The organism is Streptomyces longispororuber (genome assembly GCF_014656095.1).
Classification (GTDB): domain Bacteria; phylum Actinomycetota; class Actinomycetes; order Streptomycetales; family Streptomycetaceae; genus Streptomyces; species Streptomyces longispororuber.
In genome coordinates this window covers 112,608-154,503 of record NZ_BNBT01000002.1, presented here as the reverse complement: position 1 = coordinate 154,503, position 41,896 = coordinate 112,608, and the positions used below count along the sequence as shown (strand labels likewise).

At 75.0% G+C, this 41,896-nt stretch carries 38 protein-coding genes and 1 pseudogene; 20 read left to right on the top strand and 19 right to left on the bottom strand.

Going from position 1 to position 41,896, the window contains the following annotated elements; genetic code table 11:
* The first annotated feature begins 258 nt into the window (after window positions 1-258).
* Window positions 259-1,350 (top strand): LacI family DNA-binding transcriptional regulator, encoded by a 1,092-nt coding sequence (locus IE330_RS01335; RefSeq protein ID WP_190133911.1) that lies wholly within the window; start codon window positions 259-261, stop codon window positions 1,348-1,350.
* A 30-nt stretch (window positions 1,351-1,380) separates the two neighbouring features.
* Here the strand turns inward: IE330_RS01335 and IE330_RS01330 are convergent, their stop codons facing one another.
* Together IE330_RS01330 and IE330_RS01325 are read right to left on the bottom strand one after the other, a co-directional pair.
* Window positions 1,381-2,073, bottom strand: coding sequence for a B3/B4 domain-containing protein (locus IE330_RS01330; protein WP_190133910.1), 693 nt, complete (start codon window positions 2,071-2,073; stop codon window positions 1,381-1,383).
* Window positions 2,074-2,153: 80 nt separating this feature from the next.
* Window positions 2,154-2,756 carry a LysE family translocator gene (locus IE330_RS01325; protein WP_190133909.1) on the bottom strand — a complete coding sequence of 201 codons (603 nt, stop codon included), beginning with the start codon at window positions 2,754-2,756 and terminating at the stop codon, window positions 2,154-2,156.
* A 28-nt stretch (window positions 2,757-2,784) separates the two neighbouring features.
* Here IE330_RS01325 and pdxR point away from each other — a divergent pair, with 28 nt between their 5' ends.
* Window positions 2,785-4,341 carry a MocR-like pyridoxine biosynthesis transcription factor PdxR gene (gene pdxR / locus IE330_RS01320; protein ID WP_229925255.1) on the top strand — a complete coding sequence of 519 codons (1,557 nt, stop codon included), beginning with the start codon at window positions 2,785-2,787 and terminating at the stop codon, window positions 4,339-4,341.
* Window positions 4,342-4,356: 15 nt separating this feature from the next.
* On the opposite strand, the gene IE330_RS01315 is transcribed toward pdxR, so the two are convergent.
* Complete coding sequence (locus IE330_RS01315) at window positions 4,357-5,259, bottom strand: NAD(P)-dependent oxidoreductase (protein WP_190133907.1); 903 nt, start codon at window positions 5,257-5,259, stop codon at window positions 4,357-4,359.
* A gap of 156 nt (window positions 5,260-5,415) precedes the next feature.
* Here IE330_RS01315 and IE330_RS01310 point away from each other — a divergent pair, with 156 nt between their 5' ends.
* Entirely contained in the window at window positions 5,416-6,009 is a 594-nt protein-coding gene (locus IE330_RS01310; protein ID WP_190133906.1) for a TetR/AcrR family transcriptional regulator, read from the top strand.
* A gap of 163 nt (window positions 6,010-6,172) precedes the next feature.
* Here the strand turns inward: IE330_RS01310 and IE330_RS01305 are convergent, their stop codons facing one another.
* Entirely contained in the window at window positions 6,173-7,396 is a 1,224-nt protein-coding gene (locus tag IE330_RS01305) for a DUF6545 domain-containing protein (protein WP_190133905.1), read from the bottom strand.
* Entirely contained in the window at window positions 7,396-8,031 is a 636-nt protein-coding gene (locus IE330_RS01300; protein ID WP_190133904.1) for a hypothetical protein, read from the bottom strand. Before IE330_RS01300 ends, IE330_RS01305 begins: the two co-directional genes overlap by 1 nt.
* A 556-nt stretch (window positions 8,032-8,587) precedes the next feature.
* Between IE330_RS01300 and IE330_RS01295 the strand changes: the two genes are divergently transcribed.
* Both IE330_RS01295 and IE330_RS01290 read left to right on the top strand, forming a co-directional pair.
* A complete protein-coding gene (locus IE330_RS01295; protein WP_190133903.1) occupies window positions 8,588-9,271 on the top strand; it encodes a helix-turn-helix transcriptional regulator in 684 nt (227 codons plus the stop codon).
* Between the two features lie 703 nt (window positions 9,272-9,974).
* On the top strand, window positions 9,975-10,427 hold the full coding sequence (locus IE330_RS01290; protein ID WP_190133902.1) for an NUDIX domain-containing protein: 453 nt from the start codon (window positions 9,975-9,977) through the stop codon (window positions 10,425-10,427).
* Between the two features lie 529 nt (window positions 10,428-10,956).
* Here the strand turns inward: IE330_RS01290 and IE330_RS01285 are convergent.
* Both IE330_RS01285 and IE330_RS01280 read right to left on the bottom strand, forming a co-directional pair.
* Window positions 10,957-11,955 (bottom strand): MBL fold metallo-hydrolase, encoded by a 999-nt coding sequence (locus tag IE330_RS01285; protein ID WP_229925254.1) that lies wholly within the window; start codon window positions 11,953-11,955, stop codon window positions 10,957-10,959.
* 2 nt (window positions 11,956-11,957) lie between these two features.
* Window positions 11,958-12,845 carry a helix-turn-helix domain-containing protein gene (locus IE330_RS01280; RefSeq protein WP_190133900.1) on the bottom strand — a complete coding sequence of 296 codons (888 nt, stop codon included), beginning with the start codon at window positions 12,843-12,845 and terminating at the stop codon, window positions 11,958-11,960.
* Window positions 12,846-13,042: 197 nt separating this feature from the next.
* Between IE330_RS01280 and IE330_RS01275 the strand changes: the two genes are divergently transcribed.
* The 4 genes and pseudogenes from IE330_RS01275 to IE330_RS01260 all read left to right on the top strand — a co-directional run.
* Entirely contained in the window at window positions 13,043-13,825 is a 783-nt protein-coding gene (locus tag IE330_RS01275) for a helix-turn-helix domain-containing protein (protein WP_229925253.1), read from the top strand.
* A gap of 71 nt (window positions 13,826-13,896) precedes the next feature.
* Entirely contained in the window at window positions 13,897-14,601 is a 705-nt protein-coding gene (gene fabG, locus IE330_RS01270; protein ID WP_190133899.1) for a 3-oxoacyl-ACP reductase FabG, read from the top strand.
* 251 nt (window positions 14,602-14,852) lie between these two features.
* Window positions 14,853-15,812: an AraC family transcriptional regulator gene (locus IE330_RS01265; RefSeq protein ID WP_190133898.1), complete on the top strand. Its 960-nt coding sequence runs from the start codon at window positions 14,853-14,855 to the stop codon at window positions 15,810-15,812.
* A 40-nt stretch (window positions 15,813-15,852) separates the two neighbouring features.
* Window positions 15,853-16,551, top strand: a pseudogene (locus IE330_RS01260) (dioxygenase family protein); the annotation flags it as partial.
* A 415-nt stretch (window positions 16,552-16,966) separates the two neighbouring features.
* Here the strand turns inward: IE330_RS01260 and IE330_RS01255 are convergent.
* Together IE330_RS01255 and IE330_RS01250 are read right to left on the bottom strand one after the other, a co-directional pair.
* Entirely contained in the window at window positions 16,967-17,743 is a 777-nt protein-coding gene (locus tag IE330_RS01255; RefSeq protein WP_190133896.1) for an alpha/beta fold hydrolase, read from the bottom strand.
* A 28-nt stretch (window positions 17,744-17,771) separates the two neighbouring features.
* Entirely contained in the window at window positions 17,772-18,749 is a 978-nt protein-coding gene (locus IE330_RS01250) for an MsnO8 family LLM class oxidoreductase (protein WP_190133895.1), read from the bottom strand.
* A 420-nt stretch (window positions 18,750-19,169) separates the two neighbouring features.
* On the opposite strand from IE330_RS01250, the gene IE330_RS01245 reads away from it, so the two are divergent.
* Window positions 19,170-20,081, top strand: coding sequence for a glycoside hydrolase family 16 protein (locus IE330_RS01245; RefSeq protein WP_190133894.1), 912 nt, complete (start codon window positions 19,170-19,172; stop codon window positions 20,079-20,081).
* A 183-nt stretch (window positions 20,082-20,264) separates the two neighbouring features.
* Here the strand turns inward: IE330_RS01245 and IE330_RS01240 are convergent, their stop codons facing one another.
* Window positions 20,265-20,489 carry a hypothetical protein gene (locus IE330_RS01240; protein WP_373314532.1) on the bottom strand — a complete coding sequence of 75 codons (225 nt, stop codon included), beginning with the start codon at window positions 20,487-20,489 and terminating at the stop codon, window positions 20,265-20,267.
* A gap of 192 nt (window positions 20,490-20,681) precedes the next feature.
* A complete protein-coding gene (locus IE330_RS38640) occupies window positions 20,682-21,080 on the bottom strand; it encodes a luciferase domain-containing protein (RefSeq protein WP_444546225.1) in 399 nt (132 codons plus the stop codon).
* 442 nt (window positions 21,081-21,522) lie between these two features.
* Here IE330_RS38640 and IE330_RS01230 point away from each other — a divergent pair, with 442 nt between their 5' ends.
* Both IE330_RS01230 and IE330_RS01225 read left to right on the top strand, forming a co-directional pair.
* Complete coding sequence (locus tag IE330_RS01230; protein ID WP_190133893.1) at window positions 21,523-22,977, top strand: PepSY-associated TM helix domain-containing protein; 1,455 nt, start codon at window positions 21,523-21,525, stop codon at window positions 22,975-22,977.
* A gap of 143 nt (window positions 22,978-23,120) precedes the next feature.
* On the top strand, window positions 23,121-24,602 hold the full coding sequence (locus IE330_RS01225) for an amidase (protein WP_190133892.1): 1,482 nt from the start codon (window positions 23,121-23,123) through the stop codon (window positions 24,600-24,602).
* Window positions 24,603-24,670: 68 nt separating this feature from the next.
* Here the strand turns inward: IE330_RS01225 and IE330_RS01220 are convergent, their stop codons facing one another.
* Window positions 24,671-25,405, bottom strand: coding sequence for a calcium-binding protein (locus IE330_RS01220; protein ID WP_229925252.1), 735 nt, complete (start codon window positions 25,403-25,405; stop codon window positions 24,671-24,673).
* Between the two features lie 790 nt (window positions 25,406-26,195).
* Between IE330_RS01220 and IE330_RS01215 the strand changes: the two genes are divergently transcribed.
* Window positions 26,196-27,479: a cytochrome P450 family protein gene (locus IE330_RS01215; protein ID WP_229925251.1), complete on the top strand. Its 1,284-nt coding sequence runs from the start codon at window positions 26,196-26,198 to the stop codon at window positions 27,477-27,479.
* 170 nt (window positions 27,480-27,649) lie between these two features.
* Window positions 27,650-28,099 (top strand): SRPBCC family protein, encoded by a 450-nt coding sequence (locus IE330_RS01210; protein WP_190133889.1) that lies wholly within the window; start codon window positions 27,650-27,652, stop codon window positions 28,097-28,099.
* Between the two features lie 92 nt (window positions 28,100-28,191).
* Here IE330_RS01210 and IE330_RS01205 read toward each other — a convergent pair whose 3' ends face one another.
* Entirely contained in the window at window positions 28,192-29,631 is a 1,440-nt protein-coding gene (locus IE330_RS01205) for a DUF3533 domain-containing protein (protein ID WP_190133888.1), read from the bottom strand.
* 145 nt (window positions 29,632-29,776) lie between these two features.
* On the opposite strand from IE330_RS01205, the gene IE330_RS01200 reads away from it, so the two are divergent.
* Complete coding sequence (locus tag IE330_RS01200; RefSeq protein WP_190133887.1) at window positions 29,777-30,439, top strand: MerR family transcriptional regulator; 663 nt, start codon at window positions 29,777-29,779, stop codon at window positions 30,437-30,439.
* A 66-nt stretch (window positions 30,440-30,505) separates the two neighbouring features.
* Here IE330_RS01200 and IE330_RS01195 read toward each other — a convergent pair whose 3' ends face one another.
* Window positions 30,506-31,297, bottom strand: coding sequence for an SDR family NAD(P)-dependent oxidoreductase (locus tag IE330_RS01195; protein ID WP_229925250.1), 792 nt, complete (start codon window positions 31,295-31,297; stop codon window positions 30,506-30,508).
* 87 nt (window positions 31,298-31,384) lie between these two features.
* On the opposite strand from IE330_RS01195, the gene IE330_RS01190 reads away from it, so the two are divergent.
* Window positions 31,385-32,245, top strand: a complete 861-nt coding sequence (locus IE330_RS01190) for a helix-turn-helix transcriptional regulator (protein WP_190133885.1) — start codon at window positions 31,385-31,387, stop codon at window positions 32,243-32,245.
* 36 nt (window positions 32,246-32,281) lie between these two features.
* Here the strand turns inward: IE330_RS01190 and IE330_RS01185 are convergent, their stop codons facing one another.
* The 3 genes from IE330_RS01185 to IE330_RS01175 form a co-directional block, all read right to left on the bottom strand.
* Window positions 32,282-33,391 carry a hypothetical protein gene (locus IE330_RS01185; protein ID WP_190133884.1) on the bottom strand — a complete coding sequence of 370 codons (1,110 nt, stop codon included), beginning with the start codon at window positions 33,389-33,391 and terminating at the stop codon, window positions 32,282-32,284.
* 505 nt (window positions 33,392-33,896) lie between these two features.
* The gene (locus tag IE330_RS01180) at window positions 33,897-35,105 is read right to left on the bottom strand and encodes an ABC transporter substrate-binding protein (protein ID WP_190133883.1); all 1,209 of its coding nucleotides are present in this window, start codon (window positions 35,103-35,105) and stop codon (window positions 33,897-33,899) included.
* A gap of 158 nt (window positions 35,106-35,263) precedes the next feature.
* Window positions 35,264-35,638: a hypothetical protein gene (locus tag IE330_RS01175; RefSeq protein ID WP_190133882.1), complete on the bottom strand. Its 375-nt coding sequence runs from the start codon at window positions 35,636-35,638 to the stop codon at window positions 35,264-35,266.
* 337 nt (window positions 35,639-35,975) lie between these two features.
* Here IE330_RS01175 and IE330_RS01170 point away from each other — a divergent pair, with 337 nt between their 5' ends.
* The 3 genes from IE330_RS01170 (at window position 35,976) to IE330_RS01160 (ending at window position 39,242) form a co-directional block, all read left to right on the top strand.
* Complete coding sequence (locus IE330_RS01170) at window positions 35,976-37,346, top strand: M64 family metallopeptidase (RefSeq protein WP_190133881.1); 1,371 nt, start codon at window positions 35,976-35,978, stop codon at window positions 37,344-37,346.
* 330 nt (window positions 37,347-37,676) lie between these two features.
* Entirely contained in the window at window positions 37,677-38,432 is a 756-nt protein-coding gene (locus tag IE330_RS01165; RefSeq protein WP_190133880.1) for a GNAT family N-acetyltransferase, read from the top strand.
* Window positions 38,433-38,534: 102 nt separating this feature from the next.
* On the top strand, window positions 38,535-39,242 hold the full coding sequence (locus IE330_RS01160; RefSeq protein WP_190133879.1) for a maleylpyruvate isomerase family mycothiol-dependent enzyme: 708 nt from the start codon (window positions 38,535-38,537) through the stop codon (window positions 39,240-39,242).
* A gap of 25 nt (window positions 39,243-39,267) precedes the next feature.
* Here the strand turns inward: IE330_RS01160 and IE330_RS01155 are convergent, their stop codons facing one another.
* On the bottom strand, window positions 39,268-40,308 hold the full coding sequence (locus tag IE330_RS01155; protein WP_190133878.1) for a helix-turn-helix transcriptional regulator: 1,041 nt from the start codon (window positions 40,306-40,308) through the stop codon (window positions 39,268-39,270).
* Between the two features lie 114 nt (window positions 40,309-40,422).
* Between IE330_RS01155 and IE330_RS01150 the strand changes: the two genes are divergently transcribed.
* Entirely contained in the window at window positions 40,423-40,884 is a 462-nt protein-coding gene (locus IE330_RS01150; RefSeq protein WP_190133877.1) for a VOC family protein, read from the top strand.
* Between the two features lie 114 nt (window positions 40,885-40,998).
* Here the strand turns inward: IE330_RS01150 and IE330_RS01145 are convergent, their stop codons facing one another.
* Window positions 40,999-41,349 carry a hypothetical protein gene (locus IE330_RS01145; protein WP_229925249.1) on the bottom strand — a complete coding sequence of 117 codons (351 nt, stop codon included), beginning with the start codon at window positions 41,347-41,349 and terminating at the stop codon, window positions 40,999-41,001.
* Between the last annotated feature and the right edge of the window lie 547 nt (window positions 41,350-41,896).

Below are 41,896 nucleotides of genomic sequence, written 5' to 3'. Positions count from 1 at the left end.
GCGCTGTTCTCGTGGACGTACGCGGACGTCAGGTCGTTGGTCCACAGGGTGGCCGACGCGGCGCTGGTGCGGGCGGCGCGGTACGCGGACGCGCGGGCGGCGGATCGGGACACGTGGGCGGCGGACACGGATGCGCGGGCGGCGGGCAGGGACGCGTAAGGAGGCGAGGGGCGGCCGGGCGGCGGGTGCCGCGCCTCGGCGGGGGCCCAGGGGTCATGCTCATGGGGTCACCCGACGTACGCACAGGAAGGGCACGCCATGCCCGGAACTCCGCGGGAGCCCAGGAGCGGCCGGCCCACCCTCCGGGACGTCGCCGAGAAGGCCGAGGTCAGCGCGATGACCGCCTCCCGGGTGCTGCGCGACGACCCCCGGGTGCTGCCCGCCACCCGCGACCGGGTGCGCGCGGCCGCCGCCGCGCTCGGCTACCGGCCCAACGAACTGGCCCGCCGTCTGCGCCTCGGCCGGGGCACGGGCCTGGTCGGCCTGGTCGTCACCAACCTGGCCAACCCCTTCTACTCCCGCCTCGCGCTCGGCCTCGACTCCGTGCTCGGCGCGGACGGTCTGAAGACCGTCATCGGCAACACCGGCCAGGACCCGGAAGCCGAGCGGGAGTTGGTCGCCGACCTGGTGGGCCGCCGCGTGGACGGCATCGTCGCCGTCCCCGCGGGCGACGACCAGTGCCACCTGGCCGCGGCGGCCGCCGACGGCGTGCCGGTGGTCCTCGCCAGCCGCCCGCCCCGGGGCTTCGCCGCCGACTGCGTCCTGGTCGACGACTACGGCGGCGCCCGCGACGCCACCGCGCGCCTGCTCGCCCGCGGCCACCGCCGCATCGGCTTCCTCGGCTCACCCCCGGCCGTCTACACCGGCACCGAACGCCTGCGCGGCTACCGGGCCGCGCTGTCCGCCGCCTCCCTGTGCCCCGACGCGCGCCACATCCGCCAGGGCCAGACCCAGCCGCACGAGGCGGAGCGCGCCGCCGCCGAGCTGCTCGCGCTGCCCGACCCGCCCACGGCCCTGTTCTGCTCCAACAACCGCAACACCATAGGGGCGTTCCGCGCCGTCCGGGCGGCCCGCGCCGACGTCGCCCTCGCGGGCTTCGACGACTTCGAGCTCGCCGACGCCCTGGGCCTGCCGCTCACCCTGGTGACGTACGACAGCGACGAACTCGGCCGCGCGGCCGGGAGGCTGCTCCTGGACCGGATCCGGGAGCGCGGCACGGCGGACACGGCGGGCACAGCGGACACGGCAGACACAGCGGACACGGCAGACACAGCGGGCACGGCGGACACGGCCGGGGCGGACGCGCGGCGGGTGGTGCTGGCGACGGAGCTGGTGGAGTACGGCGGCTGAGCCCGTACCAGAAGCTCACGCCACACGCGCTCAGCAGGTGAACACCGGTGCCTCGCGGGTCAGTACGGCCGTCGTCGGCTCGGCGGACCACGCCGCGCGCAGCTCGTCGGCGAGCGCCGCCACCAGCTTCGGCACGTCCTGCGGGGCCGAGTCGTGCAGCGCCTCCGTGATGATCAGCACGTCGGTGGTGGTGTCCCGCACGGCCGACAAGCCGCTCTGCCGGTTGGTCCAGCGCCGGGAGTGGGCCCGGTGCCCGTCGTCTGCGAAGACCACCTCGCCGGCGTCCGGCCGCTCGGTCCCCCCGGCGAAGGTCTCGTACGCCTCGTCCCCGTCGGCGTACCGGACGTGCAGGTTCCCGCTGATGCGGGAGAGGTCGAAGACGCCGACCGGGATGCCGTACGCGACGGAGACGGCGTTGCAGAGGTCGATGAGCGGGTGGATGCGCGGCAGCGAGCCCTCCCGGCGGAGCCGCCGCAGCAGCGATTCGGAGGCGCACCGGTACCGGGTGGGCTTGAGCCCCATCGCGGAGAACGCCCGCCGCCAGGCCGCCACCTCCGGGAACCCGCTCTCCGGGACCTCGGCGAGGCGCTCGGCGGCCACCGCCTCGTACGCGGCGACGGGGCGGTCGACCGGGACACCGGTACGGATGCCGCGGACGTGGAGCACACCGGGGACGAGGGTGGGGAAGTCCTGCCAGAGGGCGGTCACATGCTGGAAGCGCACAGGTTTTCCTTATCGGGGAGGTCGGGGAGGTCGGGGAGGTCGGGGAGGCCGAGGTCGTCTCGATGGGGGGCAGGGGGCCCTCAGGTGAGGGCGAGCTTGGCGCCCAGGGCGGCGAAGGCGCCCGCGAAGACGCGCCGGAGCCACGTCACCACCGCGGGCCGGGCGATGACGTGGTCCCGCATCGCCGCGGCGAACCGCCCGTACGCGGCGAACACCACGAGCGTCAGGAGCATGAAGTAACCGCTGAGTTCGAGCATGCGCGCCACCGCGTGCGGGTGGTCGTCGGGCACGAACTGCGGCAGGAACGCGAAGAAGAACAGGGTGAGTTTGGGGTTGAGGAGGTTCAGCAGGACGGCGGAGACGATCACCCCGGACGTCGGGCGCGGGGCCTCGCCGCTTTGTCCCGCGGTGAGCGCGCCGGTGTCCCGCAGCGTCTTCCACGCCATGTACAGCAGATAGGCGACGCCGAGGTACTTGAGCGTCTGGAACGCGAGCGCGCTGGTGTGCAGCAGCGCGGCCAGGCCCGTGATCGCGGCCACCATGTGCGGAACGATGCCGAGCGTGCACCCGACGGCGGCGACGAAGGCGGCGCGGCTGCCGCGGGCGAGGCCCGCCGACACGGTGTAGAGGACGCCGGTGCCCGGGGTCACGGTCATGACGAGCGAGGTCAGCAGGAACTCCATGGCTCGACTCTGCCGCCACAATGGATCGGTGAACAGGTCCAAAGGATCTCCACCCGACAGGTCCATAACGCCCGCGGCCCCGGCGGAGGCAGAGACCCCCGCGTCGCCCGTCCCCCCGCCTCCCGCCACCGCGCCCTCCACCCCCTCCGCCTCGGACTTCCTCCAGCTCAACCCCGCCGAAGCCCCGCAGGGCGGCCTGGCCGACTGGCTGGCCCGGCAGGTCCGGCGCGCGGTCGCCGACGGCCTGCTGCCGGTCGGCAGCAGGCTGCCCGCGACGCGGGTGCTCGCCGCCGAACTCGGCGTCTCACGCGGCGTCGTCACGGAGGCGTACCGGCGCCTGACGGAGGACGGGCACGTCGCCGGCCGGGGGAGGGGCGGCACCGTGGTCGTGGCGGTGCCTCTGGCCACACCAACAGGGCCCGCAGAGGCACGACCTGATGGCCGGTCAGCGAGCCGTCGCCTGTTCCGGGCACCGCCCGGCACCGACGTCTTCGACGCCCTGCGCGCCGCGCCCGCCCGCATCGACCTGTCACCCGGCCTGCCCGACCTCGCCGCGTTCCCGCGCGCGGCCTGGCTGCGGGCGGAGCGGTCCGTGCTCGCCGGGCTCGTCCCGGCGGACTTCGGCTACGGCGACCCGCGCGGCACCCCGGCGCTGCGGCGTGCCGTCGCCCGCTGGCTCGCCCGCAACCGCGGCATCGCGGCCGACCCCGACGAGGTGCTCGTGGTCGCGGGCACCGCCCAGGCGCTCGGCCTGCTGGCCGCCGTGCTCCAGGACGCCGGGACCACCCGCGTCGCCATCGAGGACCCGAGCTCGCTCGGCCTGCGCCAGCACCTGCACGTGTCGGGCCTCCAGGCCCCGCCCGTACCCGTGGACGCGCGGGGCGTACGCGTGGACGCGCTGCGCGCCACCGGCGCGCCCGCCGTGCTCCTGACGCCCGCGCACCAGTTCCCGACCGGGGTGGTCCTCGACGGCGCCCGGCGCCGCGAGCTGGCCGTGTGGGCCCGCGAGGGCGGGCTGATCGTCGAGGACGACTACGACGCCGAGCACCGCTACGACCGGCCGCCGGTGCCCGCCCTGCGCTCCACCCTCCCGGAGCACGTCGCCTACGCCGGCAGCGTGTCCAAACTCCTCGCCCCCGCGCTGCGCGTGGGCTGGCTGCTCGCGCCCCGCGGGCTGCACGCGGCCCTGGTGGAGGCCAAGCGCTTCGCGGACCTCGGCAACGCGGCGCTGCCCCAACTGGTCCTGGCGCACCTGATGGAGACCGGTGGCCTGGAGCGCCACCTGCGCCTCCTGCGCAGGCGCCACCGCGCCCGCCGCGACACGATGATCGAGGCCGTGCGCACCCATCTGCCGGGCGCCGTCGTGCACGGCGCCGCCGCGGGCCTGCACCTGATGGTCACCTTCCCGGACCGGTACGACGACACGGCCCTGGCCGCGGCGGCCCTGGAGCGGGGCGTGAAGGTGCAGCCCCTGTCCTGGCACGCCCAGCGCCCGCAGGCCCCGGGCCTGGTCCTCGGCTACGCGGCGAGCACCCCGACGGACATCACCGAGGGGGTGGCGCTCCTGGGCCGCCTGCTCCGGTGACGCCGCTCGGACCGGTCAGCCCCCGTGCGCGGGGCGGTCCGTCGCCACGCCCTCGGTGCGCGCCTCCAGCGCGTGCAGGACGGCCGCCATGTCGGCGGCGCCGTGCCCGAGGGCCACCGTGTCCGCGAACAGCGCGTGGCAGACGTCCAGGAGCGGGGAGGCCACCCCGGAGGCCCGGGCGGCGTCGGCGATGAGCCGGTTGTTCATCAGGACGTCCCGGACCGCGGCCTGGACGTCGAAGTCGCGGGCGAGCAGCTTGGGCGCCTTCATCCGGGAGACGCCGCTGGCCATCGGCCCGGCGTCGAGGACGTCCAGGAACCGGCGCGTGTCCAGGCCGTGCCGCTCGGCGAAGTGGAAGGACTCCGCCAGGCCCGTGACCGTGGTGATGAGGAACAGGTTCACCGCCAGCTTCATCAGCAGCGCGTCCGGCACCCGCCCGCACACGAAGGTCTCGTGGCACATGGGCTCCAGCAGGGGGCGCACCTGGGTGACGGCCTCCTCCTCGCCCGCCACCATCGCCACCAGCCGCCCGGCCTCGGCGGGCACGCGCGAACCGGACACCGGGGCCTCCACGTACCGCCCGCCCGCCGCGCGGACGTCGGCTTCGAGCCCCTGGGAGTACGCGGGTGACGTCGTCCCCATGGGCACGACGGTGCGGCCGGCGACGCGCGCGGCGAAGTCGGGCGTGCCCCGCCCGAGGACGGCGTCGACGGCGTCGCCGTCGGCGAGCATGAGCAGGACGACGGGGGCCTCGCGGAACACCTCGTCGGGACCGGCCGCGACGTGCGCCCCGGCGGCGCGCAGCGGCGCGCGCTTGGCGGCGGTCCTGCTCCAGACGGTCACCTTCCGGCCGGAGCCGGCCAGCCGGAGCGCCATGGGCCGCCCCATGACACCGAGCCCGATGAATCCCACGTCCATCCGCGCACCCCCGCGACTCCGCGATTATGACCGCTGTCATAGTAGTACGGCGGCACCGGGCGGGCCCGCCGCCGATGCCCGCCGTCGGCGCGCGGCCCGGCGCGATCTCTATACAGTGGCCCGACCTGCTGCGCGCGTACGACAGGGAGGGCGGCGATGGTGTCCGGGCGAGGCCCGCGGGAGCGGATGGTGTTCAGCGCGGCCCAACTGCTGCGCCGCGGCGGTGTCGCCGCCACCGGGATGCGGGAGGTCGTCGCGCACGCCGGGGCACCGCGCGGCTCGCTCCAGCACTACTTCCCGGGCGGCAAGGAGCAGTTGGTCAACGAGGCCGTGGAGTGGGGCGGCGGCTACGCGGCCGAGCGCGTCGGACGGTTCCTCGCCGAGCTGCCCGAGCCCTCGCCCGGCGCGCTGTTCGCCGCGATGGTGCGCCAGTGGACGGACGAGCTGGCGAGTGCCCCGGACGCCACCGGCTGCCCGGTGGCCGCCGCCGTCGTGGACCGCGCCGGGTCCGTGGAGTCCACCCGGGAGGCCGCCGCGGCCGCCTTCGCGCGGTGGGCCCGTCCGGTGGCCCGGGCGCTCACGGACATGGGCGTGCCCGCCGCGCGCGCCGAGCCGCTCGCCACGCTCATGATCAGCACGCTGGAGGGTGCCCTCCTCATCGCCCGCGCCGAGCGGGACCCACGGGCCCTGACCACGGCGGTCGCCGAGCTCGGCCCGCTGCTGGACGCGGCGGTCGCCGAAGGGACGTGACCGGCGCCGCGCCCGGCGCCGGAGAAGGACCGACACGCCGCCCGCCGCCGGTCGCGCGCCACCCGCCGCCGGGCGCCCGCCGCCCGTCGCCCGGAAGAAGCGGACGCGCCGCCCACCCCCGGTGAGCAGCCGACACGCCGCCGGGCGGAAGCGGACGCACCGCCTACGGAGTGCCGCACTTCGTCGGCGCGTCCCGGCGGACCAGCGCCAGCGCCTCGAGGACCAGCGGATGGTCGAGGTAGCGGGCGACCAGGACGAGGTGGGCGCGTTCCCCGGCGGCGGGGACGTCCTCGCCCGGCAGGGCCGGGAGCCGGGTGTCCGAGGGCGAGGGCGGGCGGCCCGCGCCCCGCAGCTCGGCGGCGTACAGCAGGGTGGCCGCGGCCTGGGCCGCGACGACGTCGACGCCCGGGTGGCGGCCGCGGCGGGCCAGGTGCGCCACGACGTGGGCGGGCGCGCCGGACATCCACGGGCGCAGGCTGCGGGCGCCGTCACGGATCTCCACGAGCCTGCGGGACAGCGCGATCCGGGTGTCCCAGCCGCCCCACAGCAGGCCCGGGGCGAGCACCAGGCCGGGGTCGGCGCGCACCACCGTCTGCCACAGCGGCCGCAGCGTGAGGTAGTCGCCGCGGTCCCGGTGCCGCGCGTGCAGCGAGGAGCGGACGAAGCTGAAGTGGGCGACCAGCCAGCTCACGGCCGTGGTCAGCCAGGCGCCCTCGGCGAGCGCGTCGAGGCGCCTGCCGTGCGCGGCGGCCGCCACGGCGGCCAGCAGGCACACCGCGTGCACCAGGTCCAGGGTGACGCCCGCGGCGAAACCGCGCAGGTACCGGTCGAGCGCCGGGGTGAGCCAGGGGGCGTCGAGGGCCCGCAGCGCACGGCACTGGCGCACCGTGGCCGTGACGACCACGAGCAGGGCGACGGCGTACAGCAGGTGCAGCGCCACCACCTGCGGCACGCACGCGTGGTCGACGGGGAGCAGCAGCGGCCGGGCCGGGCCGCCGAGGTCCGCCTGCGCGAACAGGGCGGCCATGACGGCGAGCACGCCCGCGTACAGCGGGGCCCAGGCCGTCACCGTGCGCCGCAGGACCGCGCCGGTGCGGTCGGGCGCGGCCCACAGGTGCGCCTTGAGGTGCGCGTGGCCGACGGACAGCAGGGCCGCGAAGTGCGCGAGCAGCGCGGCCAGATGGGGCACGCCGGTCGCGTCGCCCACGGCGCGGTAGACGGGCGGCGCGGTGAGCAGGAAGACCGCGCCCGCGTGGAAGAGGGACGACGCGGTGAGGGTGAGCACCAGGGTCGGCGCGCGCCGGGCCGCGAGGAGCTTGAGGACCCCGAGGGCCAGGGTGGTCGCGGCGACGGCGAGACTGACCGAGGCCAGGGCGGTGTGCCACATCAGACGGCGGCGCGCCGGTGGGCGAAGGGGCAGGGCACGGGGTCGGTGTGGCGGGCCGGGTCCAGGGACAGCATGAGCAGGCCCACGGTGGCGAACACCTCGGCGGCCCACTCCTCGTGCTCGCCGTCCCCGCCGTACTCGCCGTACGCGGCGCGGCCGACGGTGGCGGCGGGGGCCGCGGCGGCGGCGCGCGGCCGCGCGGGCCGGGCGAGCACCTCCGCCACCACGGTGGGGGGCAGGGAGGGCAACTGGGCGCTGAGCGCCCCCGGGTCGACGAGGGCGGCGACGGTGCCCGGGGCCGGGCCCGGGGCGGGCGGTGCGCCGCACAGCAGGTGGTAGAGCTCGTGGAGCAGGACGTGCAGCCCTTGCCGTTCACTGGTGTTGGTGGTGACGACGATCGTGTCCTCGCACTCGCCGCGCACGCAGAAGCCGCTGACGTGCGGGGGCAGGGCCACGCGCAGGACCGTGACGGGCCTGCGGCGCACCCGCGCCACGGCGTTCACGAGGTCCGGCAGCCGCTGGCCGGGCAGCAGCCCGAGGTCGTCGTGGAGGATGCGGACGGCCCGCCGCCGCGCGCGGGCCCAGGCGCGGCGCTTGTGGACGGCGCCGCGGATCCGGGCCGAGGCTGCGCTCACGCGGGCCCCGCCGGTGCGGCGCCACGCCGCGGAGGCACCGGTGAACAGCACGGGTCAGCTCTCCCGCGGCGGCCGCGCGTGCCCGGCGCGCCGGGGTGGCACGGTTCTTCGCCCGCTCCGGGCGGGACACGGGCCCTGAGCCCGTGTGCTGGCCGTCTTCATAAGGCCCTTCACGCTCCCGTTCCGTCCACGTGACAGGCGTGTGCCCGCTGACCTGCGCTGGGACATTATCAGGCCGGATTCGGCGGTGGCGCGGTCGGATGCGTGGATACGGCACCGGTGGCCATCCGCCTCTGTGACGTGCCCAGTTGGGCACGCCGGGACGCCTGTACGGTGGCACTCGCGGACGCTTTCGCGGGCCTCGCGTTGTACGGCTGCCAGGACATCCACCGGGCGGCGGCCGGGGCGGAACATACCGACTCGCCCCCTTTGCCCGGAAGTGGCGCACCGGCCCCGAGGCCGGCGTGTCAACGATCGAGGACGGTCCTGGCCGGGGAGGGTCCGGGCGGATACTCTCAGGGCGCCCACGAGTTCCATGGCCCATGGAGACCCTCAGGTGAACGCAGCCGACCACCCCCCGGCGCCTGGACACGAGATCGCCCGTCTCCTCGACGACGTCGACGCCTACGCCGCGCGCCTGGGGACCACACGTGGCCGGCTCCTGGACCCCGCGCTCATCTCCCACGCCACCGGGATCGAACCCGGGCGCGTGCGCGCCCTGTTGCACGGCGAGCCGCCGGAGGAGGAGCCGCGGGAGAAGTACGCGCGGGAGACGTTCCGCAGGGCGCTGTTCCAGCAGCGGCTGCGGTTCCTCCAGCGCACCCGGCTCAAGGAGACGCCCGCGGGCAGGGAGCCGTACGGCCTGCGGGAGATCTCCCGCGCGACGGGCATCTCCGCGCAGCACGTCTCCAACCTCCTGAACGGCGAGCGCGGGGCCAACCACGACCACGCGGCCCGCCTGGAGCTGTTCTTCGGCGCGCCGGAGGGCTTCTGCTCCCGCACGGAGGGCACCGCGCTGCTCGCGTACCTGCGCCGCATGGTCCACGAGGACCTGCCGAAACTGGCCACGCACGCGGTGCTCCAGGAGCTCGGGGCACGGTCGGTGGCGCTGCGCAGCACCGCGGACGGCGCGCAGATCGACACGCTCCGCGACCTGCTGCCCGCCCTGGACGAACTGGTCAGGGTGGTGCGGGCGCGCGAGCCCGGCGGCGGTTCCGGCCGCGCGGGCGAACCGGCCTGAGACGGCGCGCTACGCGCGTTGCCGTGCGCGGAAGCGGCCGTACGGGCTCCGGTGAGCCACGCGGCCGGCCGCGCCGGGACGTACCTCCCTCGGCACCGCTATGACATGCGTCGTTCTCAATCGTTGACACCGCCTGTGATAGTGCATCAGGATCTGTCTACGCCAGAGCCGGGGGCAGGTGGGCTCTGACGGGGAACGAAACCTGCCCGCATGTTCCATTCGTCCGTCCGGCTTGTTGTCGACTCTCCCGTGGGGGCGGGAGTACCGGTGTACGGCCGACGGTCCTGCTCACCTCCCGGTCGGCGTCGTGCCGCTCCGCAGTGCTGACGGGCGCCCGCCCGACTGCGGTGCGACTGCCGGGAAGTGGCCGGCCCCTGCGGATGGAACCGTGTGCTCGTCAGGTGATGCCAGGGCCGCCGCGGCCCGAGCCGGTGCGCGGCGGTTGGGGAGGGGCGATGGTGAGGTCGCGGTATCGCGTACCACCGGTGCGCTCCTCGGTGGTGCGGTCGTCGAGGCGGCAGCGTCCGTGGTCCGGTCCGGGGGCGCGTCGGCGTCCCCGCGCGCGGGCCCACACCGCTGCCGGTGGCGCGTACGACGCTCGTGTGCGCGCCCGCTGGGCGGAGTTGGGGACTCCGTTCGCTGGACCGCCCGTTCCTGATGGGCCGTTGCTCTCATCAGACGGGGCTTTATTCAGGAAGATGCCATGGATGCTACTGCTACGTCCCTCGCCGCTTCGGCCGGGGCGATCATCACCGACGAGCACGGCCACGTGCTCATGGTGAACCCGCTGCACACGGCGTACTGGAACCTGCCGGGCGGGCACATGGAGGGAGGGGAGGACCCGAGCGCGGCCTGCGCCCGGGAGATCCGCACCGAGCTGGGCCTCGACGTGACGATGGGCGACCTCCTGGTGGTCGCCTGGGTGGACTCCGGCGGCCGTATGCCACGGGTGTACTACGTGTTCGACGGCGGCGAGGTGGACGCCGCGCAGCGGCGGGCCATCGGCGCGGGGGAGGACGGACCGGTGCGGTACCGCTTCACCCCGCCGGACCTCATCGACGGCTCGCTGATCCCGGCGTTCGCCATCCCGATGTGGGAGGCGGCCCTGACCGCCCGCAAGGAGGAGCGCCTGGTGTGCCTCGAGGTCGAGATGTGAGCGGCCACGCCGCACGCGCCGGCTGAGCGGGCGGCGCGCCCCGGAGCGGGACCGGGAGGGCCCCGAGCCGACCGGACGCCGTCCCGGTGCCGCACGGCACCACCGCCCCGCACGGCATGACGTGCCCCGTCCCCTTCCTCGCCAGGAAGGGGACGGGGCACGCGTCGTCGGGGGCACGGAAAGGCATGGACCGGTGCGGGGCCGGCGGGTGGGCGGCCTCGGCCGCGGGGCGACGCGCGAATGCCGCCGCCGGGGCATCGGCGGCGGCATCCGGGTGCGGGGCGGCGGCGTCCCGTCGTCCCCGGCGTGTCACCGAACGTGGGGGAGAACCGTTGCTCGGTGGGGCGGTCGGCACCCGCGGAACCGGTGCGGTGCGCCGACGTGTTCACCTCACCCCAGGGCAGGGGGCGCACGCAACGCGCGGGCGCCGCCGCAGCGCCTCGTATTTCGCCTCGCGGAACGCAGAGCCCTGGGATTCCGGCAGCCGGAATCCCAGGGCTCCCACGCGGCACGGCGGCCGCGGGACGCGCTACCGGACGGCGCCCCGGGTCTCGCGCTGCCAGGCGATCTCCGCGCAGTCGCTCATCAGCGCCAGGATGTCCGGCTCCGCGTCGGACCCGTCCAGGTGCCGGAACTCCGAGGCCAGGGTGATGACCAGGCGCTCGGGCAGGTGCAGGTCCGGGTAGCGGTCCTCCTCGACGAGGTGGCGCGCGGCCTCGGTCGGCGTGAGGCCGCGCGCGTGCAAGGAGGAGGCCTGCTCGGACAGGTCCCGCAGATAGGCGATGTGGCCCCGCAGCCCGTCCTGGTCGAGCAGCGGACCGTGACCCGGCACCACCACGTCCGGGTTCCAGGCGAGGATGCGCTCGCCGGCGCGGGCCACCCCTTCCAGCGGACCCGCCCAGTGGCACACGTGGTCCCCGGCGAACACCACGTCACCGGCGAAGACGATCCGCTCCGTGGGCAGGTGCACCACCATGTCGCCCACCGTGTGCGCGGGACCGACGTCGTGCAGCTCCACCGGCAGGTCCCCGACGCGCAGGTCGAGACGTCCCTCGAAGGTCCGCGTCGGCCGCTGCACGGTGATGCCCCGGAAGTCGAACCGGCCGAAGTGGCGCCGGAAGTACCAGCCGAGCGGCTGCCCCGGGTCGGTGCCCTCGACCAGGTGGCGCAGTTGCTCGGGCGTCGGCTCGACGCACTGGTGCTCCAGGGTGCGGCGGGTGGCCACGAACTCCGCGCCCCGCACCCGCTGGTTGCCCCAGCCGTGGTCGCCGTTGCCGTGCGTGGTGAGCACGGTGGTGATCCCGGTGCCCGGTGCGAGCACCCCGCGCGCGGCGGCGAGGAAGTCGTCGGTGCGGTCCAGGGTGTACGGGGTGTCCACCAGGGCCGCCTCCCGGCCGGCCACGAGCAGGCCGCAGTTGGCGAGCCCCCAGCTTCCCGCGGCGCCCGGGGACCACACGTAGACACCGGCGGCACCGGCTGCACCGGCGACGCCGGTGACCAGGGGGACGAGGGTCGGAGCAGTGTTCATGGTCATGCATTCTCACCCGGCGGGGTGGGGACGAAGACCAGGAAGAAGAAGCGCGACCCGGGCGACCCCAGCGGCTGCGCCGTGCACATCGTCACCGAGCCGAGGACCGACGGCTCGTGCCGGGGGCAGCAGCGGCTGAGGCTCGCCGGATCGAGCCCGACCGTGCTGATCCCCGCGTGCCGCATCAGGCGCGCGTCGCCGTCGGGGTGGACGTAGGCCACGTCGTGCCGGCGGTAGATGGGACCCGCGACCGGGTCGTCGTTGACCTCCTCGTCGAGCTGCTGGAGATCCTTGTTGTGCGGGTGCGCGGCGAACGCGGTGCGCAACTGCGCCGTCACCTTGAGGGCCCAGTTCTGCTCCCAGTCGACCAGGTGGCACTCCCGCGCCTCCTCGCGCAGCAGCATCCACCGCATGAGGTTCCGCTCCGGCAACTGCGGCACCGTGTCCGGTACTTGCGGAAACATCCGGATGAAATCGTCATTACAGGCCAGGACATTCCAGGCCACGTCGTTGATGTAACACGGCTGTCCTTTGACCCGGTTCACGGCGGTGAGCCACGCGGGGCCCACCTGCGTTCCGGCCAGCGGGTCCATCGGGAAGGGCGGTTCATATCCAAGGGCATAGACATACAGCGCGGTGCGCTCCGGCTCCTCCATGCGCAGCACCGTGGCCACGTTGTCCAGGAACTCGGCCGACGGCTGCGCCATCTCGCCGCGCTCGAGCAGCGCGTAGGTGCGCTCGGAGACGAACAGCTCCTGCGCCACCCTGGCCTGCGAGAGCCCGCGTGAGCGCCGTCCGCGCCCGGTGCGCCGGGGCGAACCGAGGTCGGTCGGGCTGATCTGGCTCCGCTTGAACTGCAGCAATTGCTGCAGGGCCTCCTTGTTGTTCAATTTCCAACCTTTCTCCCGCGCTGTGCCGGGCGATGTCACCGATGCGTAGGAAACATTTTCATCGGAAGTTGAACTTCCTGAAAAACGCGGACCGGAAAAAACACGGCCTGGTGATCGTCCGTGGCCGGCCGCGAGAATGGGTGACCGGACCGGACATGCGGGGCGGGGCCACGGGCCACGCCGGTGAGGAGGACACGGTGCTGCGACCGGTGGCCGCCACGGCGGTGCGAGAGCCCGCCGGCAGCGCGGTGGCCCGTACGCTGGCCGTGCTCCGGGCCCTGCGCGAACTGGGCCCGGGGGCGCACCCGCTGGCCGTGGTCGCGGCACGGGCGGAGCTGCCCGCGCCCACCGCGCACCGCTACGTGCGGGCCCTCGTCCGGGAAGGGGCCGCCGAGCAGCGTGGCCCCCGAGGGCACTACGCGCTGACGGAGACGTCGCACCGATCCACCCACCTCGTCGCTGAGGTCACGGATACTGGTGTCGGTCAGACCTCGCCTGCGTTGCGTGCTGAGCTGGTCACTCTACAGTCACGGACCGGACAAGTATCGCTCCTGTACGCTCCGTTATTGGTGGGCGCTGCCCTGCGGTTCTGCATCGACCGGGCCGTCGGCGCGCACGCCGCGGAGCTGGAGGCGGCCCCGCGGCCGGCGCTGCGGCGGGTGTGGAGCGCGCCGCTGGACGAGGACGCCGCGGGCCTGGCCATGCTGGCCTGTCTCGACGGGGTGCCGCCGCCGGGGGTGGCGCTGGACCGCGTCCGTGAGCAGGGTCACGCCGTGGGCCCCTCGCCGCTGCCCGGCTGGGAGTCGGTGGCCGCCCCGGTGTGGCGGGGCTCCGTCCTCGCGGGGGCGGTGGCCCTGCTGGCCCCGCGGGAGCGGCTGCGCGGCGCGGCCGCCCGCACCCGCTGCGTGCACGCCGTGATGGACACCGCCGCCACCATGAGCGGCCTGCTCACCCGCACCCGCGTCCGGCGGGTGGGCTGACCCGGCGGCCGCCCCGCGCGGCGCGGACGCCCGCCGCACCCGTACCGTCCCCCCACTCCGAAAGGTCCTTCGTGTCCCGCTCCGTACTGATCACCGGCGGCAGCCGCGGCATCGGCCTGGCCACCGCCCGCGCGCTGCGGGCCGCCGGCGACCGCGTCGCCGTCACCCACCGCGGCGGCGAAGCCCCGGCGGGACTGCTCGGCGTACGCTGCGACGTCACGGACGCCGAGCAGGTCGACGCCGCGTTCCGGAAGGTCGAGGAGGAGCAGGGGCCCGTCGAGGTCCTGGTGGCCTGCGCGGGCGTGGCCCACGACAAGCTCCTGATGCGGATGACGGAGGAGGACTTCACCTCCGTCCTGGACACCAACCTCACCGGCGTCTACCGCGTCGCGAAGCGCGCCACCCGCGGCATGCTCCGCGCCCGCTCCGGCCGTATCGTGGTGATCTCCTCCGCGGTGGGCCTGCGCGGCGAGGCGGGGCAGGCCAACTACGCGGCGTCCAAGGCGGGCCTCGTCGGCTTCGCCCGCTCGCTGGCCCGGGAGCTGGGCTCGCGCGGCATCACCGTGAACGTGGTGGCGCCCGGCCTGACCGAGACCGCCATGAGCGAGGCGCTCACCGACGAGCAGCGCGAGGCCCTGCTCCGGCAGATCCCCCTCGGCCGCCTCGCGCGCCCCGAGGAGGTCGCCGCCACGGTGGCGTTCGTCGCCTCGCCCGAGGCCGCCTACATCACCGGGGCCGTTGTCCCGGTGGACGGCGGCGCGGGCATGGGGCACTAGACCCCCGCGCGGTCCGCGCGACGGCATCGTGACCGTCGCGCCGACCGCGCGGGTACAGGCGGCTGCGGCGGCCACGACCGGTACGGGGGTACGGCCGTGGCCGCGGCAGCCGAACATGTTCCGCCGCAACTTGGCCAGAGTTGCGGTGGGACACGCTCCGCCCCGCGTGTCATCGTGGACGCACCGATTGGTCTGAACCTGACAAGATCGGCGCGACCGCGCCCGGACGCGTCAGGGTGAGGAGCGGACGCATGCGCGGCACCACAGTCCTGCCCGGCGGCAGAGCGAACGGCAGCGAGCCCGAGAGGGGAGGGCTGCCGATCCACCGGCTGGAGGTACCGCGGCCCAACGCCCTGCCCTTCGCCATCGGCAGCTTCGACACCATCGGCCCGATGTCGCGCGCCTCCTTCCCGCACCGGCACACCTTCCACGAGATCGTCTACGTCACCGGCGGCACCGGCAGCCACGTCGTCGACCTCTCCCGGTTCACGCTGCGCCCGCCCCACCTGTGCTTCCTCGCACCCGGCCAGGTGCACTACTGGGACCAGGTCCGCGACCTGGAGGGCTGCGTGATCCTCTTCACCGACGACTTCCTCCTGGACAACCCGCGGGACCAGGAGACCCTGCGCAGGCTCGGCCGCCGCTCCTGGCTGAAACTCTCCGCGGAGGAGGCGGCCCGGGTGCACCGCCTGGTGGCCGACCTGGACCACGAGTACCGCACCGGCGCCGAGGGGTTCCAGGGGGTGCTCCAGGCCCTGCTGCACGTCCTCGTGGTGCGGGCCGCCCGGCTGCTCGACCCCGAGCGGGACGCCCGCGGCGGCGCCGCGCCCGCCCGCCCCGCCGCCGTCGCCGCCGACTTCCTCGCCCTCATGGACACGGCCGGGACGCCGCTGTGGTCGGTCCGCGAGTGCGCCGCCCGGCTCGGCGTCTCCGTGAGCCATCTGAACGAGGTGGTGAAGACCGCCATGGGCCGCACCCCTGGGGAGCTGCTCCGCCAGGCGCGCGTCCATGAGGCCAAACGCCTGTTGCTGCGTACGGAGTTGACGGTCCGCCAGGTCGCGGGCCGGGTCGGTTTCACCGATCCTGCCTACTTCTGTCGCTTCTTCCGCCGCGAGACCGGGACGAGCCCCGGCGACTTCCGCCGCGGCGGTGGCGATATTCACCACGACCACCGCCTTCCGTCCATCGCCCGGAACCGGCCCTCCGCATAACTTCGTAGCCGATCCCCACCCCCCCCACACAGGAGGAGCGATGGACGGCGAGACGCACGTGAACGGCACGGGTGATGTCCCCGTGGACGGCGACGACCTCGGCACCGCGCCGGACGGCTCCCGCCGGGGCCCCAGCCGCAAGACCGTGCTCAAGGCGGCCCTGGCCGCGGGCGTGGCGGTACCGGTCGCGATGATGGGCGCCCCCGCCCTGGCCCGCACCTCGGCGGGCACCGGCACCGTGCCGGAGCTGACCCCGAGCTGTGACGACGGCGACGACCCGACGCCGCCGCAGATGGAGGGTCCGTACTTCAAACCGAACTCCCCCCGGCGCACCAACCTCATCCAGCCCGGCGCGCAGGGCGTCCGCCTGACCGTCACCGGCTACGTCTTCGGCCTGCGCTGCAAGCCCCTGGGCAATGTGCTCCTCGACTTCTGGCAGGCCGACAACCGGGGCGCGTACGACAACGTCGGCTACCGCTACCGCGGCCACCAGTTCACCAACGCGCAGGGCGCCTTCACCCTGACCACGATCTTCCCCGGCCTCTACCCGGGCCGCACCCGCCACCTGCACGTCAAGCTGCAGGCCCCGGGCCGGCCCATCCTGACGACGCAGCTCTACTTCCCGAACGAGCCGCGCAACAACACCGACCCCATCTTCGACGCACGGCTCCTGATGAACGTCCGGGACGTCGGCGGAGCCAAGGAGGCCGAGTTCGACTTCGTCCTGAACGTGCCGCAGTAACCGTCGGCGCGTCGGCGACCGTCCCGGGTCGCCGCGGGAACGCCCCTGATCCCCCGTCAGGGTGGAGCGGCGCGCGGGAGCGCCGCTCCTGCCCGCCGGCACCGCCTCGTCCGTCGCGCCGGTCCGACCGGCGCGGCGGACGCGCGGAGGGGGCGGGTTGCCCGGTACGGGTGCGACGGCGCGGTGGCCGTCACGGATGGCGAGGACGGCCGTCTGCCTGGGGGCGGCCGTGGCAGCCACCGCGCCACCGGCGTTCCCCGGACCCCGGCCGGAGGCGCGCGGGGTTCCGCTCCCGAACGGCTCCGGCGGCGCGGCCCCGCCGCCCCGGGCCCCGCCGCCGGTCACGCGACCACCTCTCCCGGCACGCGGGCCGGGACGGCGGGGGTCGGGAGGCGCGGCCGGGCGGCACCGCTCAGCCCGCCCGGCCGCACACCTCCAGGATCAGCTCCGCCGCCGTGCGCGGCTCCCGCAGTGTCGGGAAGTGGTCACTGGCGGCCAGCCGCACCAGCCGGCAGCCGGGGATGCGCGCGGCCATCTCCTCGCTCACGGCGATGACCTCCCGCTGGTCCCGCTCGCCCAGGGCCAGCACGCACGGCACGGCGACCTCGTGCAGCCGGTCGTACACCGGCGCGTCCTTGACGTCGTACGGGTACGTGGTGAACCACCCCGGGATCGCGGAGCGCAGCGCGGCGGCCGCCACGCCGTCGGGCGAGGGATCGGCCGCGGCCCACACCCGCAGCGACAGCGCCACCAGGCCGTCCATGTCCCGCGCCTCGGCCAGCCGCACGATCTCCGCGTTGACCTCGGGCGACTCCAGGCCCCGCACGCCGGTCGCGCCGGGCACGAACAGGGCGAGGCCCCCGACCCGGTCCGGCTCGGCCAGGGCGAGGCTCAGCGCCGTGGCGCCCCCCATGCTGGAGCCCGCGAGGACCGCGCGGCCGACGCCGAAGTGGTCCAGGACCGTGGTGAGGTCCCGCAGTTGGGAGTAGCGGGTGTCCGGTGTGGGGGAGCGGCCGAACCCGCGCGCGTCGTAGCGCAGCACCCGGTGCCGCCCGGTCAGGAAGGGCAGGACGCCGTCCCAGACCCGGGAGTCGCCCACCCCCGGGTGCAGCAGGACCACCGGGGGCCCCTCGCCTCCCGTGTCGTCCGCCCAGACCTCGCCGCCGTCGACCCGCACCATGGTGTCCATGGCGTCAGGCCTACCCCGGTTCGCCCGCTCACGTGCCGTTCGTACGCAGGTCCGCCACGAGGGCGAAGGACCGGACGCGGGCGGCCGGGTCGAAGACCGGGGTGACCAGCATCAGTTCGTCGGCGCCGGTGTCCTCGGCGATCCGCGCGAGGCGCGCGCCGACCGCCTCCCGGGTGCCCCGGGCCTGGTGGGCGGCGAACGCCGCCACGGCCTCGCGGTCGCGTCCGCCGAGCGGGTGCGCCGCCGCGGCGGCCGGGGTCGGGAAGGGCGTCTCCGCCCGGCCGTTGAGCAGGCCCGCCTTGATGGCGTCCATCGGCCCGGCGAGTGCGGCCGCCTCCTCCTCGGTGTCCGCGCACACCGTCTCGACGCACACCAGGACCCGTGGCTCCGGGCACCACCGGGACGGCCGGAACGCGTCCCGGTACCGCTCCAGGGCGGTGACGGTGTTGTCGGGGCGGATGTGGTGCGCGAACGCGACCGGCAGGCCCAGGGCTGCGGCGAGCGCGGCCCCGGCGTCACTGGAGGCCAGCAGCCACGGCTCGGGCAGCTCCCCGAGGCCGACCTTGTCCAGGAAGCCGAGGATCGCGGCGACGTCCCCGCGGTACTCCTCGTCGGTGGCGGGGTCGGCGCCCCGGCGCAGCGCCCGCGCCGTGGGCTCGTGGAAGGTGCCCGGCCCCCGGCCGATGCCGAGGTCGACCCGGCCGGGGTGCAGGGCGGCCAGCGTGGCGAACTGCTCGGCCACGGTGAGCGGCGCGTGGTTCGGGGCGAGCACGCCGCCCGAGCCCACCCGCGTCCGGGCGGTGGTCGCGGCGGTGTGCGCGGCCAGCAGCACGGGCGGGAAGGCGCCGATGGCGGGGGAGTGGTGGTGCTCGGCGAACCACAGCCGGTCGTAGCCGAGGCGGTCCAACTCCCCCGCGACGGTCCGGAAGTTGCGCAGCGCGTCGGCGGGGGTGGCGCCGTCCTCGACGACGGAGACCTCGAGCGCGGAGAGGGGCAGATCGACCATGTGATCACGATAGGCGAGAGCGGCACCGGGCCACGGCGCGGGTCCCGCCCCGGGCCCTCCACCCGGGCCCTGCCCGGCCCTGCTCCGAGAGCCGTGGCGGAGCGTAGCCCGGCCCCCGTCCCGGAAGCCGTGGCGGAGCGCACACGGACCCGCCCCGTGCGCGCGGACGTGCACGCCCTGCGCGCGTACGTGGCACAGACACGCGTACGTAGGCGCGAGCCCGTGTACGTGCGCCCGCCCGCACGGGAGTCCCACGGTCCGGTCGAACCGGAACGGGCAACTCCAGGCGTGCCTCCCTCCAGGGGATGGCGCTCTCCCGCCCGTCCGGCAAGGATGCTCTCCTCCCCGGCGCACCACGGTCCACACGCGTCCGCGCCGCGCCGGAGCCGCACCCCGCGCACGGGAGGAAGAGCCACTGCCATGGGGACACACGCCGCACCACGCCGCCGCAGGCCCGCGCTGTTCGCCGCCGCGGCGGTCACCCTGCTCGCCGGCCTGCTCGGCCTGCCGCGCGCGGACGGCGCGCCCCGGTCCGCCGACGCCTGCCGCACCGCGGGGACCACGCTGCCGCGCGGCGACTGCGGGCCGTTCTGGCAGGTCCTGGCCGAGGACTTCAACGGCGACCGGGTGCCGCTCGGCGCCTTCAGCGACTGCGACCACCGGGCCGACACCTCGGCCGCGTACTGCCGCGGGCTGCGCGGCGAGTACCGCGACAACTGGTGGGCGTACCCCACGGGTTGGCGCGACACGGCCAACGAGCGGCAGCGCGGCCGGAGCGTGGCGGGCGTCTACCACCCCGAGGACACCGTGAGCGTCGGCCCTGCGGCGAACGGCGACGGCCGCATGCGCGTCCGGATGTGGCGGCCCGCCGACGGCGGCCCCGTGCACGCCGCGGCGGTGGTACCGCGGCCCGTCATGCAGATGAAGTACGGCAAGTACAGCGCGCGCATCAAGGTCACCAAGCCCGCCGCCGGGTACAAGTCGGCGTGGCTGCACTACGGCGGCGGCTGCGAGATGGACCACCCGGAGGGCGAGTGGACGGCCTCCCTGAGCGCTTTCCACCACCCCTGCGGCGGGGGCCGGCAGGGCTCGTTCCACGGGGCCGACGACTGGACGCGGTGGCACACCGTGTCGACCGAGTGGACGCCGGGCCAGGTCCGCTTCTTCGTCGACGGCCGGCAGGTGGGCCGCGACACCCGCGACGTGCCCGACCGCCCGCTGTCCTGGGTGCTGCAGAACGAGAGCGCCCTGGAGGGCCCGGTGGCGGCGCCGGGCAGCAGCGCCCAGTTGGAGATCACCTGGGTCGCCGCGTACGCGTACGGCTGGAGGTGACCCCGGCGGCGGGGCGCGGTGCCGACATGGTGCCGGGCCGCGACGCCGGACGCGGCGGAACACGGCGCGCCCCGGCGCCGGGCAGCCGAAGGGCCGGACGGCAGCAGCCGTCCGGCCCTCACGATCCGAAGCGCGTCACCCGGCGCGGCGCGTCACCCCGCCCGGCGCGTCAGCCCCCCGTGTTCAGTCCCACTTGTAGCCGTCGCCGAAGTTCAGGGTGTGCTCCAGGACGTCCTCCATCGGGTCGTCGATCTGACCCGTGTTGATCAGCGCCACCACGGGCGCGTTGTGCGAGTCGCGGTGCGACTCGTCCGCGTGGGCCGTTCCGGACGCCAGGGCGACCGGCCCGGTCGCCACCGCGGCCACCAGCGCCCAGCGCGACGCCTTCCTCACCCAACTGCCGTTCACAGGCTGCTCCTTGACTCGTCCGGCGGGCGTCACGCGCCCGGCCCATGGACCGGCCGTTCCGATCCGCACGCCGTGGCAACGCCCGCGGAGGCCCAGAAGTCACCGCCGGTCATACGAACGGGTTGTCCGCACGGCGTCCGGCGCCCCGGGAAGGAACCCGCGCCCCGGGAGCCGCGCCCCGCCCGGCGGTGGTCAGTGCCCGTGCGGCATCAGCCGTCCGACCGCCTTCCAGGTCGCGCGCAGGCCGCGCAGACCGGCGGGTCCTGCCGTGGCCGGTGCGGGCGTGGGCGGCGTCGGCACCGGCGCGAGCGGGGCCTCCTGGACGCGGGCCTCCCAGTCGCACGGGGGCGCCGCCCTGCCGGGCGGCCCCTGCGCGCCGCGGAGCGCGAGCGCGTCGTCATGCGCCTTGAGGCCCACGCTGACCAGCGTGAGCAGCAGCGCGATGTCCATGTCCCCGTCCAGCAGGACCGTCACCCACGACGCGCCGGGCCGCACGCGGATCGCGGAGTTGTGCGCCAACTGAGGCCGCAGCCGGTCCACCGCCGCCCGGGTCAGACAGACGTCCGCGGCGTCGTCGGAGTGGAAGTGCACCAGTTCATAGCGCGCCTCTCCGGGCGCGCCAGGTGTGCCGTACGAGCGGCCCACCGCACACCGGGGAGGGCCACTTACGAGATCCGGCCACGACTCCAACTGGGTCATGGCACGCTGCGCCGCCGTCATGCGCCCCATCGTCGCGCGGATTTCACCCGGCGAACCACCCCTGTTCACAAGCCGCTTGCCCGCGCGGCCCCCGTAACCCGGCCCCGCCGGAGGTCAACGGGGGTCCGAGGCGCGCCCGGCCCTCCAGGAGGGGTGGGCGCGATGTCACCCGCCCGTGCCGGTGACGTGCGATGTTGTCCTACTACAGCACCAACTTCAGTGATGTACATCACATAGGGGGCGGGGAACTCGTCCCGCGCGCCGCTCGACCCATGGACCGGTCCGGTCACCGCCGGAGCACTTGTACCACCGACCGGCACCAGGAGAGCACGCCATGCCCACCGCACCTCCCGCCCCCGCACCGCCCGACAACGCCTCCGCCCCCGCGGAACGGCCCGCCCCGCCGCGGTCCGCCTGGGCCTCGCTGCGCCCGCTCGTGCTGCGCCTGCACTTCTACGCCGGCGTGCTGATCGCCCCGTTCCTGCTGGTCGCCGCCGTCACGGGCCTGCTGTACGCCGCCTCGTACACGGCCGAGCGCGTCGTGTACGCCGACGAGCTGCGGGTGCCCGTGGGCGACAGGGAACTCCCCGTCGAGCGGCAGGTCGCCGCGGCCCGCGAGGCACACCCGCGGGGGACGGTGACCGCCGTGCGGCCATCGCCGGAGGACGGCGCGACGACGCGGGTCCTGCTCTCCGGCGTGCCGGGTGTGGCCGAGGACCGCACCCTCGCCGTGTTCGTGAACCCCTACACCGGCGAGGTGCGCGGCGCCGAGGAGCAGTACGGCTCCAGCGGCGCGCTTCCGCTGCGCACCTGGATCTCCGGCCTGCACAAGGACCTGCACCTGGGCGAGACGGGGCGGCTGTACAGCGAGCTCGCCGCGAGCTGGCTGTGGGTGATCGCGGGCGGCGGCCTCGTCCTGTGGTTCGGACGGCGCCGGGCGCGGCGCGGGCTGCGGGGCACGGCGGGCCGCCGCCGGCTCCTTTCGCTGCACGGCACGGTGGGCGCCTGGGCCGCCGCGGGCCTGTTCTTCCTCTCGGCCACGGGCCTGACCTGGTCGGCGTACGCGGGGGAGAGCATCGGCGACCTGCGGGAGGCCCTGGGCCAGACGACTCCGACGGTCGCCACGAGCGCGGCGGGGGCCGGGGCCGGGGAGCACGCCGGGCACGGCGGCGGCGCGGACACGGGCGCGGGCACGGCGGGCGGCGCCGGAACCGCCGGTGACATCGGGCTGGACGCGGTCCTCAAGGCCGCCCGCGCCGAGGGGCTGTCGGACCCGGTGGAGATCGTGCCGCCCGCCGACCCCGCCGCGCCGTCGCCGGCGTACGTCGTCAAGCAGATCCAGCGGAGCTGGCCCGAGAAGCAGGACTCGGCCGCGGTCGACGCGCGGACCGGCCAGGTCGTCGACGTCCTGCGGTTCGACGACTACCCGGTGCTCGCCAAGCTGACCCGCTGGGGCATCGACGCGCACGCCGGCACGCTCTTCGGCCTCGCGAACCAGATCGCGCTGGCCGTCCTCGCCCTCGCCCTGATCCTGCTGATCGTGTGGGGCTACCGCATGTGGTGGCTGCGGGGCCGCACCGGCGCCTTCGGCCGCCCGCTGCCGCGCGGCGCGTGGCAGCACGTCCCGGCGTACGTCCTCGTCCCGCTGATGGCGGCGGTGGCGGTCCTCGGCTACTTCGTGCCGCTGCTCGGCATCCCGCTGGCGGCGTTCCTCGCGGTGGACGTCGTGCTCGGCGAGATCGCCCACCGCCGCGGCCGGCGCAGCTACCCGCCCCTGGCCGGGCGGTGAGGGACGGCGGGCCGGTCCCGGCCGGGGGAGGCCGGGACCGGTTCCGGCCGGGCGGGGCCCGGGCCGGTTCCCGCCGTTGCCGCCCGTGACGCCGACGATCTACGCTCGCGTGCGTTCTTGACGCCGAGTCAATGGGGTGCGCGGTGGACTACCGGGACTACAGGACGTACGACGCGGTCGGACTCGCCGACCTCGTGGCGCGCGGCGAGGTGACGCCGACCGAGCTCCTGGAGGCGGCCCTCGCGCGGGCCGAGGCCGTGAACGGAAAGATCAACGCGATCGTCCGCCCCATGCCGGTGATCGCCCGCGAGCGCGCCGCGGGCCCGCTCTCCGGGCCCTTCGCCGGCGTGCCGTTCCTCGTCAAGGACCTGCTCCAGGACTACGAGGGCCGGCCGACGGGCCGCGGCTCGCGGGCCTCCCAGGGGCTCGTCGCGGGGCGCCACAGCGAGGTGGTCCGGCGGTGGCTGGACGCCGGGCTCGTCGTCTTCGGGCAGACGAACACACCGGAGTTCGGCATCAAGAGCGTGACCGAGCCCGAGGCCGGCGGCGCGACCCGCAACCCGTGGAACCTCGCCCACACGCCGGGCGGCTCCTCCGGCGGCTCCGCGGCCGCGGTCGCCGCGGGCATCGTCCCCGCCGCGGGCGCGAACGACGGCGGCGGCTCGATCCGCATACCCGCCGCCTGCTGCGGGCTCTTCGGTCTCAAGCCGGGCCGGGGCCTGGTGCCCGCGGGCCCCGCGCACGGCGAGCTCCTCGCGGGCGCGGCGAGCGACGGCGTCGTCTCCCGCACCGTGCGCGACAGCGCCGCCCTCCTCGACGCCCTCACCGCCCGCCCCGACCCGGGCGCCCCGTTCCTCGCGGCCCGCCCCGAGGAGCCCTACGCCGAGCTCGCCCGGCGCACCCCGCCGAAGCTGCGCGTCGGCGTCAGCACCCGCTCGCCGATCGGCACCCCGGTGGCGCGCGAGGCGGTCGAGGCCGTCGAGACGGCCGTCAAGCTCCTCACCGGCCTCGGCCACGAGGTGGAGGAGGCCGAACCCGCCGTCGACGGGCTGCGCATGGCCGACGACTTCATGGCCATGTACGCGACCCAGAACGCCGCGACGATGGCGGAGCTCAAGCACAGGACCGGCGCGGACGACACCGACTTCGAACTCGACACGCGGCTGCTCGCCGCGGCGGGCCGCGCGCTGGGCGCGGTGGAGCACACCGTCCGGCTGGGGCGCTGGAACCTCTACGCCCGGCAACTGGCCGCGTTCCACGAGACGTACGACCTGCTGCTCACGCCGACGCTCGCCCGGCCGCCGGTGCGGATCGGCGAGCTGGACACGCCCCGGTTGACGCGGCAGGTCGGCAAGGCGCTGCTCAGGGCGGGCGTGGCGGGCCGGCTCAGCAGGACCCGGCTGTGGCGGCAGGCCGTCGTGGCGAACCTCGCCCCCAACCCCTTCACGCAGCTCGCCAACATCACCGGCCGCCCCGCGATGTCCGTGCCCCTCTACCGCACCCCCGACGGCCTGCCCCTGGGCGTGCAGTTCACCGGGCCGCTGGGCGGCGAGGGCACGCTGCTCGCGCTCGCCGCCCAACTGGAAGCGGCCGCTCCATGGGATGTGGAGCGGCCGGCCCTGTGACGCGGCGCGGCGGGCGCGCGCCATATCGACGCGCGCCCGCCGCTCACCTCGTGCCTAAGGCACGGTGATCACCGCACGTCGACGGCGTCACCGGCGGCCTTGACGGCCGGGGTGGTGGAGTTGCCCGCGAAGCTCCAGCGGTACGAGCCGTCGGCCGTGGCCTTCACCGTGGTCTTCAGGTTGCCCTTGGTGTCGGACTTGACCGTCTTGACGGCGGAGTAGGCGCTGGCGCCCTTCTTCTTGTACTCCAGCGTCACCGACTGCTTGGTGTAGCCGGAGAACTTGTGGGTCTCCCAGTTGGCGCGGGTCAGCGCGCCGGTGACGGTGAGCGTCTTGCCCTTCTTGATCGGCTCGGGCGAGGCGTTGACCGTGAGCTTCGACTCGCGCTGGACCTTGAAGGCGCCGGTCTTCTCCGCGTACACGCTGTCGGTGTCGGACGAGAGCAGGGCGTTGACGTACCAGCCGCCCGCCGCACTGTTGTCGTAGAAGTCGGTGTCCGGGTCGATCGTGAACGTCGCCGTGCACGTCGACTTGCCGTTGGCGAACGTGCAGCTCTCGTTGCCCTGCGAGGTCGCCGAGTTCGCGTCCGGGCCGTACAGGTCGATGCTGGACTCGGTGATCGCGGAGTCGGTCGCGGCCGTGACCGAGACCTTGAAGGTTTTGGCCGCGGTGGTGCCGAGCACGACCGCCTTGCCGCCGTTGACCGTGACCTTCTCGACCGTGATGCCCTGCGGCGCGGCCGTGGCGGCGGGCGCGGCGAAGCCCGCGGCGGCCACGGCCAAGGCGGAGCCGACTACGGCCATACGGGTGCGGTGTCGCATTGGGTATGTCCCCCCACAGATGGTGCCGGAGCAGACGATGCTCCAGCGACAGATGTGAACGAGGTGACCTTACGTTCTTCACCCCGCTTCACCCCGCCTTCATCACCGTGGTGATCGCCACGTGCGTCGCGTACAACCTTTCGCGGGGATGGTGTACGAGGGGACGCCACGTTCCAGCCAGGCCCGCGACGTCGACAGCCGTACGCGCAGGGGCAGTTACGGTACGCGAACAGCGCCGACCAGAGGCGTGTGCCGCACCCGCCGCGCGGGCCGTGCGGCGACCCGACGACGGCACGCATCAAGCCATCGCGCCCGGCCCCGGAGCGGGCACGGCACGCCTACGGCAGCGCGGGCAGGCGGGCTCGGCGGCACATCGGCGGAAACAGCCGCCCCGGGCCCCGAGTTCGGGCATGCTGGAAGTCGCCGCACCTCGACGGTGAGACGCGACTGGCAAGGGGGACCGGTCCGGTCCTTCACCTGGTCGAGAGGCGGTACGGATGGCGATGGAGCAGCGAGAACCCACGCGCAGTCGCGATCGGAACTGGGCTGTGGAGGTGTTGTCCCGTATGGCCGCGGCGCTCGGCGCCAAGGCTGTCTGGGCCTTCATCCAGTCCCACTGGCCCTAGTGCCCGAGGGGCGCCGGACCGCACCGGTCCGGCGCCCCTTCGCACGCGCCGCCGGGCCTGCCTTGTCCGAACCCCACAGTTCACACCCGTCAGCTCTGCACCATCGGCCTCCGGCACGGGGCGGCGTGGTCGATCAGGATGAGCGGGTGTCTGAACTGCTGAATCCCGCGGACCCCGTGTTCGCCCGCGACCCGTACCCGTACTACGCCCGCCTGCGCGAGCGGAACCCCGTCGCCCGGGTGGAGCTGGCGAACGGAACCCACGCCTGGCTGGTGACCGGGTACGAGGAGGCGCGGCGGGTCCTCGCCGACCCGCGGTTCTCGAACGTGCCGGCGCGGCAGGCCGGGCGGCCCAAGCCCCCGTCGGCGGCGGAGCGCGCCCGGCAGTGCCTGGCCCGGCACATGCTCAACACCGACGCGCCCGACCACGGCAGGCTGCGCCGCCTGGCCACGGCGGCCTTCACCCCGGCGCGGGTGGACGCCCTGCGCCCGCGCGTCGAGCGGCTCGCCGCGGAGCTCGCGGGCGACGTCTCCCGGCGCCTGGCCCGCGACGGCGTGGCCGACCTGGTGGACGCCTTCGCGTTCCCGCTGCCGGTCCTGGTGATCGGCGAGGTCCTCGGCGTGCCCGAGGCCGACCGCGCGGACCTGCGCGCCTGGACCTACCGCGTGGGCTCGCCCGCCGACGCCCTGGAGCCCGGCGCGGCCGACGCGGCCTGGTCCAGCCTGCACGCGTACTTCGGCACCCTCATCGCGCGCAAGCGGCGCGCCCCCGGCGACGACCTGTTCAGCTCGCTCGTGACCGCCCCGGACGAGGGCGGCCTCGACGACGAGGAGCTGCTCGCCATGGCGTTCCTGCTGCTCTTCGCGGGCTACGAGACGACGATGAACCTCCTGGCGTCGGCCGCGCTCGCGCTGCTCACCCACCCCGGCGAACTCACCGCCGCGCGCCGCGACGGCGCCGGGCGGTGGGCCGCCGTCGTGGAGGAGACCCTGCGGCACGCCAGCCCGCTGGAGGGCACGACCTGGCGGCGCACCACCCAGGCCGTGGCCCTCGACGGGGGCACCGCCATACCGGCCGGGGCCTCGGTCCTCGTCGTCCTCGCCGCCGCCAACCGCGACCCCGCGCACTTCCCCGCCCCGGACGACTTCCGGCCGGACCGCTATCTGGCCGCCGAACGACCCGCGCCGCACACGGCCTTCGGCCACGGCCCGCACTTCTGCCTCGGCGCCCGCCTCGCCCGCCTGGAGGCCACGATCGCCCTGCCCCGCCTCTTCGCCGCCCTGCCCGGCCTGACCCTGGCCGCACCCCCCGACACCCTCGCCCACCGGCCCGGACTGCTGGTACGGGGGCCGCTGCGGCTGCCCGTACGGCAAGGGGACGCGGCACCGTCCGCGCCCCTCGCGCACGCCTCGGCGCACCCCGGCGGGTAGGGGCGGCCCGGCCCGCGGGAACGGCCGGGAAGCGGGGGTGCGGGGCGGGTTCTTCGGCCGATGTGGCCCTCATGACCATGAGGGGGCGTTTCGCGGGTACTCGCGGGTCTGGACACAGCACCTTTCGGGTCCGCCGTACCGCGGGCCCGTGTTCCGGAGAGGAGACCCACGTGTCGCAGGTCGAGGAATCGATCGAGGTCAACGTGTCGGTGACCACCGCGTACAACCAGTGGACGCAGTTCGAGTCGTTCCCGGAGTTCATGGACGGCGTCGACCGCGTCGAGCAGCGGTCGGACACCCTGACCCACTGGACCACGTCCATCGGCGGGGTCAAGCGGGAGTTCGACGCGCAGATCACCGAGCAGATTCCGGACAACCGCGTCGCCTGGACCACGGTCGGGGGCGAGGCGCGGCAGGCGGGAGTGGTCACCTTCCACCGCCTGGACGACGCCCGCACGAAGGTGACGCTGCGGATGGAGTTCGACCCGGAGGGGCTGGCCGAGACGGTCGGCGACAAGCTCGGCTTCGTCAAGCGCCAGGTCACCGGTGACCTCAAGCGCTTCAAGCAGTTCATCGAGTCCCGGGGCGCGGAGACCGGTGCCTGGCGCGGCACCGTCTGAGCCAGGCCGCACGGCCGCCACGGGAGCGGGAACGGAAGTGGCCGGTGCGGACCCGTCGCGACGGGTCCGCACCGGCCACGGCGCGTGGGGCGTCAGACCGCCGCGGGCTCCGGCACGGAGTCGGCGGACTCCGCCGGGCGCGGGATGCGGTGCAGGCCCTTGCGGTCGTAGAGGCGCGTCATGCCGAAGCCGAACAGCACGGAGACGACCAGGGCGACGCCCATGGCGGTCCACGCCCGGGACAGACCGGCGTCGGCCTGGGCGTCGAAGTACAGGATCGACCGCAGCCCGCCGGTGAGCTGGCGCAGCGGCTCGAACTCGGCGAGCGTACGGAAGAACCCGGGCAGCGCCTCCAGCGGCACGGTGGCGCCGGAGGACGGCACGGCCATGGCGACGAAGACGATGGTCGACACCAGCATGCCGGGCGTGCCGAACACGGCGAGCAGCGCCAGGGCGCTCACCCCGACGACGGCGATGGTGCCCACGGAGTAGAGCCAGAGCAGCCCCAGGTGGGACGCGTCCATGCCGAGGAGGCCGACCGTCGCCAGCTCCACGAGGGAGCCCATGACCACGGCGAGGGCCAGCATGAGGACGGTGTTGACCGCGAGGGTGCGCGTCCGGCTGGTGTGGCGCACGGGCATGCGCTGCCGGAAGGGCCCGAAGTCGGTGTGCAGATAGCCGAGCGCGGTGTCCACCTGAGAGGTGATCACGTTCGCGGCGAGCATGCCGGAGACCAGCAGGACCAACGCGTAGTAGAAGGCGCTCAGGCCCATGGCGCTGTGCGTGTCGAGCGGGTGGCCGTCGGCGACCTGCACGGTCACGGGGTCGGCCAGCATGAGCTGGGCGGCGGCGGGCAGCGGCGCCTGACGGCCCGCGTCGGCCTTCCGGCCCTGCCCGCCGTCAGCGGCCTTCGCGTCCTGCGGGGCCGTCCGCCCCTGCGCGGACGCGGCCTCCTTGCCCTGCTGCCCCTTGCCGCCCTGCTGCGCCCGTACGCGCTCCAGCAGTTCCTTGCCCAGCTCGGCCGAGGCCGCGTGGGCCGCCTTCTGCGTGGCCTGACTGGCCATGGAGGAGCCGAAGCTGCCCGCCGCCTGGTTGGTCAGCACCTTCAGGACGGGCGCGGCGGGGGCCTCCTTGGCCGCGGCGGGGTCCTGCTGCCGCGGCGCGGTGAGCGCGCCGACCCGGGCGCTGAAGTCCCGCTCCACGACCAGCGCGCCGTAGAGCTTGCCCTGGCCGAGCCGCTCGTCGGCCTCCTCCTGGCTGAGGACCTGCCAGTCGATGCTGTCGTCGCGGGCGGTGGCCTTCTTGATGCCGGAGACGACCTTGTCGCCGACGTTGACGCGCTGTTCACCCGTGCCGGCGCCGCGGTCGTTGTTGACCAGCGCGACGGGCAGGTCGCGCAGGTTTCCCTTGGGGTTTACGTTGCCGCCCACGTAGAGCAGGGCGAACAGGGTGGAGACCACCGCGACGATGATGCCCGTACCGATCCACAGCCGGGGGCTGCGGAGCGCGGAGGAGGGCTGAGGGGATGGCATGAACGCTCCAGTGCGATGACGCTACGTAACTAGATACCGGAAGTATCCAGTACTGGATAGTGACAGTATCGAGTTGGTGGTGTCCAATTGCCGTAGCGGGGCAGCCGGGGTGCCGGGCCGCGTCCCCCGTCGTCGAGGAAGCCGCATGAAGATCTCGGAGCTCAGCCGCACGACCGGCGTGCCGGTCGCCAGCATCAAGTACTTCCGCCGCCAGGGCCTGCTGCCGGCGGGCCGGGCGACCGCCGCGACCCTTGCGGAGTACGGGGAGGAGCACGTCCAGCGGCTACGGCTGATCAAGGCCCTGACCACGCTCGGCGGACTGTCCATCGCCGCCACCCGCGACGTGCTCGCGGCGGTCGACCGGTCCGACAGCGCCGACAGCACGCTGAAGGCGATCAGCTACGCGCTGCCGGTGCCGGTCGCGCAGGCGCCGGCGGGCGACGAGGAGCGGGAGGCGGAGGCCGAGGCCGCCGCGGCGGCCGACGTGGCGGAGCTGATCGCGGCCATGGACTGGCGGGTCCCGAGCACCTCGCCGCACGTCCACGGCCTGACCACGGCCCTGCGCGAGCTGCGCCGCCTCGACGCCGACTACCGCCTGGACCGGCTGGCCGTCTACGCCGAGCTGGCCAAGGCCGTGGCCCGCCTGGACCTCGAACGCGCCGCCGCCTTCGACGACTCGCCCGCCCTCGCCGAGCAGGCCGTCGTCGTCCTCGCCCTCTCCGGCCCCCTGCTCGAACTGCTGCGGCGCCTCGCCCAGGAGGACCAGGTCCGGCGCAGGTCGCCGGAGGAGGACCCGGACGCCGGCTGAGCGCGGCACCCCGCCTGGGGGCGCCGCGCGCGGGTGCGGCCGGTCAGCCGCGGGGGCGCTCCCGCCTCAGGCCCACATCCCGCCGTCCACCCGCAGGACCGTGCCGGTGACGTACGAGGCGCGGTCGCTGAGGAGCCAGGCCGCCGCCTGGGCGACCTCCTCGGGGTCGGCGGCGCGCCGCAGCGGCGTCTGCGCGTTGAGCCGGTCGACGGTGCCGGGCGACTTCGCGTCCCACTCCAGCAGCATCTCGGTGAGCGTGGTGCCCGGCGCGACGGCGTTGACGCGGATGCCCTCGGGGCCGTACGTGACGGCCGCCGAGGCGGTGAGGCTGTTCACCGCCCGCTTCGCCGCGCCGTACACGGGCAGCTCGGGGTTGGCCATGAGGCTGCCGACGCTGGAGGTGTTCACGATGGCCCCGCGCCCGGCCGTCGCGCGGATGGCGGCCACCTCGGCGGCCATCGCCAGCCACGGACCCTTGAAGTTGACGGCGCTGACGTGGTCGAAGTCGGCCTCCGAGAGCTGGTCGAGCGGGCCGGGCGGCTGGCCCGTCGCCCCGTTGTTGAAGGCCACGTCCAGGCGCCCGTACCGCTCCACGCACCGGTCGACGGCGGCCCTGACGCTCGCCGGGTCGGCGAGGTCGCACACCGCGTGGTCCGCGGTGCCGCCGTCCGCCCGGATCCCCTCCGCCACCTTCTTGAGCTCGTCCTCGGTGCGGGCCGCGAGGAGCACCCGGGCCCCCTCCCGGGCGAACAGCCGCGCGGCCGCCGCGCCGATGCCCCGGCCGGCGCCCGTGACGAAGGCGACCTTGCCGGCGAGCAGGCCCGACGGTGGGACGGACATGATCGTTTCGTTGTTCATGCCGACGAGCCTGCGCCCCGCCGCCGGGCGCATCCAGGCCCCGGCAGTACCTGGCTGGGCGCCCCGGCGCCCGTGCACACTGGGCGGGTGGATCACGGAGTACGACAAGAGCTCGGGGCCTTCCTGCGCAGCAGGCGCGAACGCCTCACCCCCGCCGCCGTGGGACTGCCCGCGGGCACCCGGCGCCGCACCCCCGGGCTGCGCCGCGAGGAGGTGGCGCAGTTGGCGTACATCTCCGCCGAGTACTACACGCGGCTCGAACAGGCCCGCGCCACCCGCCCCTCCCGCGAGGTCCTCGCGCAGCTCGCCCGCGCGCTGCGCCTGTCCGACGCCGAGCGCGACCACCTGCACCACCTCGCCGGGACCCCGCCGGGGCCGCCGCCCGGACCGTCGCGGGAGGTGCGGCAGAGCATCCTCGACCTGATCCGGACGCTGCCGGGGGCCGCCGCGTTCGTGCTGTCGGCGACGTACGAGGTACTCGCCTGGAACGACACGGCCGCCGCCCTGATGGAGGACTTCTCCGCCCTGCCGCGCCGGGACCGGAACCTCGTCCGGCGCGCCTTCCTCGGCCCCCACCGCGACGGCCGGCGGCTGTACGGCGACTCGGGCGCGGACGAGTTCGCCCGCTCCGCGGTCCGGCACCTGCGCGCCACCGCCGCCCGCTACCCCGGCGACCCGGAGGTCACCGGCCTGGTCGGGGAACTCCTGTCCGGCAGCGAGGAGTTCGCCCGCCTCTGGGCGGCGCACGACGTGACCGGGCGGCCGACGCCCTGCCGGACGTTCGCGCACCCCCTCGTCGGCCCGGTCGCGGTCACCAGCGACGTGCTGAGCATCCCCGACCGGGACCAGCACGTCGTCATCTACGCCGCCGCCCCGGGCTCGCCGTCGGCACAGGCCCTGCGCCTGCTGGCGGTGATCGGGACCCAGCGCATGGAAGTGGCCGGCTGAACGCGGGCCCAGCCGGCCACTTCCGGAGGCGGCGCGTCAGCGCACCGGGTTCAGCGAGGGCTCGGCCCTGCGTCCGGTGAGGGTCAGGACCAGCGCCACCGTGGCGAGCACGCTCGTGACGGCCGCCAGGAGCGCGGGCGCGTCCGCCAGCGCGCCGCCGGGCCAGGCGGCGTCAAGGACCCGCTCCAGCGCGGTCGAACTCACGACGCCGCGTACCAGGTGGGCGGCGAGCAGGGCCAGGGAGAGCTGCACCCCGGTGAGGAGCACCACCCGGGCGCCGGTCACCAGGAGGGCCACGCCGACCACGACGCACAGCACGGCCATCGCCAGGGCCACGCCCCACGCGCGCGAGAAGCCGTCCGAGAGCACCGGCGCCTGGGCGACGCCGCACAGCACGAGGGCCGCGCCCGTGAGGCGACGCAGCACGCCGGGCCACGGGCGCCGTCCCCGGGCGTGCGGGAACAGCTTCTCGTCGGCCGCCCGCGGCGGTGGCGTCGTCGGCGTCGACGGGGCGTCGCCGCCGCGCCGCTCGCGTACGTCACCCGCGGGAGGCGCGTCAGAGGGCCCGGCCTCGGCGGACGGGGCGCCCCGCGGGTCGGCCAGCCGGTTGATGAGGTCGGCGACGTCGTCGACGGGCCTGGTCGCCGCGGCCCGGACGGCCTCGGTGCCGACGCCGGGGTCGTGCGGCGGCCCGTGGAGCAGCTCCAGGAGGCGGCCGACCTCCGCGACGGGGCGCCTCTCGGCGGCCGTCCGCACCGCCTCGTCGAGCTGGCCCGCGGCGCCCTGCGACTGCCCGAGGACCTCCACGAGCCGCGCCACGTCGTCCACGGAGCGCACCATGACCACGGCCCGCAGGGCCGCCGCGGCGGTGGGGGAGCTGTCCGGCGACCGCCGCAGGAGGCCGAGGAGCTGGATGATGTCCTCCAGCGACCTGGACGCGATGGCCGTGTGGATCAGCTCGTTGGCTATCTCCGAGCGCGGCTCGCACACGTCGCGGGTTCTCGTGTCCGGGTCCCCGGGTTCCACGGGCCGTTGCGCCGCCCACGTGTCGAAGGACGCCGTGCCCCAGTGGACCTGGGTGTCGTCGGCATCGCCCGTGGACGGCGTGCCCGGTCCTGCCGAGTCGCTGTAGGACTCCGTCGTCATGCTCGTCTCCCCAGCGTCAGGCGCTCGCCCCGGTGGCGGCGCTCCTTCTCGCGCGGCTGAACGGCCGAGCCTTCGCGGGCCCCGGAAAAGCGGTCGGGCGAAGGGCCGCGGGCCGGCCTGGTCCGTTGACAGCCGGTCGTGCCGCACCTTCGGTCTCTGTCACTCATGGGCGTTCACCCCCGTCGACAGCGAAATGAGGGGTCATCACGCCATCAGCATGAGATCAGCTCAAGGAGGAGCGCACGAGGTGGTGACCCATACGGATGGGGGAGCGGCCACGCCGGGACCCGCCCGCGCCGCCGGCACTGCCCCGCGCCGGACGGGCGCCTGTCACCTTTGGCCGCCGCCCCGCGCCGGACGCACGGCCGTCACCTTTGGCCGCCGCCGCGCCGAACGCACGGCCGTCACCCCTGGGCGCCGCCCCGCGCCCGCGCCCCTGTCCAGGAGCCCGTACTCCTACTCCTACTCCGTACTCCTACTCCGGCCGACCGGTCGGGCCCGGCGCCTACCAGGCCGGTACGAGACTGCCGGTGAGGGGCACGGCCGGCGAGCCGGTGTTGGTGACGACGGCGAGGCGGGGGCCCCGGGGGCCGACGTGCCACTGCCCGCCGACCAAGGGCATCCGGGCGATGGCCGGGGAGGGGCCCGCCGTCCAGTCCAGGGTCCCCGCGACGGTGGCGACGCGGGCACCGGCGAGCGCGTCGGCGAGGGCCGCGCGGTCGGTGGGGTCGGCGGCGGTGGTCAGCGCGTGGTGCGCGACCTCCACCAGGGCGTGGGCCAGGCCGAGCGGCTGGAGCCAGGGCGAGCCGGTGGCCTGCTGGTAGCCCCGCGCCAGCTCGGCGCAGGTGGTGCCGTCCAGGCCGGAGCGGTAGGGGTGGTCCGGGGACCAGTAGACGAGCGTGGCCACGCGGGCGTCGCCGAGCTCCGCGTGGACGTCCTCGGCGCGCGTGGTGTGCGTGTGGGGGTAGGTCAGCCAGCGGGAGCAGGTGATCAGCCGCGGCCGCGGCCCGCCCTGACGGGCCCGGCGGTGGAAGCGGGCCAGGTCGGTGGCGGTGGCGGCGCTGGTGACCAGCTCCGCTCCCCGGGCACGCAGGGCGGCGACGTGGGCGTCGAAGGTGTCGGTGCCCTCGCGGTACCCGCCGGGGTCCACCAGGGTGTGCCCGCGGGCCGAGGCCACCGGGACGAAGCCGTACCGCTCGTCGCGCAGGAGCTGTCCCTGGAGGCCGTCGTTCCACAGGCAGCCCACGGTGCGCGGGCCGCCGAGCTGCTCCCACAGGTCGGCGAAGACGGCGGCGATGTCGTCCAGGCCCCACGCGAAGTGGTACGTCCAGCGGAACCGGTCCCGTGTCGAGGCGCCGCGGGTGTGCAGATACGCCTGCCACGGGAAGGTGGTCGACACACAGGGGACGCCCAGCTCCTCGCAGGCGGCGGTGACGGCGGGGAGCACCTGGGTGCCCGCCATCGTCAGGACGAGGTGCGCCCGCTCGACCTCGGCCAGGTCGCGCACGGCGCCCCTGGCGGCCTCCGGGTCGGACCGGCTGTCGCGCACCGCGACGCGCACGTCGTAGGAGCGGGCGCCGTTGCGCACGCGCCCGAGGTGCGGGGCCAGTGCCCGCAACACGTACGACAGGGGTTCGCCGAGCGGCGCCAGGCGGCCGGTGAGCGGGGCCACCACTCCGACGCGGAGCTGGGTCGACGACGTGTCCGTCGGCATGCGTTCGCCTTTCCTGACGCACGGGGGAGGGCCTGGGGGGTGATGTCCTGTGCCCGCGGGCGACCGGGACACAGGACACCGGCGTGGTGCGGTCCGCGCCGTGCGGGCGCCGGGGGAGCGGCCCCGTTCCACGCCCGCACGTGCCGTCCGCGGCCCGCCTATTCGTCGACGGTCACGCAGGTGGTGCGGGTCAGCACGGAGACCGTCTCGTTGCCGCAGTTGTTGCTGTGTCCTGACGCGTTACGGGCGAACAGCAGGTTCGACAGGACGCCTCCGCTCGGCCCGACGTGGTCGCCCGAGGAGGCATCCGCGCGCGCGGAGCGGGTCAGGCAGGTGCGGTCCTTCAGGAGGGACAGCTTGCCGGTGCCGCACAGGTTGGCGTGGCCCGAGGAGTTGCGCCCCGACACGTTGGACAGCAGACCGCCGGCCCCCGCGTCCCCGTCGCCGCCATGGGCGGCGGCCATGCCCATCGGGGCTGTCACCAGCAGTCCGACGACCGAAACCACTACCGCCACGCGTCGCATGACATGCATGTCGTGTACTCCTCCGCTGCGTTGATCGATACGCCGGCCGCCCGGTGGGCGGCCTCACGGGACGTAACGAGCGGGGCGAGCGCCGGAGTGGGGCCCGGGAGGGTGAAAGATCAGGTAAGCGATTGATCCGACGCACGGTGACGGCGCGTGCCTGAACGGAGCGGGTCCTGCGGGTGAAGGTCCGGCCAACTCGACGGGCCCCGACGTGACTTCGGCCGCCTCCGCGGGGGCGTACGCGCGCCGAATTGCCTCGTCGCCGTTCGAACCTCTACGTTGAGCCGCTCATTTATTCGGTTTAACACGCCGCTTGTGCGGCGGATGTTCGAGAGGACCTCCCATGCGGAGTGACAAGTCCGGCATATCCCTCAGGGGCAGACGCACCCGACTTCAGATAGCCGTCGCCGCGGGTGTCGTCGTCGCGGCGTCGCTCGCCGCGACCGCCGGCGCCACCGCCGCCGGCCCCGACGCCGGCTCGTCCGCGTCGTCCGCGTCGTCCTCCTCGGCCACGGAGTCCGCGGAACGCCGACAGCACGTCGAGTACTTCCCCGGTCCGGACAGCCACCCCCGGCACACCACGGTCCCCGTCCCCGCGCCGCTGAACCACAAGCAGCGGACGGCGATCGCGGGCGACGGCAAGGTCGTGGAGCTCGTGAAGAACGGTCCGGCCGGCTCCAAGGCCGATGTCGTCTTCATCGGCGACGGCTACACCAAGTCCCAGCAGAAGGACTTCCAGGCCGACGTGCGCACCAAGTGGAAGGACCTCTCCAAGGTCGAGCCGTACGCCACGTACAAGAAGCAGTTCAACGTCTGGGCTGTGGAGGCGCACTCCCCGCAGTCGGGTGTCGGCGGCGACCCCACGCCCGACGTGAGCAAGAGGACGGCGCTCGGCTCGTCGTTCTACTGCGACGGCATCGAGCGCCTGCTGTGCGTCAACCCCGAGAAGGTCGAGGCGTACGCGAGCAAGGCCCCGGACGCCGATCTGGTGATCGTCCTCGCCAACTCCACCATGTACGGCGGCGCGGGCTACAACGACATCACCTCGCCCTCCGGCTACGACGGCATCGCCACCGCCTCCTCGGACAGCTACGACTCCTCGCAGATCCTCGTCCACGAGACCGGCCACTCGCTGGGCAAGCTGGCCGACGAGTACTGGGACGAGGGGTCCGGCCGGTACGACGCCGCCGAGCCGTGGGAGTCCAACATCAGCAAGCTCAAGGCCGACCAGCTCACCGCCCAGAAGAAGAAGTGGTACCGCTGGATCGGCCGCACGTCCCCGGACGGCGGCAAGGTCGGCGCGTACCGCGGCGGCGGCTACTTCGAGCGCGGCCTCTACCGCCCCACCGACGACTCGATCATGCGGACCCTCGGCAACGAGTTCAACCTGCCCGGGCGTGAGGCGATGATTGCGGGCTTCCACCGGCACGCGTCGGTGATCAGCGCCATCACGCGCACGAGCGTGGAGGTGCGCCGCACGCAGACCATCACCGTCCAGGCGGGCAAGGGCGTCCAACTGCGCTGGTACGTCGACGGCCGGGCCACCGACAAGGGCAAGGACAAGGCGAGCATGACGCCGCGCGCCCTCGGCGTGCCGGCCGACGGCCGCGCGCACAAGGTCTCGGTGCGCGGCACGGACACCACCAAGGCGGTCCTCGACCCGACCCTGCGCAAGCTCCTGACGAAGAAGCTCACCTGGCGCGTCGCCCGCTGACACATCGTCCGCGCCGACACATCGTCCGCGCTGACACACCGTCCGCATCGTCACCCTTCGCGCGGACAGCGCGCCCCCGCCCCGGCCCGCGAGGCCCGGGGCGGGGGCGCCGCCGCGCGGGTAAACCGTTTGCCCCGCTTGCCGGGGAGCGCCTAGCGTCGATTGCGCGGAGACCGAACTCCCGGGAACACGGAAGGACGATGCCTGTGCCTGCGACCCGCTGACGGGCCGTTGCGCCACCCCACCGGACCCTTGTGCCGGTGACGGCTGCTGGAGCGGCCCGCCCGTGCCACGGACCTCGTCTCCAGACCAGCCGGAAAAGGACCTCTCGTGTTCTCCTTCGCCTCGCACACGCACGCCTACCTGCGCCACTCCGCCGGTTCCCGGGCCCTGCGCGCCGGCCCGTTCACCGTCCGCCTCGACCCGCACGACGCCGGGCCCTTCCACAACTACGCCGTCCCCGACGACGGGGCGGAACCGGCCGGCGACCACGTCCGACAGCTCGTCAGGACGTTCACCGCCCGGTCGCGGACACCGCGCCTGGAGTACCTCCCCGCCGCCGCTCCCCGCGTCGAGGACGCGCTCGTCGCCGCCGGGTTCACCGCCGAACGGCGGCTCCCGGTCCTGACCTGTGCCCCCGCCGACGCTCCGCCCCCGCGGCCCACCGGCCCGGTCGAGGTCGTGCTCGCCAGGACCGACGCACAGCTCCGGCAGGTGGCCGAGGCGCAGGGCGAGGCGTACGAGCAGCCCGAGGTCACCGCGCACGACGTCGCGCGGCTGCGGGGCGTGCTGGACCGCGGCGGCCTCGTCGCCCTCGCCCTCGACACGCAGACCGGCCAGGGCGTGGGCGGCGGCCAGCTCGGGCCGCCGCACCAGGGCACGAGCGAACTCGCCGCCATCGGCGTGCGCGTCGCGTACCGGCGGCGCGGCATCGCCTCGGCACTCACCGCCGCGCTGACGCGCGCCTGCCCGTACGCCGGGATCACCACGCCGTTCCTCACGCCGGAGAACGACGACACCGAGCGGATCTACCTGCGCGCCGGGTACCGGCGCGTCGCGGAGGTCCTGCACATCTCGCTGCGGTGACCCCCTTGGTACGCCGGTTGCGCGCGGACGGTTCCGCCGGGGCCGGGCGGGCACAGGGGATTTCAAGACGTCCTGCCCCCGACCCGCCGAGGAGTCCCGCGCATGAGCCCGGAGCCGGCCGCCGCCCGCACGACCACAGGCCAGGACGGCGGCCCCCTACCGGCGCTGCGCGCGGCGTACGCGGCCGCGTCGGAAGCCGTCGCCGACCTGACGGACGCGGAGTCCTGGGCGCCGACCGGCTGCACCGGCTGGGCGGTCCGCGACCTCGTCGTGCACTGCCTGGAGGACGCCCAGCGCGCCCTGGTGGCCCTGCACACGCCGACCCGGGAGCCCGTGGACCGGGACGCCGTGACCTACTGGCGGGCGTGGCGCCCGGACACCGCGGCGGCGGCCGACGACCGGCTCCGGACCCGCGTCCACGCCGGCGTGGTCGCGGACTTCGCCGCGCTGCGCGGCCGCTACCGCGAGACGCTGGCCGCGGTCGTACACGCGGCGGCCGCGGCGGGCCCCGCCGGGCACGTCCGTACGCAGGGACACGTGCTGACCGCCGGGGACCTGCTGACCACCCTCACCGTGGAGGCGACCGTCCACCACCTGGACCTGAGGGTGGGACTCCCGCACGTGCCGGGGCCGGCGCCCGAGGGCCTGGCCGCGGTGCGCGCCACGCTCGACGGCCTGCTCGGCCGGGCCGCCCCGCCGCACTGGACGGACGAGCACTACGCGCGCGTGGGCACCGGCCGGACGCGGCTCACGCCCGCGGAGCGCGCCGCGCTGGGCCCGGCGGCGGACCGCTTCCCGCTGTTCGGCTGAGGACCGCCCGGCTCCGGGGCAGGGCTCAGGCCACGTTTCCGTCCGGAGCCGGAGCCGGAGCCGGAGCCGGAGCCGGACTCGGATCCTGACCCGGCGCGGACGCCGCAGCCGCCGCCAGCAGCTTCTCCGCCAGCACGCGACAGCGGTCCACGAGTTCGGGCGGGTCGAGCACCTCGAAGGCGTGCCCGAGCAGGAGCACGTGCAGCAGCACGCGGTCGAGGCTGCCGGCGCCGCTGAGCACCTCGCAGCGCCCCTCCCCCCGCGGCCGTACGACGGCGGCCGACGCCGGGACCTGCGCGCGCACCGTGTCGGCCGGCGCGTGCACGAGGAGCCGCGCCTGGTGCGGATAGGCGCGGCTCGCCACGCCCTCCTGCACGTACGCCGCCGCGTCGGGCGCCGCGCGCGGGGCGAAGCGCCAGGTCCGCGCGGCCACGTCCGTCATCCGGTCGAGGCGGAAGCTGCGCCAGCCGTCGCGGTCGAGGTCGTGGGCGAGGAGGTACCAGCGCCGGTCGGAGGCGACCAGGCGGTACGGCTCGACCCGCCGCTCCCGGGCCTCGTCCCCGGAGCGGTAGCGGAAGGAGGCCTCGACCTGGTCCCGGCAGGCACCGGCCAGCGTCAGGAGCACGTCGGGGTCGACCGGCGCGCGGGCCGTGCCGAAGAACTCCACCGAGCCGGAGAGCGTCCGCACCTCGTGCCGCAGCCGGGCGGGCAGCACCCGGTCGAGCTTGGTCAGGGTCCGCAGCGCCGCGTCCGTGGCCCCGGCGGCCGCGCCGCCCGCCCCGGCCAGCAGCGCGACCGCGGTGACGACCGCCTCCTCGTCGTCGAGGAGCAGCGGCGGCAGGTCCCGGCCGGGCCCGAGCCGGTAGCCGCCCCCGACACCCTGGCCGGCGTGGACGGGGTAGCCGAGCGTGCGCAGCCGCTCCACGTCGCGCCGCACCGTGCGCGGCGTGACCCCGAGCCGGGCGGCGAGCTCGGGGCCGGTCCAGACGTGGCGCTGCTGCAACAGCCCCAGCAGCGTGAGCACCCGCTCCGTCGTCCCGTGCCCGTCACCCCGTGCCGCGTTCATGCCGCCACTGTGCCAGAGACCCGGGCAATGGCGGACCGATCCTGTCCGCCTGCGGTGCCAGAGTGACGGCACGGCATTCGCCGCGTACGAGACACCGAAGAACGGAGCAACGCCATGAGCCGCCAGTTCCAGGTCACCTTCGACGCCCACGACCCCCGGGCCCTGTCGTCCTTCTGGCGCGAGGCCCTGGGGTACGTCCACCCCGGCCCGCCCGGGGTGGACCTGCCCGCGGGCGCCGACCCCCTGGCCGCGTGGGACGACTTCCTCGCGCGGGCCGGGGTGCCGGAGGAGGAGCGCACCGCGCGATCAGCCGTGGAGGACCCGGAGGGGCACGGCCCGCGCCTGTTCTTCCAGCGGGTGCCCGAGGGCAAGGCGGCCAAGAACCGCGTACACCTCGACGTCCGGGCGGCGCCCGGGCTGCGCGGCCAGGAGCGGATGGCGGCGCTGGAGGCGGAGTGCGAGCGGCTCGTCGCGCTGGGGGCGACACGGGTACGCCGCCACGAGCCCGCCCCTCCGCTGAGCGCGGGCCACCTCGTCATGGCCGACCCGGAGGGCAACGAGTTCTGCCTGGACTGAGGGGACTCCCGGACCGGGATCAAGGTGCCGTCCACGATCCACAGCCGGTCGACACCGTGTGCTGCAGGCTGGTCTGTTCCGGCGCCAACAGCGGTCCCAACGCCCATACGGGCTTCAGTCGTAGGCCTGGCTCAGCGCCCAGAGGGCCCAGACGAGTACAGCCAGTGGCAGCACGACAGCCACCGTGCCGAACGCGATGCCCGCCCGCGCCCAGAAGGGATCGGCCTCCTCCTTGTTCCGCATCCTGCGCAGCGCGACGAGGCCGGAGAGGATGGCAGCGATCCCCAACGGCACGATGAAGTACACGGGAAGGAAGCGGACCCACGTCGGAACCGGGGCAGGCAGCAAGGGGCACACCATCATCGCTGTGGCGGCGGTCCCCAGCCACAGCGACACCCTGCCCTGCGACCGCTTCTGCGCCTTCGCCAGTTCGCTTCGCCCGGTCATCTGATCGACGGAACTCATGCTGCGGATGCTAGGCAGCGGACAGCGCGCTCCGCTTGGGCGCGCGTACCTAGATCGCCCTGAGTAGCCCGCAGTTGACGATCACAGCCGGTGTCGTCATGGGGCAGCCACTTCCCGGGACTGCCTCCGCTGCGAGGACCGGCGCGAAAACCGCCGTGCGCAGCGCCGGAAGGCCGCGGCCGACGTGGAGGCCGCGCTGCCGCACGCCTCCGAGGACGAGCGCGGGGCGGCCACCGGCCAGCGGCTCCACCAGGACGTGACGGCCGGGGTATGGGCCCGCGAGGCCGAGTGGGAACAGGGCCGCGCCCGGCAGGCGGCGGCGAAGGCCCGTGCCGAAGCGCGGCAGCCGGCTTCCTCCGCACCGCCGAGCCGGAGCCCGCCGAGTGCGCCGCGCTCCATCAGGAGCTGACTGTGCGGCGGGGCCAGGGCTACGTTCGGCGCGTCGTCGCCACCCCGCAGCCCCCACCAACGCCTTGTCCGCTGCCATGGCGGCCAGGGAGCCCCGGCAGTCCCGGCACGGGCAAGGCTCGCCGCGAGTACGAGAACC

Bases quoted from the DNA above. Each gene is read 5' to 3' on its own strand.
- IE330_RS01265 (WP_190133898.1), top strand. From the start codon at position 14,853: ATGCGCGGCACCACAGTCCTGCCCGGCGGCAGAGCGAACGGCAGCGAG.
- IE330_RS01150 (WP_190133877.1), top strand. From the start codon at position 40,423: ATGAGCCGCCAGTTCCAGGTCACCTTCGACGCCCACGACCCCCGGGCC.
- IE330_RS01245 (WP_190133894.1), top strand. From the start codon at position 19,170: ATGGGGACACACGCCGCACCACGCCGCCGCAGGCCCGCGCTGTTCGCC.
- IE330_RS01185 (WP_190133884.1), bottom strand. From the start codon at position 33,391: ATGACGACGGAGTCCTACAGCGACTCGGCAGGACCGGGCACGCCGTCC.
- IE330_RS01205 (WP_190133888.1), bottom strand. From the start codon at position 29,631: ATGCCATCCCCTCAGCCCTCCTCCGCGCTCCGCAGCCCCCGGCTGTGG.
- IE330_RS01285 (WP_229925254.1), bottom strand. From the start codon at position 11,955: ATGAACACTGCTCCGACCCTCGTCCCCCTGGTCACCGGCGTCGCCGGT.
- IE330_RS01195 (WP_229925250.1), bottom strand. From the start codon at position 31,297: ATGAACAACGAAACGATCATGTCCGTCCCACCGTCGGGCCTGCTCGCC.
- IE330_RS01180 (WP_190133883.1), bottom strand. From the start codon at position 35,105: ATGCCGACGGACACGTCGTCGACCCAGCTCCGCGTCGGAGTGGTGGCC.
- IE330_RS01175 (WP_190133882.1), bottom strand. From the start codon at position 35,638: ATGCATGTCATGCGACGCGTGGCGGTAGTGGTTTCGGTCGTCGGACTG.
- IE330_RS01200 (WP_190133887.1), top strand. From the start codon at position 29,777: ATGAAGATCTCGGAGCTCAGCCGCACGACCGGCGTGCCGGTCGCCAGC.
- IE330_RS01220 (WP_229925252.1), bottom strand. From the start codon at position 25,405: ATGGCCGTAGTCGGCTCCGCCTTGGCCGTGGCCGCCGCGGGCTTCGCC.
- IE330_RS01155 (WP_190133878.1), bottom strand. From the start codon at position 40,308: ATGAACGCGGCACGGGGTGACGGGCACGGGACGACGGAGCGGGTGCTC.
- IE330_RS01160 (WP_190133879.1), top strand. From the start codon at position 38,535: ATGAGCCCGGAGCCGGCCGCCGCCCGCACGACCACAGGCCAGGACGGC.
- IE330_RS01250 (WP_190133895.1), bottom strand. From the start codon at position 18,749: ATGGTCGATCTGCCCCTCTCCGCGCTCGAGGTCTCCGTCGTCGAGGAC.
- IE330_RS01170 (WP_190133881.1), top strand. From the start codon at position 35,976: ATGCGGAGTGACAAGTCCGGCATATCCCTCAGGGGCAGACGCACCCGA.
- IE330_RS01230 (WP_190133893.1), top strand. From the start codon at position 21,523: ATGCCCACCGCACCTCCCGCCCCCGCACCGCCCGACAACGCCTCCGCC.
- IE330_RS01145 (WP_229925249.1), bottom strand. From the start codon at position 41,349: ATGAGTTCCGTCGATCAGATGACCGGGCGAAGCGAACTGGCGAAGGCG.
- IE330_RS01255 (WP_190133896.1), bottom strand. From the start codon at position 17,743: ATGGACACCATGGTGCGGGTCGACGGCGGCGAGGTCTGGGCGGACGAC.
- IE330_RS01325 (WP_190133909.1), bottom strand. From the start codon at position 2,756: ATGGAGTTCCTGCTGACCTCGCTCGTCATGACCGTGACCCCGGGCACC.
- IE330_RS01335 (WP_190133911.1), top strand. From the start codon at position 259: ATGCCCGGAACTCCGCGGGAGCCCAGGAGCGGCCGGCCCACCCTCCGG.
- IE330_RS01315 (WP_190133907.1), bottom strand. From the start codon at position 5,259: ATGGACGTGGGATTCATCGGGCTCGGTGTCATGGGGCGGCCCATGGCG.
- IE330_RS01290 (WP_190133902.1), top strand. From the start codon at position 9,975: ATGGATGCTACTGCTACGTCCCTCGCCGCTTCGGCCGGGGCGATCATC.
- IE330_RS01305 (WP_190133905.1), bottom strand. From the start codon at position 7,396: ATGTGGCACACCGCCCTGGCCTCGGTCAGTCTCGCCGTCGCCGCGACC.
- IE330_RS01310 (WP_190133906.1), top strand. From the start codon at position 5,416: ATGGTGTCCGGGCGAGGCCCGCGGGAGCGGATGGTGTTCAGCGCGGCC.